The organism is Streptomyces sp. SID5643, from assembly GCF_009872555.1.
GTDB lineage: Bacteria > Actinomycetota > Actinomycetes > Streptomycetales > Streptomycetaceae > Streptomyces > Streptomyces iakyrus.
On sequence record NZ_WWIC01000305.1, the window covers coordinates 1 to 44,786 of the forward strand.

General features: G+C 72.6%; 39 protein-coding genes and 1 pseudogene. 23 read left to right on the top strand and 17 right to left on the bottom strand.

The window, feature by feature from the left end; genetic code table 11:
• From GTY56_RS33085 to GTY56_RS33100, 4 genes and pseudogenes are all read left to right on the top strand, one after another.
• Positions 1-1,242: pseudogene (locus GTY56_RS33085) on the top strand (hypothetical protein); the annotation flags it as partial.
• Complete coding sequence (locus GTY56_RS33090; RefSeq protein ID WP_161368966.1) at positions 1,229-3,136, top strand: TOMM precursor leader peptide-binding protein; 1,908 nt, start codon at positions 1,229-1,231, stop codon at positions 3,134-3,136. The pseudogene GTY56_RS33085 and the gene GTY56_RS33090, both read left to right, overlap by 14 nt.
• Entirely contained in the window at positions 3,133-4,677 is a 1,545-nt protein-coding gene (locus tag GTY56_RS33095; protein WP_161368967.1) for a nitroreductase family protein, read from the top strand. Before GTY56_RS33090 ends, GTY56_RS33095 begins: the two co-directional genes overlap by 4 nt.
• Positions 4,678-4,715: 38 nt before the next feature.
• The gene (locus tag GTY56_RS33100) at positions 4,716-5,642 is read left to right on the top strand and encodes a thiopeptide-type bacteriocin biosynthesis protein (protein WP_161368968.1); all 927 of its coding nucleotides are present in this window, start codon (positions 4,716-4,718) and stop codon (positions 5,640-5,642) included.
• Positions 5,643-5,904: 262 nt separating this feature from the next.
• On the opposite strand, the gene GTY56_RS33105 is transcribed toward GTY56_RS33100, so the two are convergent.
• Entirely contained in the window at positions 5,905-6,738 is an 834-nt protein-coding gene (locus GTY56_RS33105) for an ABC transporter permease (protein WP_161368969.1), read from the bottom strand.
• Entirely contained in the window at positions 6,735-7,733 is a 999-nt protein-coding gene (locus GTY56_RS33110; RefSeq protein WP_161368970.1) for an ATP-binding cassette domain-containing protein, read from the bottom strand. Before GTY56_RS33110 ends, GTY56_RS33105 begins: the two co-directional genes overlap by 4 nt.
• Before the next feature lie 215 nt (positions 7,734-7,948).
• On the opposite strand from GTY56_RS33110, the gene GTY56_RS33115 reads away from it, so the two are divergent.
• The 7 genes from GTY56_RS33115 to GTY56_RS33145 all read left to right on the top strand — a co-directional run bounded on the left by GTY56_RS33115 (position 7,949) and on the right by GTY56_RS33145 (position 13,724).
• A complete protein-coding gene (locus GTY56_RS33115) occupies positions 7,949-9,274 on the top strand; it encodes an FAD-dependent monooxygenase (RefSeq protein ID WP_237525142.1) in 1,326 nt (441 codons plus the stop codon).
• Positions 9,275-9,537: 263 nt separating this feature from the next.
• Positions 9,538-10,215: an endo-1,4-beta-xylanase XynA gene (gene xynA / locus GTY56_RS33120; protein WP_161368971.1), complete on the top strand. Its 678-nt coding sequence runs from the start codon at positions 9,538-9,540 to the stop codon at positions 10,213-10,215.
• Positions 10,212-10,886 carry a polysaccharide deacetylase family protein gene (locus tag GTY56_RS33125; protein ID WP_161368972.1) on the top strand — a complete coding sequence of 225 codons (675 nt, stop codon included), beginning with the start codon at positions 10,212-10,214 and terminating at the stop codon, positions 10,884-10,886. Before xynA ends, GTY56_RS33125 begins: the two co-directional genes overlap by 4 nt.
• 72 nt (positions 10,887-10,958) lie before the next feature.
• The gene (locus GTY56_RS33130) at positions 10,959-11,444 is read left to right on the top strand and encodes a hypothetical protein (protein WP_202511065.1); all 486 of its coding nucleotides are present in this window, start codon (positions 10,959-10,961) and stop codon (positions 11,442-11,444) included.
• Between the two features lie 129 nt (positions 11,445-11,573).
• Complete coding sequence (locus tag GTY56_RS33135; protein WP_161368973.1) at positions 11,574-12,377, top strand: SAM-dependent methyltransferase; 804 nt, start codon at positions 11,574-11,576, stop codon at positions 12,375-12,377.
• A gap of 129 nt (positions 12,378-12,506) precedes the next feature.
• The gene (locus GTY56_RS33140) at positions 12,507-13,190 is read left to right on the top strand and encodes a hypothetical protein (protein ID WP_161368974.1); all 684 of its coding nucleotides are present in this window, start codon (positions 12,507-12,509) and stop codon (positions 13,188-13,190) included.
• A 42-nt stretch (positions 13,191-13,232) separates the two neighbouring features.
• Positions 13,233-13,724: a MarR family winged helix-turn-helix transcriptional regulator gene (locus tag GTY56_RS33145; RefSeq protein ID WP_161368975.1), complete on the top strand. Its 492-nt coding sequence runs from the start codon at positions 13,233-13,235 to the stop codon at positions 13,722-13,724.
• A 7-nt stretch (positions 13,725-13,731) separates the two neighbouring features.
• Here GTY56_RS33145 and GTY56_RS33150 read toward each other — a convergent pair whose 3' ends face one another.
• Positions 13,732-14,910, bottom strand: coding sequence for an MFS transporter (locus GTY56_RS33150; RefSeq protein WP_161368976.1), 1,179 nt, complete (start codon positions 14,908-14,910; stop codon positions 13,732-13,734).
• 76 nt (positions 14,911-14,986) lie between these two features.
• Here GTY56_RS33150 and GTY56_RS33155 point away from each other — a divergent pair, with 76 nt between their 5' ends.
• From GTY56_RS33155 to GTY56_RS33165, 3 genes are all read left to right on the top strand, one after another.
• The gene (locus GTY56_RS33155; RefSeq protein WP_161368977.1) at positions 14,987-16,015 is read left to right on the top strand and encodes an ArsR/SmtB family transcription factor; all 1,029 of its coding nucleotides are present in this window, start codon (positions 14,987-14,989) and stop codon (positions 16,013-16,015) included.
• Positions 16,012-16,515 carry a glutathione peroxidase gene (locus GTY56_RS33160; RefSeq protein ID WP_161368978.1) on the top strand — a complete coding sequence of 168 codons (504 nt, stop codon included), beginning with the start codon at positions 16,012-16,014 and terminating at the stop codon, positions 16,513-16,515. The genes GTY56_RS33155 and GTY56_RS33160 overlap by 4 nt, the downstream gene beginning before the upstream one ends.
• A gap of 85 nt (positions 16,516-16,600) precedes the next feature.
• Positions 16,601-17,470 (top strand): MerR family transcriptional regulator, encoded by an 870-nt coding sequence (locus GTY56_RS33165; RefSeq protein ID WP_161368979.1) that lies wholly within the window; start codon positions 16,601-16,603, stop codon positions 17,468-17,470.
• A 112-nt stretch (positions 17,471-17,582) separates the two neighbouring features.
• Here the strand turns inward: GTY56_RS33165 and GTY56_RS33170 are convergent, their stop codons facing one another.
• The 3 genes from GTY56_RS33170 to GTY56_RS33180 all read right to left on the bottom strand — a co-directional run bounded on the left by GTY56_RS33170 (position 17,583) and on the right by GTY56_RS33180 (position 19,840).
• Positions 17,583-17,774 (bottom strand): DUF397 domain-containing protein, encoded by a 192-nt coding sequence (locus GTY56_RS33170; RefSeq protein ID WP_033312893.1) that lies wholly within the window; start codon positions 17,772-17,774, stop codon positions 17,583-17,585.
• Between the two features lie 197 nt (positions 17,775-17,971).
• Positions 17,972-18,829 carry a type II toxin-antitoxin system RelB family anti-toxin gene (gene relB / locus GTY56_RS33175; protein ID WP_033312892.1) on the bottom strand — a complete coding sequence of 286 codons (858 nt, stop codon included), beginning with the start codon at positions 18,827-18,829 and terminating at the stop codon, positions 17,972-17,974.
• A 255-nt stretch (positions 18,830-19,084) separates the two neighbouring features.
• The gene (locus GTY56_RS33180) at positions 19,085-19,840 is read right to left on the bottom strand and encodes a GOLPH3/VPS74 family protein (RefSeq protein ID WP_161368980.1); all 756 of its coding nucleotides are present in this window, start codon (positions 19,838-19,840) and stop codon (positions 19,085-19,087) included.
• 211 nt (positions 19,841-20,051) lie between these two features.
• Between GTY56_RS33180 and GTY56_RS33185 the strand changes: the two genes are divergently transcribed.
• From GTY56_RS33185 to GTY56_RS33200, 4 genes are all read left to right on the top strand, one after another.
• The gene (locus GTY56_RS33185; protein WP_202511066.1) at positions 20,052-22,568 is read left to right on the top strand and encodes a D-alanyl-D-alanine carboxypeptidase; all 2,517 of its coding nucleotides are present in this window, start codon (positions 20,052-20,054) and stop codon (positions 22,566-22,568) included.
• A 132-nt stretch (positions 22,569-22,700) separates the two neighbouring features.
• Positions 22,701-24,584 (top strand): DUF8823 domain-containing protein, encoded by a 1,884-nt coding sequence (locus tag GTY56_RS33190; protein WP_161368981.1) that lies wholly within the window; start codon positions 22,701-22,703, stop codon positions 24,582-24,584.
• A 100-nt stretch (positions 24,585-24,684) separates the two neighbouring features.
• Positions 24,685-25,803, top strand: a complete 1,119-nt coding sequence (locus GTY56_RS33195; protein ID WP_161368982.1) for an ADP-ribosylglycohydrolase family protein — start codon at positions 24,685-24,687, stop codon at positions 25,801-25,803.
• A 217-nt stretch (positions 25,804-26,020) separates the two neighbouring features.
• A complete protein-coding gene (locus GTY56_RS33200) occupies positions 26,021-27,274 on the top strand; it encodes a phytase (protein WP_161369000.1) in 1,254 nt (417 codons plus the stop codon).
• Positions 27,275-27,325: 51 nt separating this feature from the next.
• Here the strand turns inward: GTY56_RS33200 and GTY56_RS33205 are convergent, their stop codons facing one another.
• Both GTY56_RS33205 and GTY56_RS33210 read right to left on the bottom strand, forming a co-directional pair.
• Positions 27,326-28,900: a sodium:solute symporter family protein gene (locus tag GTY56_RS33205; protein ID WP_161368983.1), complete on the bottom strand. Its 1,575-nt coding sequence runs from the start codon at positions 28,898-28,900 to the stop codon at positions 27,326-27,328.
• 126 nt (positions 28,901-29,026) lie between these two features.
• Positions 29,027-29,812, bottom strand: a complete 786-nt coding sequence (locus GTY56_RS33210; protein ID WP_161368984.1) for an SDR family oxidoreductase — start codon at positions 29,810-29,812, stop codon at positions 29,027-29,029.
• Positions 29,813-29,897: 85 nt separating this feature from the next.
• Between GTY56_RS33210 and GTY56_RS33215 the strand changes: the two genes are divergently transcribed.
• Positions 29,898-30,737, top strand: a complete 840-nt coding sequence (locus GTY56_RS33215) for a hypothetical protein (RefSeq protein WP_161368985.1) — start codon at positions 29,898-29,900, stop codon at positions 30,735-30,737.
• Between the two features lie 17 nt (positions 30,738-30,754).
• Here GTY56_RS33215 and GTY56_RS33220 read toward each other — a convergent pair whose 3' ends face one another.
• The gene (locus GTY56_RS33220) at positions 30,755-31,354 is read right to left on the bottom strand and encodes a hypothetical protein (protein WP_237525143.1); all 600 of its coding nucleotides are present in this window, start codon (positions 31,352-31,354) and stop codon (positions 30,755-30,757) included.
• 235 nt (positions 31,355-31,589) lie between these two features.
• Positions 31,590-34,091 carry a tetratricopeptide repeat protein gene (locus GTY56_RS33225; protein WP_161368986.1) on the bottom strand — a complete coding sequence of 834 codons (2,502 nt, stop codon included), beginning with the start codon at positions 34,089-34,091 and terminating at the stop codon, positions 31,590-31,592.
• Between the two features lie 81 nt (positions 34,092-34,172).
• Here GTY56_RS33225 and GTY56_RS33230 point away from each other — a divergent pair, with 81 nt between their 5' ends.
• On the top strand, positions 34,173-34,691 hold the full coding sequence (locus GTY56_RS33230; RefSeq protein ID WP_161368987.1) for a DUF2165 domain-containing protein: 519 nt from the start codon (positions 34,173-34,175) through the stop codon (positions 34,689-34,691).
• Here the strand turns inward: GTY56_RS33230 and GTY56_RS33235 are convergent.
• Together GTY56_RS33235 and GTY56_RS33240 are read right to left on the bottom strand one after the other, a co-directional pair.
• Positions 34,673-35,239, bottom strand: a complete 567-nt coding sequence (locus GTY56_RS33235) for a GNAT family N-acetyltransferase (RefSeq protein ID WP_161368988.1) — start codon at positions 35,237-35,239, stop codon at positions 34,673-34,675. The genes GTY56_RS33230 and GTY56_RS33235 overlap by 19 nt on opposite strands.
• Positions 35,236-35,856, bottom strand: a complete 621-nt coding sequence (locus GTY56_RS33240; RefSeq protein ID WP_161368989.1) for a TetR/AcrR family transcriptional regulator — start codon at positions 35,854-35,856, stop codon at positions 35,236-35,238. The genes GTY56_RS33235 and GTY56_RS33240 overlap by 4 nt, the downstream gene beginning before the upstream one ends.
• Positions 35,857-35,970: 114 nt before the next feature.
• Between GTY56_RS33240 and GTY56_RS33245 the strand changes: the two genes are divergently transcribed.
• Positions 35,971-36,882, top strand: coding sequence for an alpha/beta fold hydrolase (locus GTY56_RS33245; RefSeq protein WP_161368990.1), 912 nt, complete (start codon positions 35,971-35,973; stop codon positions 36,880-36,882).
• A 108-nt stretch (positions 36,883-36,990) separates the two neighbouring features.
• Here GTY56_RS33245 and GTY56_RS33250 read toward each other — a convergent pair whose 3' ends face one another.
• Positions 36,991-37,548: a hypothetical protein gene (locus GTY56_RS33250; protein ID WP_161368991.1), complete on the bottom strand. Its 558-nt coding sequence runs from the start codon at positions 37,546-37,548 to the stop codon at positions 36,991-36,993.
• Between the two features lie 85 nt (positions 37,549-37,633).
• A complete protein-coding gene (locus GTY56_RS33255) occupies positions 37,634-38,635 on the bottom strand; it encodes a glycosyltransferase (protein WP_161368992.1) in 1,002 nt (333 codons plus the stop codon).
• Positions 38,636-38,758: 123 nt separating this feature from the next.
• Between GTY56_RS33255 and GTY56_RS33260 the strand changes: the two genes are divergently transcribed.
• Together GTY56_RS33260 and GTY56_RS33265 are read left to right on the top strand one after the other, a co-directional pair.
• Positions 38,759-39,229, top strand: a complete 471-nt coding sequence (locus tag GTY56_RS33260; RefSeq protein ID WP_161368993.1) for a GtrA family protein — start codon at positions 38,759-38,761, stop codon at positions 39,227-39,229.
• A gap of 18 nt (positions 39,230-39,247) precedes the next feature.
• Complete coding sequence (locus tag GTY56_RS33265; RefSeq protein ID WP_161368994.1) at positions 39,248-40,657, top strand: hypothetical protein; 1,410 nt, start codon at positions 39,248-39,250, stop codon at positions 40,655-40,657.
• Positions 40,658-40,661: 4 nt separating this feature from the next.
• Here the strand turns inward: GTY56_RS33265 and GTY56_RS33270 are convergent, their stop codons facing one another.
• The 3 genes from GTY56_RS33270 to GTY56_RS33280 form a co-directional block, all read right to left on the bottom strand.
• Complete coding sequence (locus GTY56_RS33270) at positions 40,662-43,247, bottom strand: bifunctional FO biosynthesis protein CofGH (protein WP_161368995.1); 2,586 nt, start codon at positions 43,245-43,247, stop codon at positions 40,662-40,664.
• A gap of 44 nt (positions 43,248-43,291) precedes the next feature.
• Positions 43,292-43,498: a hypothetical protein gene (locus GTY56_RS33275; RefSeq protein WP_161368996.1), complete on the bottom strand. Its 207-nt coding sequence runs from the start codon at positions 43,496-43,498 to the stop codon at positions 43,292-43,294.
• A 77-nt stretch (positions 43,499-43,575) separates the two neighbouring features.
• Entirely contained in the window at positions 43,576-44,421 is an 846-nt protein-coding gene (locus tag GTY56_RS33280; protein ID WP_161368997.1) for an LLM class F420-dependent oxidoreductase, read from the bottom strand.
• Positions 44,422-44,786: the final 365 nt, after the last annotated feature.

The following is a 44,786-nucleotide window of genomic DNA, read 5'->3' on the forward strand; positions in this document are numbered from 1 at the left end:
ACCCGAACTCCCGCCGGCGGCCCGGCGGTGAACGGACCCGGTACCCGAACTCCCGCCGGCGACCCGGCGGTGACGGCACCTGTGACGAGCGAGGACGTGACCGGGGTCGTCGTCGAGTTTCTCGACGGTGACCGGACGTGGACCGAGAGGGACGGCACGCTGCACGTGCCCGTGCTGCTCGGACCCGGTCCGGTGCTGGTCGGTCCCGTCGGTGTCGCACCCGGCGTCTGGGAGGTCTTCCGGGACCGGGCCAGGACCTGGGCGGACGCCGAGGGTGTCGAGCCCGCGACCGGGCCGATCGCCCACTCCCTCGCGGGAGCGCTCGCCGCGCAGCTCCTGACCGACACCCTCACGGGTGTCGCGGAGACCGGTGAGGCCCACGTCGTGCACGGGCCGGATCTGACGGCCGACCGCGTCACCGTCACGGGCGCCCCCGTGAGCGAAGCGGTCGCCGTCCGGCTCGGCGGCGCCCCCGCCGAACCCTTCCCCGCCCCCGAGGACGCGCTCGGCGCCGCCGGGGTCCTCACCGCCCGCTGGACCGGCCTCTTCGCCTTCCCGCAGGGCGAGGACCTGCCGCAGATGCCCCTGGCCCTGCGCGCGGCGGAGCACCGGTCGGACCGTACGGGCACGGTCACCGCCTGGGCCGCCCACCAGGAGACGGCGGCCATCGCCGCCGCCCTGGCCGCCCTGCGCGACCGCGGCACCGGCGCCCCCGGCGTCCCGGCGGCGGGGCTCACCCGCGAACACTGGCTGCTGGACGGCGCCCTGCGCCACCTCGCCCGCGAGGAAGGGGACAGCCGCGACACGGACACCCCGCCGCACGCGGAAGGCCGCCGCGTCCTCGCCGAGGTACGGGCGCTGCTCGGCGGGGCCGAACCCGTGCTCGCCGTCACCCGGTACGCCGGAGTCGGCTGGCCGCTGGCCGAGGTCACCGCCGCCGGGCGGCCGCTCGGCCGCGGCTGGGGCCCGACCGCCGCCGACGCGACGTACGCCGCGCTGTGCACCGCACTGGCCGTCGCACAGAGCGGCGGCACGGCCGACCGGCTCTCCACCGACGCCCTGCTGACGGCGGACGGCACCGCCCGGGCCGCGCTGCGCGAGCAGCTCTCGGCGACCGCCGTCCACGAGGGCCACCCGCGCCGCACCGACCCGGTGCTCGGTGAACTCCCCTTCTGGCACGGCCCGGTGACCGTCCGCGCCGTCCCGACGACCGCCGAGGAGTCCGGCGATGCAGACCACTGATGCGATCACCGCCGGTCCCGCCCTGCCCCCGACGGCGTACGACGACTGGCTCCCCGCCCTCGCGCCCCTGGCCCGGGCCACCGGGGCCACCGTCTCCGTCAACCTCGGCTGGGACCTGACCTGGGAACGCGACCACGTCGCGCGGGCCGGCGGCCCCCACCTGTCCGTGCGGGTGTACGACGACGAGGTGATGGTCGGTCCCCTGTGGGTGCCGGACACCGCCACCGGCTGTGCCGCCTGCGCGGAGGTGCGTGAACGCACCGTCCTCGACCATCCGCTCGTGGGCGACCTCACCCGGGCCACGCGTGTCCCGGCGGCGCCCGCACCACTCCTGCCCGAACTCCTGCGCACCGGCCTGGACCACCTGGCCGCTCACCCCCTCGCACCGGGCGAGGCCTACTCGGTGACGGTCCGCGGCACCCGCCGGCACCGCATCGCCCGCAGCTTCCACTGCCCGGCCTGCGGTCCCACCCCCGAGGACCTGACGGCGACCACCGAGCCCCCCGCGCCCCGCCCGCTCCGCTCCCGGCCCGCCGTGCCCGGGGACGCCACCCGCACCGCCGCGAGCCGTCTCGTCGAGCCCGGCTTCCTGCGCGACCGGCTCGTCGACGACCGTTTCGGACCGGTCCGCGCGATCCTGCGCGAGTCGCACGCCCCGTTCGCGATGAGCATGGCCGTCGTCGCGGACGCCCCGGCGATGGGCCACGGCAGGGCCCGTACGTTCGCGGAGACCGAACCGGTCGCCGTACTGGAGGCGTACGAGCGGCTCGGCGGCTACCCCTACGACATCCCCCTGCTGACGGGCCGCTCGTACCGCGAGGTCGCCGAACGGGCCGTCGACCCGGGCAGTCTCGGCCGCTACACCGCCGAGCAGCTCGCCCACCCGACCAGCAGGGCGACGCCGTTCACCGCCGACACCCCCATGGACTGGGCGTGGGGCCACGACCTGTCCGACGGCACTCCGCTGCTGGTACCGGCCGACCACGCCTTCTACCAGTACGAGTACGCCTTCCGCCGGGACCGGCGGGCGGCGCGCGTGGCCGGGGCCGCCCACCGCCGGCACTACTTCTTCGACTGCTCCAGCGGCTGCGCGGTCGGCGCCAACCACGAAGAGGCCGCGTTGCACTCCCTCTTCGAACTGGCGGAACGCGACGCCTTCCTGACGTCCTGGTACCGGGCGGCGCCGCTCCCCCACATTCCGGTCGGCACGCTCACCGACCCCACCAGCCGGGCCATGGTCGAGCTGATCCGGGCGCGCGGTTACGACGTCCATCTCCTGGTCGCCACCCGGGACATCGGCCTGCCGGTGGTGTGGGTGATCGCCGTGAACGAGAAGGACCCCTTCCCGGCGACCTTCTCCTCCGCCGGTTCGGGGGCCGAACCCGAGTCCGCGATCCGCGGCGCACTGCGCGAGGTCGCCCAGCTGGTCACCAACCCGGTCGACTGGACGCGCGAGCAGGTCGAGCGGATGGTCGAGGACCCGTGGCTGGTGGAGGAACTGGAGGACCACGTGCGGTTCTCCTCCATCCCCGAGACCCGGGACCGCGCCCTGGCCGGACTGGGTGGCCCGGCCGTCACCCTGGAGGAGGCGTTCCCGGACTGGCCGGGACGGCTGGAGCGCGCGTCCGGCGGCGATGTCCGCGACACCCTCCGGTACGTGGCCTCCCTCTTCGCCGACGCCGGCCTGGACCGGATCGTCGTCGTCGACCAGACGAGCCGCGAGCACGCCGACGCCGGTATCGCGGTGGCCCGCGCCGTCGTGCCCGGCATCGTGCCGATGTGCTTCGGGCACGCCCAGCAGCGTCTGGACGGACTGCCCCGGCTGCGCGCCGCCCTGCGCGGCACGGGCCAGGAGCACCGGGCGATCCCCTACGACCCGCACCCGTTCCCGTGACGGCCCCCGCCGAGCCCTGGACGCGGCGCGCCCCGGTCGACCTGCCGGGCCCCGAGGGCGACAACAGCATCGCCCGCGAGCCCCTGTGGTACGCCTACGGCGCCGGCGACGACGCCCCGGAACCACCGCCGTGGACCTGGGCCGCCACACCGCCACCCGATGCCCACGTGCCGCCCCCGCCGCCGCGCCCGCAGGGGCCCGCGAGTCCACTGCCGCCGGGCACGACCGACCGCCTGGCGGCCCTGCCGTACCCGTGGCTCCCGGCCCCCGGCCCGGCGTCACCGGAGGCCCTGGCCCACGCCCTGACCGCCACGTTCGCGCCCCTGCGCCGAGAACCGGAGAACCCGTACAACGAACACCGCTCCTACGCCTCGCCGCGCTGCCTGTTCCCCGTCCACGCCTTCGTGGGGGACGGCCGTGACTGGCGCCTGCTGGAGCCGGCCCGGCACACCCTCACGGGCCCGGGCACGGGCGCCCCCGGCCGCATCGCCCTGACCGGCCGTTACACCGCGATCCCCCGGGCCTACCAATGGTTCCGGGGCTCGCTGGTGGCGATCGAGACGGGCATCGTGCTGCGCGCGTTGAGCCTGGGCCTGGAGCTCTTCGGGGTCCCGGCGACACTGACGCCGCCGACGGAGGACGGCCCGGAGCTGCTGCGCGAGCTGGGTGTTGAGCACACCTGGGAGTGGTCGCTGCCGTGGCTGGTCGAGCTGGATGAGTCGCATGGCACAAGCCACACGGCGGCCGGCATCACAGAGACTCCGGCCCCCGAAGGCGACCCTTCCCTCGCCGACGTGGTCCGTGTCAACCGGGCCCAGCCCTATGGACTCAGGGGCGCGGGGAACCGCGCGACCAGCCACGGCGAACCCGCACCCGTCACCACAGCCGTACCCCCCACCCTGCCCCCTTCAGAACGCACCCCCACCTGGTCGGACCTCCTCTGGCACCGCCACTCCGGCCGCATGCCCAGAGCCCTCCACGGCATGGACTCGGCCAGGTGCCTCACCCCCCTCCCCGCCAGGACCCTCACCACGGCCCTGGCCTGGCTGGGAGTCCCCCCACCGCACCCGCTCCTGGCGGAAGCCTTCGACGAAGTCACCGTCACCGCCGTCGTCCAGCACATCGACGGCCACGCCCCCGGGACACACCGCGTCCACGACGGCACCGCCCACCTGCTCCGGCGGGACCCCACCGTCCCCGCCGGTCTGGAGGCCAACTACGGCTACGGCCTGACGCCGGTCAACGGCTGCGGCATCGCCGACGCCCCGCTCACCGTCTTCTTCTCGGTCCGGCCCCGCGCACTGTTCGCCCGCTTCGGCCCCGCCGGCTGGAGCGCCGCCCAGCACGCCTGCGGCTGGGCGGTCCACGGCCTGTGTCTCGCCGCTGCCGCGGAGGGCCTCTTCGCGCGGCCGGTACGGGCGTTCAAGGAGATCCAGACCAAGGAGGTCCTCGGTCTGGGCGAGGACGAGACGATCGTCCTGTCGGCGGTGGCCGGGGTACCGCGCGAGACCGGGGGTGCCGTGCTGGACCTGCGTACGTAAGGCCCTGGAACAGCCCACCGACCGGACAAGGAACACGCATGCCCACCACACCGCACGACTGGAGCGCCTGGCACCTGCACCTCGGCACCACCGCCCGTGGCGCGCACGACCGTGTCCTCACGGACGTCATCGGCCCCACGGTCGCCGAACTCCCGCCCGCGACGCCGTGGTTCTTCATCCGCTACTGGCAGTCGGGCCCTCACCTGCGCCTGCGCGTCGCGGACCTGTCCGCGGACGCGCACGCGCGCGTGGAGCGGGCCCTGCGCGACCGGCTCGCCGCGGCGGGCCGGCTCGCGCCCGGCGAGGAACCGCTGGCGGCCGAGGCCTACCAGCAGGGCGCGTCCCGGCTGGCCGCCGCCGGGGAGACCGGCGTCAACACCACCGTCCGGGCGCTGCTGCCGCCCGGCGTGCACCGCGCCGGCTACGAACCGGAGTACGAGCGGTACGGCGGCAGCGCCCTGATGCCGGCGGCCGAGTCCCTCTTCCACCTCTCCAGCGACCTGGTCCTGCGTCTGGCTCCGCTCGTCACCTCCGAGGCCCGCCGTGCCCGGCTCGCCCTGCGCGGCACGCTGTCCGCCGCGGTCGCCCTCGGCGGCCCGGACGAACGCGCCCACTACTTCGCGCGCGGCCGGGACGCCTGGCGGGCGTGGGCGCGCGACGCGGGGCACTCCGCCGACCTGCTGGACCGGATCACCACGGTCGTCCAGGACCCGGCCTCGGCCGGTGTCACCCCGGACGCCCACGGCCCGTTCAGCGGCTGGCACGAGGCCCTGGCCTCCCACGCCGCCGAGATCCGGCGGCACTCGCCGGTCCACCCCGGCATGATCCTCTTCTCGCACGCGCACATGCTCCACAACCGCCTCGGTCTGAGCCTGCTGGAGGAACTGCGCACCTACGCCTGGCTGTCCCACGTCTTCCCCGTGCCGGCAGCGGCACAGGCGCCAGGCCTGGTGCCCACGGGGTGATCCCCCGCGCCCCTGGGCGCCCGCGCGAGGCCCGGCCGGATTCTCCTCACCGGCCGGGCCTCTTCGGCGTGTGCGTCACACGGCTCGTCCCTCCCCTGCCCCTGCCACCCGCGCCGCCGTGCCGTCCCCCGGGGGGGCCGGAGCTCTCCCGGGGCCCGGAGCTCTCCCGGGGGCCGGAGCTCTCCCGGGGCCGGGCATGCGCCGAGGGGGCCTCCTGGGAGGCCCCCTCGATGAGGTCGGAACGCGCCTGGCTCTGCTGGGTCTACTCGGGGCGCGGATCCCAGCGGAAGCTGCGCACGGCGATCAGGGCACCGACGACGCCCCACGCAGCCAGCACGGCCAGCTCCTTCCACTGGAAGCCGCCCTGGTGGGCGAACGGCGCCAGCATGGCGTCGTTGAACGGCTTCACCGGCAGCAGCCCGGCGATGCTGTTCATGACGTCGGAGTGGATCGGGAAGTAGCTGCCGGAGATGAACACCAGCGGGAACTGGATGAACTGCACGACCGCGGGCGCCGCCTCGGAGTTGCGGATCAGCGAGGCCACGCCCACGCCGAGGGCGCAGAAGCTGGCCGCGCCGAGCACCAGGGTGAGCGCGAGGGCCGCCCAGTCGGCCGGCCAGGGCACCCCGTACAGCCGTCCGATGCCGATGACCAGGGCGACGTCGACGACGCTGACGACGACGCAGTGCACGAGCAGGCCCGCGAAGTACACCCAGGCGGGCAGCGGGGTGGCGTGCAGCCGCTTGAGGACGCCGGTCTGGCGGCGCATGGCGAGGACGATCGCCAACTGGCCGTAGCAGGCGCCCAGAACGGACACGGCGGCGATGGTCGGGGTGTAGTACTGGAGTCCGTTCAGGCCGAAGAAGAAGTCCTGGCTCTCGCTGCCGGCGAAGACGGCACCGAAGACGGAGATGATCACGATGGGCAGGACGAAGGTGAACACCATCGACTGCGGATTGCGCCAGAACGACAGCTGCTCGTAGCGGATCTGGTGGGCGAGCAGGGCGAGGGAGCCCCGTTCGTCGGGCCGTTCGCGCCCGGTGCGTTCGGCCCGCCGTGCGGTGGCGGTGGTCGTGGGGGGCAGGGTGCTGGTCATCGTCGGCTCCGTCCGGGTCGGCGCCCTCGGCGGGCGGACGCCGCCGGGGCCGGTGTGCTGCCCCGCCCGGTGGACGGGGACGAGGCGTCCTGCTCCGCGTACGTACTGGTCAGGCCGAGGTAGACGTCCTCCAGGGTGGGCTGCTCGACGGTCAGCCGTTCCAGGGGCGTGCCCCGGTCCAGGGCCCAGGAGGTGAGCCGGTGCAGGGTGGCGGTCGGTTCCTCGGCCTCGGCGGTGACGAGGCCGTCCTCGGCGTCGCTGACCGGAATGGGCACGTCGTCGATGGCGGCACCGGCCGGCAGGGCGAACCGGATGCGGGCGAGGGCGGTGTCGCGTCCGCCGATGGTGTCGGGTGTGCCCGCGGCGACGATCCGCCCGGCGGCGATGACGGCGACGGAGTCGGCCAGGGCCTGCGCCTCGTCCATGTAGTGGGTGGTCAGCAGGATGGTGGTGCCGGCGTCGCGCAGGCTCCGTACGACCTCCCAGGCTCCGCGGCGGGCGCCCGGGTCGAAGCCGGTGGTCGGCTCGTCGAGGAACAGCAGCTTCGGGTCGCCGATGACGCCGAGGGCGAGGTCGAGCCGCCGCTTCTGGCCGCCGGAGAGGTCCTTGACCTTGGCGTCCTTCTTCTCTTCGAGCCCCACGAGGTCGATGACCTCGTCGACGCCGCGCGGGGCCGGGTAGTAGCCCGCGTTGCGGGCGATCGTCTCGCGCACCGACAGGTACGGCTCGACGGCGATGTCCTGGAGCACGAGCCCGATCTGCCCCCGCAGCCACCGCCCGTCGGCCTTGTCGCCGGGGTCGCGGCCGAGGACCCGGACGTCGCCGCCGTCGCGGTGGCGGAAGCCCTCCAGGATCTCCATGGTGGTGGTCTTTCCGGCGCCGTTCGGTCCGAGGAGGGCGAAGATCTCGCCCTCCTCGACGGCGAAGTCGACGCCGCGCACGGCCTCGTGGTCCCCGTAGCTCTTGAGCAGGCCGTCGACGGCCACCGCGGTCACCGCGGTCGCTCCACTTCTCGTTCGCGTGTCACCGCGTGCCTCCAGGTGTCGTAACGGGTGGTCTCCTTCCGGAAGTTAGGGCCGGGCGGGGGTGCGGCAGCAGGCGTGCCGGGGGTTTCGATGACGTCCGTCACGCAAGCGGCGACAGTTGTCAGCACGGCTCGGCACGACGTTGCCGCCCGGGGGCGGGCGCCACATGCTCGGGGACACGACCGATGACAGTGCGTCCACGTCGCCCGCGCCACGGCGGTGACGGACGGGACGCCAAGACCCGGAAGGCGGTCCCCGAGGTGCTGTTGGGCGAAGACACAGGAGGGCGGCTGCCCTGGAACTCCGCGGAGCCGTCCGGCGGACAGCGGCCGGCGGTCGCCGTCATCGGCGCGGGCATCGGCGGTCTGGCCCTGGCCGGCGCGCTGAGCGCGAACGGCACGCCGTACGTGATCCACGAACAGACCCGCGAACTGGCGGAGGTGGGCGCCGGCGTCCAGCTCTCGCCCAACGCGATCCGGCCGCTGCTGCGCCTCGGCCTCGGTCCGGCGCTGCGGGAGCACGGGGTGCGGATCGAGGCGATGGAGGTACGCGGCTGGAACGGGCGGCCCATCGCGCGCACGCCGCTCGGCGCCGAGTGCGAGCGCATGTTCGCGGCGCCGTATCTGACGATCCACCGGGCGCATCTGCACGACGCGTTGCTCTCCCTGGTCGACCGGGACCGGCTGGGTCTCGGCCGGCGGCTGAGCGCGGCGCGCGAACGGCCGGACGGGACGGGCGTGCGGCTCACCTTCGCCGACGGTTCGCAGCGCGAGGCGGACGTGGTGGTCGGCGCGGACGGCATCCACTCCACGGTCCGTGAGACGCTGCGCCGCGACGAGCCGGTCTACTCGGGCCTGGGCATCTACCGTGGCCTGGTTCCCGTGGACGCGCTTCCGGCCGAGGCCCGCGAGCACCTGGTGCGGTTGTGGCTCGGCCCCGGCGGGCACTTCGTCGCCTACCCGGTCGCGTCCGGGACCTACCTCAGCTACGCCGCGACCGTGCCGCTGCCGTCCGACACGCCTCCCCGCGAGTCCTGGTCCCGGCCCGGTGACCCCGACGAGCTGCGGGCGGTCTTCGGTTCCTGGACGGGTCTGGTCGCCGACATCGTCGCGGCCGTGGAGACGACCCACCAGTGGGCGCTGCACGACCGGCCGCCGCTGCGCACCTGGTCCACGAACCGCATCACCCTCCTCGGCGACGCGGCCCATCCCATGCTGCCGTTCATGGCGCAGGGCGCCAACCAGGCGATCGAGGACGCGATGGACCTGGCGGCCTGCCTCGCCGACGCGCCGGCCGAGGCGATCGCGGACCGCCTGGCCCGCTACGAGTCACTGCGCATCCCGCGGACGGCGGAGGTCCAGCGCGGCTCCCGCGGCAACGCGGGCATCCTGCACCTCCCGGACGGCCCCGCCCAGCGCCGCAGGGACGCGCAGATGGCGGTGCACGCGGCCCTGCGGGACCGTGCGGCGCTCTACGCGCACGAGACGGGCCGCAGCGTGGTTCCGGCCTGATCCGGAAGGTCTCCGAAACATTCGAAAAAGAGAGTCACGCCCTCCGCGAGAGCGAAGGCCACGACGGATGGCCCCACTCGCGACACGGCATCCCCGGAATCCGGCTTGAACAGCGGAAAGCCCGGACCACCCCGCACTCGTCCACCATCGAATATTTCGCAGGAGTCGCCGAAACCATTGACAGTTGACAGGGCCCGGCCAACACTCCGGAGGACAGAGCTCCCCCATCGACCCACCCCACGAGGACGAGGAGGAAGCACCCCATGAAGGAGTCACCAGGCCGCTTCCGGCTGCTCATCAGCAGCGTCTGCACCATGCTGCTGGTCGCGGTCGCGGCCCTCACCATGCCGGGCACCGCGCACGCCGACACCGTCGTCACCACCAACCAGACGGGCACCAACAACGGTTACTACTACTCGTTCTGGACGGACGCGCCCGGCACGGTCTCCATGACCCTGTCGTCCGGCGGCAGTTACAGCACGTCCTGGCGGAACACCGGGAACTTCGTCGCCGGCAAGGGCTGGAGCACCGGCGCCCGGCGCACCGTGAGCTACTCGGGCACGTTCAACCCGTCCGGCAACGCCTACCTGACCCTCTACGGGTGGACCGCCAACCCGCTCGTGGAGTACTACATCGTCGACAACTGGGGCACCTACCGGCCGACGGGCACGTACAAGGGCACCGTCACCAGCGACGGCGGCACGTACGACATCTACAAGACGACGCGGTACAACGCCCCGTCCGTCGAGGGCGTGCGCACCTTCGACCAGTACTGGAGCGTGCGGCAGACGAAGCGGACCGGCGGCACCATCACGACCGGGAACCACTTCGACGCGTGGGCCCGGGCCGGGATGCCGCTGGGCAACTTCAAGTACTACATGATCATGGCGACCGAGGGGTACCGGAGCAGCGGCAACTCCAGCATCCGGGTCGGGCCGTGACGACGGGAAGGGCGCTCGCCCTCCTCGCGACGGCCGCCGCCCTCACCCTGACGGCCACCACGGCCTCGGCCGCCGCCCCGGCGCACACCGCCGCCTGCACCGGATACGTCGGACTCACCTTCGACGACGGCCCGTCCGGCACCACCACCGGACTCCTCGACGCCCTCAGGCGGAACGGCCTGCGGGCCACGATGTTCAACCAGGGCCAGTACGCGGCCGCCCGCCCCGCCCTGGTCCGGGCTCAGGTGGCCGCCGGCATGTGGGTCGCCAACCACAGCTACACCCATCCGCACCTGACCCGGCTGAGCCAGGCCGGGATCGACTCCGAGATCTCCCGCACCCAGCAGGCCATCGCCGGCGCGGGGGGCGGCACCCCGAAACTGTTCCGCCCGCCGTACGGCGAGACGAACGCGACGGTGAAGTCGGTCGCCGCCCGCCACGGCCTGACCGAGATCATCTGGGACGTCGACTCCCAGGACTGGAACGGCGCGAGCACCGACGCGATCGTCCGGTCCGTCGCCCGCCTCACCAACGGCCAGATCATCCTCATGCACGACTGGCCGTCCAACACCCTGGCAGCCATCCCCCGCATAGCCCAGACCCTGACCTCCCGAGGCCTGTGCCCCGGCACGATCTCCCCAGGAACGGGCCGCGCGGTTGCTCCGTCCTGACCGTTCCCGTACCCGGGACAGCTGAGTACGCGTGCTCATGACCGCCCGCTGCCATCCCCCGATCCTGGGCGTATGACTGATCGGGGAATGGTGGCGGCCGGGGCCGCGCTCGTCGGTGGGGTGCCTGTGGCGGCCTGGGGGCTGATGGGGCAGCAGAACTACGCCGGGCTGCCGGCCAGTGAGCTCGACTACGCGTTTCAGCCGTGGGACGTCGGGGACGGCGTGGCCGCCGTCGCCGGGGGGCTCGCGCTGGTGCTGGCGGTGGCCGGTGCGGCGGTGCTCGTGCGGGGTGCGCTGCGCGGGGCGATGGACCGGCGGTGGTGGGGGGTGCTCGGGCCGCTGGTGGTGCTCGGTCTCATGCTCGGGGTGGGCTGGCGGATCCTGACCGCGGGGGGCGTCGGGGCCAACATCGGCGCCGGACTGCTGATCATCTTCGGTACCCCGGTCGCCGCCGGACTCCTGCTGTGGGCCCTGGCCTGGGCGTTCTGGCTGGTCACCCAGCGCCACGGGCACGAGGGCGGCGGCGACCCGGGCGGCATCGCCTCCCGCGGGGTGTAGCAGCGGGCCGGTCGTGGCCGAAACCGCGCGGCGGGCGTCCGGACGGTGGGGCAACGCCCGTATCGCGTCGGGAAGTTCGCCTAGGTTGGGGACCGGTCCCCCTTCCCCGCCCCCCAGGAGGCCCCCGCCGTGTCCGACGACAGCCTGCGCGACCGCATCGACACCTCCAAGCCGCACTCGGCCCGCTTCTGGAACTACTTCGTCGGCGGCAAGGACAACTACGAGGTGGACCGCGAGATCGGCGACCAGATCAAGTCGATCTTCCCGGGGCTGGTCGACGTGGCGGTCACGAGCCGCCGCTTCCTGGGGCGGGCCGTCGAGTACCTGGCCGGCGAGCAGGGCGTACGTCAGTTCCTGGACGTCGGCACCGGACTGCCCACCGCCGACAACACGCACGAAGTGGCCCAGCGCGTCGCTCCGGACGCCCGGATCGTCTACGTCGACAACGACCCCATCGTGCTGGCCCACGCCAACGCCCTCCTCACCAGCACCGCCGAGGGCAGGACCGCGTACCTGGACGCCGACCTGTACGACCCCGAGGCCGTCCTGAAGGCCGCCGCCGGCACGCTCGACCTCTCCCGGCCGGTCGGCCTGATGATCCTCAACACCCTGGGCCACGTCGCCGAGTACGAGCGGGCCCGTGAGCTGGTGCGGCGGCTCATGGCCGGGCTGCCGGCCGGAAGCCACCTGGTGATCAGCGACAGCACCGCGACCAGCGAGGGCATGATCGCCGCGTCGGAGGCGTACAACGCGAGCGGTGCGGTGCCGTACCACGTCCGGCCGGTCGCCGAGATCGCCGGGTTCTTCGACGGGCTGGAGCTGGTGGAGCCGGGGGTGGTGAGGGTTCCCGAGTGGCGACCCGGGGCTCCCGGTGACGCCGGCTTCGGTGACGGCGCCGTGGACGCGTACTGCGGGGTGGGGCGCAAGGCGTAGGGCGCGTGGTCCGGTGCGACGGGGCGGGGGCTGGACGCGCAGTTCCCGCCCCCGTGCGCGCCACCGGCCCCGTCACCCGTCCGGGCCGGTCACCGCAGCCCACGCCCGCCCCCACGCGATAATCAGGACATGCCCGCCCCTCCCCCCGTCCCCGAGCCCGCCGGCCGGCTCCTCGGTGATCTGCTCGCGGTGGGTGAGGCCCACTCCCTCGTCCTCGCCGGCGGCTACGCCGTACTGGCGCACGGGCTCCTGGAGCGGGCGGGGCCGGACGTGGACGCCGCCACGGAGCACCCGGCCGCGATGGAGACCATCGCCGACACCGTCCGCACCGGGCTGGTCGGGCGGGGCTGGCTCGTGCAGACCCTGGAGACCGGGCCGCTGTCCGCCCAGTTCCTCGTCACCGACCCGGCGAGCGCCGTGGAGTGCGAGGTCGCCCTGCACAAGGAGATGCTGTGGCGCCCGCCCGTGGAGACCGAGCTCGGCCCGGCGCTCTCCCTCGACGACCTCACCGGCACCCGGGTACGGGACCTGGCCGACCGCGGACTCGCGCGCGACCTGGTCGACGTCCACGCCGCCTCGGCCCGCTGGAGCCACCCCGAACTCGAAGAGCTCGGCCGCCGCCACGCCCCCGACACCTTCGACCTCACCGACCTCCAGGCCCGGCTGACCGGCACGGACTGGCTCGACGACAGGGCGTTCACCGCGGCCGGCCTCGACGCCCGGGCCGTCGCCGGACTGCGCCGCTGGGCCCAGGAGTGGGCCGACGACATCGCCGAACGCCTCATCGAGGGCGAGGCGCCGGACGACGAGTGACGCACCCCGGCGCCGCGACAGACCGGTCGGTACCCTGACCCGATGGGGAACGGGGCAGCCGGACAGGTGGGGGTCGTCGCCGCGCTGGTGCGTGCGGCGTTCCTGGTCGACGGTGTGTACGCGGAGGCCAGCCGGGCGTACGGACTCACGCCGCAGCAGGGGCAGTTGCTGTGCGTGCTGATGCCCCAGCCGTACGGCATGAGCGAACTCGGCGAGACACTCGGGCTGGCGAAGTCGAGCCTGACCGGGCTGGTGGACCGGACGGTGCGGCGAGGGCTGGTACGGCGGGAGGCCGACCCGCGCGACGGACGGGCCGTGCGAGTGGGGCTGACGGACCAAGGAGCCGCGCTCGCCGGGAAGTTCTACGCCGAGACCTGCCGCCGTATGGAGGCCCTGCCGTCCGGGCTGAACGGCACCGAGCGGGACCGGCTGGCCGTTCTGCTGTCGAGGGTCGTCGTGGACAACGGGGTACCCGAGGTGTTCGTGGAGGCCCCGGCCGTTCCCGTCTCCGCCCCCGGTGACTCCTTCTCCTGAGCGCCCCTCAGCGGCTCACCGCCCTGAGCTCCTCCCGCTTCGCCGCGCCCATCAGCAGCAGCGTCACCCCCGCCGACGCCACGGCCATCGCCGCCATCGCCGCGACCGGGGAGGTCAGTTGGGCCACCGACCCCGCGAGCGCCGCCGCCACCCCCTGCATGGTGAGCATTCCCGCCGAGTGCAGCCCCAGGGCATGCCCGGTGAGCCCCTCGGGGACCGACGCCACCAGTCGCTCCTGCTGCACGAGGCCCGCGCCGAACCCCACGGAGGCCAGCGTGACCACGGCCGCCGCGAGCGGAAGCGGCGGTCGCAGCAGGAACACCGCGTACGGGACCGCCAGGAGCAGCAGGAGCGGAAAACCCAGACGGGAACGCGGACCCGGCGGGAGCACGCGGCCCACCAGCACGTCCCCGGCGAGCATGCCCAGCGCGGCGCAGGCGAAGAGCGTGCCGGCGGAGTCGGGGGCGTAGGAGACGTAGAGGGATTCGCAGCCGACCACCAAGCCGTTGGGGATCCACAGGGCCAGATAGATCCGGCGGCGGGGCGGGGAGGACCAGAGGAGTGCGTTGGCGCGCCAGGTCGCCGCCACCGAGGGGCGGCCCGTCGTACGGGGCGGGCGGCGGGTCAGGCCGAGGCGGACGACGACGGCCCCCGTGCCGTACAGCCCGGCGGCGGCCAGCAGGGACAGCCGCGGGGACAGCAGGGCCACGAGGGCACCGCCGGCCGCGTAGCCGGCGATCTGCATGACGCCGCTCATCATGTTGAACACCGAGCGGCCGAGCAGATAGCCGTCCTTGGAGAGGATCTCGTTGAGCAGGCCCCAGCGCACTCCCCCGCCCACCGACTCCACCAGCCCCTTGGCGAGGACGATCGCGAAGAGCCACGTGACCGGCAGGCCGGGCAGGGCCAGGGCGGCGGTGGCCGCGGCGAAGAGCAGCGGCAGGACCGTCAGGGCCGCGCGCGGGGGCAGCCGGTCGGCGGCGGAGAGCAGGAAGGTCGCGCCCAGCACCTGCACCAGCGACGAGCCGAACATGCTGACCGCCGACAGCAGCGGTGAGCCGGTCGCCCGGTAGACCAGGGTGCCCAGGGCCAGTCCGCCCATGGTCTGGGCGACCGTCTGCGCCGACGCGGCCAGGAAGAACGGGGTGAACTCGGGCGTGCGGAACAGTTCGCGGTAGCTGCGCATACGCGGAGTCTTCGACGCCTCTGACCGCGTGGTTATTGTTTCGCGCGGACGCGAAACCTCGCGAAGGGGGCGGCTCATGGGCTGGTGGCAGATCAGCGCCGACACCCTGGCCGGGAGCCGGTTCGTGATCTCGCCGTTCGCCGAGGCGTTCGCGAGTCTGCGGCTGCTGCACGCGGCCGACGCGGCGCATCCCGGCGAGCGGCGGTGGCTCGACGCCCACCTGCCGGCCTACCGTCGGCGGCTGGCCCGGGACCCGGTGACGGCGCAGCTGATCCGCGCGGGGATCGGGCGGGAGTGGACGGCGGACTTCCTCTCCCCCGCCCCGCGTGACGGCGAGCCCTTCGAGCGCGGGGTCGCGCGGGTGCGGGCGGCCGACCCGGCGGCGGCCCGGGCCGACCTCACGGTCTCCCTGCGCGGCCCGGTCCCGGCGGTGCTGCACCGAGACGACCTCCCGGAGCGCGCCGCGGACCTGCTGACGTACGTCTGGACCACGGCGGTGCGCCCGTACTGGCCCCAGCGCCGGCACGTCCTCGAAGCCGATGTGGTCGCACGGACCGCGCAGGTCAGCCGGGGCGGCTGGGCGAGCGCGCTGGACACGCTGCGGCCGGGGACGCAGTGGCTCGGGGAGAACCGGCTCCAGGTGAACGCGCACGAATACCCGCCGCGGGAGCTGTCCGGCGCCGAGCTGGTGTTCGTGCCGATCACCACGCAGCGCATCGGCTGGGTGGCCTGGGAGGGCACGGACCGGTACGCGCTGGTCTACCCGTGCGCCGGGGCACTCGCCGACCCGGGCGGCAGGTCCGTGCCCGCGAGCCTCGGCGCACTGCTCGGCACGGCCCGCGCCGGTGTGCTGGTCCGGCTCGGCTCGCCGCTGAGCACCAGCCAGCTGGTCGCCGTGACCGGGCAAGGGCTCGGCTCGGTCGGGCGGCATCTGCGGGTGCTGCTGGACGCCGGTCTGGTGGAGCGGCGGAGGGCGGGCAGGTCGGTGCTGTACTCGCGGACGGCGGCGGGGCACGTCCTGGTGGAGGCCACCGAGGCCCGGAACCGGCCCGGCACCGGCCCGGCACCGGCCCGCCATCCGTCGGAGCTAGGGTCTGAGGCATGACGACTACCAACGGTTCCTCTCCCCTCGACGTCGAGATCGGTGCGCTGCAAGGCGGCCCGGCCGACCTGTCCCAGTACGCGGGCAAGGCGGTGCTCGTGGTGAACGTCGCCTCCAAGTGCGGCCTGACCCCGCAGTACACGGGCCTGGAGAAGCTCCACGAGCAGTACGCCGCGCGCGGCTTCTCCGTCCTCGGCGTGCCCTGCAACCAGTTCCTCGGGCAGGAGCCCGGCAGCGCCGACGAGATCGCCGAGTTCTGCTCGGCGACGTACGGCGTGACGTTCCCGATGACCGAGAAGATCGACGTGAACGGCGAGGGCCGGCACCCGCTGTACGACCGCCTGACCGGTTTCGCGGACGCCGAGGGGCACAGCGGTGACATCCGCTGGAACTTCGAGAAGTTCCTCATCGGCCGCGACGGCCGGGTCGTGGCCCGCTTCTCCCCGCAGACCGAGCCGGACTCCGCGGAGGTCGTCGCGGCGATCGAGGCCGAGCTGGCCTGACGTCCCGCTGCTTGACCTTGCCCCAGGGGCAGGCCCGAGCGTTCTCGTCGTCGGGCGGAAGAGCCGCCCGACGACGGAGGATGCCGTGGTGGACGGACCGGAACGGAACCTGGAACTGCTCACCATCGGGGCGTTCGCCGCACGCGCCCGCCTCTCGGCGAAGGCTCTGAGGCTGTACGACCGGCTGGGGCTGCTCGCCCCGGCGCAGGTCGACGAGGCCACCGGCTACCGCTACTACCGCGTCGGCCAGGTCGAACAGGCCCGGCTCGTGGCGATGCTGCGGCAGCTGGACATGCCGCTCGCCCGGATCGCCGAGGTGGTCGAGGCGGGCGACGGGCCCGCGGCCGCCGATCTGCTCGGTGCGTACTGGGCGGACGTCGAGGCGCGGGTGGCGGGGCAGCGGACGCTCGCCGAGTACCTCCGTGGACGGCTGTCGGGGAGGAGCTCCGAGATGTACGGGAAGTTCACGGTCGAGACGGTGGAGACACCCGCGCAGGTGGTGATCTGCGAGAAGCGGCACATTCTCGCGGACGAGCTGCCGGCATGGATCGGGGCCGCGCTGGGCCGGCTGGAGGAGGCCGCCCGGGATTGCGGGGGCGTGGCCGGGGTGCCGTACGTCGCCTATCACGCGGAGGTGTCGACGGAGAGTGACGGCCCCGCTGAGGCGTGCATGCCGGTGGCCGACGAGGCGGCGGCCCGGGCCTGGGCCGAACGGCGGGGCCGGGCATGGGAGACGACGGTACGGGTGGAGCCGGCCCGGCGGCTGGCATACACCAGGATCACCAAGGCGCAGGTGGCGTACCCGCAGATCCTGGCCGCGTTCGAGGCGGTGGAGGAGTGGGTGGCGGCGCGGGGGCTGACGGCGACCGGCCCCGGCCGGGAGCTCTACTTCGCGGACTGGACGGCGACGGGACCTCAGGACCCGGCGTGTGACGTGGCGTTCCCGGTGAGCTGATCCCCCCCTCGGGCCTGCTCGGGTTCGCGGGCACCAGGGAGCCCTCTCGGCTAGGACGGCGATGCTGGTCGAGAGGGCTCTGTCGGTGGTGCTCGTGTGCGGTCTCGCCGGGTCAGGCCTTGACCGAGTCCACGAAGGCGTTCCACGCGGCGGCGGGAAACGCCAGCTTGGGGCCCTCGGGGATCTTGGTGTCCCCGAGCTCCAGGGCCTCGTCGACGGTCGACCTGACCATCACGCACGCGCCGTTGTTGTTGGTGTAGGAGGACGTCGTCCACGTTTCCGTGGCGCCCAGACGAATTGCCATGTTCGCTCCGTTGCCAGTTGCGTTTACGCCAACCCGTGCTGGTGGTTGGCGTGATCGACGCTACTCGCCAACATCCTCGTTCGGAGCAGTCATTCACTCGACTGGATGGCATATTCCAGGTGAGACTTCCAGTCAGGCGTGTCAGGGGTGTAGCATCCCGCGCTTTGCCCGACGGAACGTCATCCTCCGGCGGCTGCTCAGCGCGCGTACTCCTTCGCCACGCGCTCGATGAGCTGCCGCGACTGGTCCACGTTCAGCGACTGGGCCCGCAGGTGCTCGTACATCACCGTGTACTTCTGCACGTCGAGCGGCTTCTCCAGGTACAGGTCGCTGGTGACGCCCTCGATGTAGACGACGCTGGAGTCGGCCGCGTCGGCGAACTCCAGGATCGAGTACTGGCCGTTGATGCCCGCGTGCGCCCCGACCTCGAACGGCAGGACCTGCACGGTGATGTGGGGCAGCTGCGACATCTCGATGAGGTGCTCCAGCTGCTCGCGCATCACCGGCCGGCTGCCGACGATCCGGTGCAGGGACGCCTCGTCCAGGACCACCCACAGCCGCAGCGGTTCCGTCTCGGCGGTGATCCGGCCCTGCCGGCGCAGCCGGACCTCGACGCGCTTGTCGTTGTCCGCCTCCGATGCCTCGGGCGAACCGCCCCGGATGATGGCCTCGGCGTACGCACGGGTCTGCAACAGGCCGGTGATGATCTGGGGTTCGTAGACCCGGAGCGACTCGGCGTCCGTCTCCAGGCCGATGTAGACGCTGTAGGGGATGTCCCCGAAGGCGTGCCACCAGCCCTGCTGCCGGGAGTCCTTGGCCATCTGCATCAGCGAGTCGACGATCCGCTGGTCCTCGACCTCGTAGACCCCGCACAGGTCGCGCACGTCACGCTGGCTGATGCTGCGCCGCCCGTTCTCCAGGCGGCTGATCTTCGACTGCGACACCAGCAGCCGCTCGGCCACCTCTTCGGCCGTCATGCCCTTGAGCTCACGGAGCCTGCGGAGCTCCTGGCCCAGCCGGCGCCGCCTGACGGTGGGATTGACATTGGACGCCACGGGACGTGCACCTCCGGCTGCGTGCCTCTACTTTGCGTATCTGCTGTTGAGCAGACTGCCACCAAGGTGCTTACTACCGCTGGGAAACGGTGGATATGCGACGGGTACACGCCAGTTCGGACACGGCACGCCGAGCGGGGCGGAGAGAGTGTGCGCTCTCTCCGCCCCGCTCGGACAGCGGCTCCCGTGACCGGGTCGTGGGTCCCGTGGTGCGTGTGCCGGTCGTAGGTCGTGCTGGCGCCGGTGCGGCGCGGCTCAGTGGGCCACGGCGCGGGCCATGCTTCCGTGGCGCGGCTGCATCGGGACGCCGCGGGCGGGTTCCGATGCGGGCCTGGCCGGGCCGGCGGTCTGACGGCCGGACGGTGCCGGGCTGCGGCGCGGCTGGGCCGCGACGCCGTTCTGGACGTCCATCACCGCGTGCGCGACGAGACCGCCCATGGGGTCGTGCCTGATCAGGTCCCTGAGCCGGGAGCGAGAGGAGCGTCCCTCGTTGCCCGGGTACAGGTGCTTGCCGAGGCCGACCGCGTGAGCGAGGGCCGCGAGGGCCGCGGTCCGCGGGTCCGGCGGTACGCCGGTGCGGATCGCGGAGTCCAGCCGGGCCCTGATCTCCCGGCTGATCTCGGTGTCCGTCGCCTGGTAGCGAGTCGTCGGCAGCACTCCGCACATCTGGCCGGCCACGGCATGCACCATGCCGCACCGCTCCAGATGCGAGAGGTAGGTCTGGCGCAGCCCCAGTCGCGGCCCGCCAATCCAGTTCACTGCCCGCACGGGAGCGCCACGCCTTCGCAGCAACTCCAACGCGCAGTCCAACGTTGGATCTCCAGTCGGCCGTGGTGCCACCACGGCGATACGATCCCCGTCTGGGGCTATCCGTCCGGCCAGCGCCAGCTCTACTAGCTGTGCTCCGGCCAGACCGAGGTCGAGCGACTGCGGCTGTGCAGTGGTACCCGTGGCCGGGTCCAACGCCAGCAGCAGAAGCTCCTCCGGAAGTGTTCTGCGGCTCCTGCCCATCCATGCCTCCCCGCGTGGATGAAAGACAGGGTGACCCCTCTCACATTGGTCTGTCGAGGGTGCGTGACCGGTTCGTAGTGGAACCAGTAGGTATGTCGTTCTCGTCTACCGGATGGGTTTGGCCCGCACACAGGACACTGGTACATGGTTCGGACAGCGCCGGAGCGGTGTCGCGGGCGGCGGTTCACGGTTCGGTACGCGCACGCTGGGCATGCGGCGCGAGGAGGAGGCATCGGTGGCGGGCGAGTCCCCCGACAGGTCGAAGCAGCGCGAGTCGTCGGCACGAGAGACGTCGGGGAGCGCGAGTCCGGTTCCGGAGGCCAGGAGCGAAGTCGCCGACCCGCGGCTCGCGGTGGCCCGGGAGCCGGAGAGGTCCGCCGCGCGAGGCGGTTCCGACACGGCGACCCGCGTGCTGTCCATGCGGACGGCGGAGGAGCCGAAGAAGACCGAGGGCGAGGCCGAGCGGGCCGACGGCGACGCGGACGCCGAGGACGCGGCCGCGGACGCCGGGCAGGGCGCTTCCGGCTCCCCCGAGGGCGCGAAGGGACCCAAGGGCTCCGAGGAGTCCGAGGAGTCCGAGGAGTCCGAGGAGTCCGAAGGCAGTGACGGGCGGCTGCGGGACGCCGTCGCCGCGTGGGTCGCCTCGGCGGACGGGGACGAGCCTGCTGCCGCCGAGAGCGCGGACAAGGCCGGGAAGGCCGACGCGGACGCCCCGGCGGCCGGGAAGGCTCCCGGAGCCGCCAAGACCGTCGCGGACGCCGACGCCGACGCCGACGCCACCGAGGACGACCGCGCCGACGAGCCCGCGGAGGCCGGCACGGACGCCGAGGACGCCCAGGAAGCCCCCGAGGCGGCGTCCGGGGGCTCCGGGGCGGGCCGGAGTGCCGCCGACGAGCCCGAGGCGGACCGTTCCTCCGGCGCCGACGACGAGGACGCGGCCGAGCCGGAGGCCGAGCCGGACGAGCGGGCCGACGACGAGGACGCCGAGCCCTCGGAGCCCGGTGCCGACAACGACGTCAAGGCCCCGAAGGCAGCACTCGCCACCGACGCCACGGACGCCGAGGACGACGTCACCGGCAGGACGGACGACGACACCGACGGCACCGACGACTCCCCCGCCGAACCCCCCGTCGACCAGCCCACCGCAGTCTTCAAGGCCGTACGGCCTCCGGTCGATCAGCCCACGACCATGCTGAAGCTCGGAGGCGCGGCCAAGGACCTCCCGAAGTCGGACCTGCCGAAGACGGACGCTCCGAAGAAGGACGGTCCGAAGACGGACGCTCCGGAGAAGGACGCCGAGCGGACCAGCAAGTTCGTCGCGCTCAAGCCGCTGGACGACCCGTCGGCCAGGAAGCCGGCCGCACCGGCCGCACCGGCCGCCCCTGCCGAAGCCACCGCACCCGTCCCCGCCGTCGGCCCCGAGCGCACCACGCAGCAGCCGCTGCCGCCCAAGCCGCCGCTGGATCTGCTGGCCGAGCTGACGAACACCCCGCCGCCCCCGGAGACCCCGCTGCGGACGGCGGCCCGGCGGGTGAAGATCTGGACGCCGCTGGTGCTGCTGCTGGTGGTCGTCTTCGCGGTCGTGCAGAGCGTGCGCCCGCTGCCCTCGCCCACCCTGGAGCTCACCGCCGAGGACAGCTACACCTTCGAGGGCGGCAAGGTCGACATCCCCTGGCCCACCGACGGCCAGGCCGCGCTGGACGTCCAGGGCATCGGCACGTTCGGGTCCTCCGGCGAGCAGAAGCCCGTGCCGATCGCGAGCGTCGCCAAGGTCATGACCGCCTACGTCATCCTGCGCGACCACCCGCTCAAGAGCGGCGCGGACGGCCCGAAGATCACGATCGACCAGGCCGCCCAGGACCAGTCCGACGCCGGCCAGGAGTCCACCGTCGACGTCACCAAGGACGACAAGATCACCCAGCGTGAGGCGCTGGAGAGCATCCTGATCGCGTCCGCGAACAACGTGGCGCGGCTGCTCGCCCGCTGGGACGCGGGGTCCGAGAAGGCGTTCGTGCAGAAGATGAACGACGCCGCCGAGGACCTCGGCATGAAGAACACGACCTACACCGACCCCTCGGGCCTGAACAACACGACCGTCTCCACGGCCGTGGACCAGGTGAAGCTCGCCAAGGCCGCCATGCAGCAGCCGGTGTTCCGCGAGGTCGCGGCGATGATGTCGTACGTCGACTACAAGGGGAAGAAGCACGACAACTGGAACCGCCTGGTCGGTTACAACGACGTCACCGGCATCAAGACCGGCACCACCACGTCGGCGCTCGGCAACCTCGTCTTCGCGGCCAAGAAGGACGTGAACGGCGAGACCCGCCGGATCATCGGCGCGGTGGTGCGCCAGCCCGCGGGCGGCCCGGACAACACGATCCTGGGCGCCGCGCTCCACGAGGGCGACAAGCTGATCCGGGCGGCGCAGGGCGCGCTGGAGTCGGCGACGATCCTGAAGAAGGGCGACGTCGTCGGGTACGCGGACGACGGTCTCGGCGGCCGTACGCCGGTCGCCGTCACCAAGGACGTCACGGCCGTCGGCTGGGCGGGCCTGTCCGTCAAGCTGACGTTCGCCGCGGACGACCTGCCGCACACGGCGAAGGCCGGCACCAAGGTGGGCACGCTCACCGTGGGTGACGGCACCACCAGCGCCGTGAAGGTCCCGGTGGCCCTCCAGAAGGACCTGGTGGAGCCGGGCTTCGGGGCCAAGCTCACGCGCCTCGGCTGACCCGGGGCGCGACCCGCACCACCGCACTCCGCCGGTAACGGCCCGTCCGGGCGCCGCCCGGCGGGGTGCGTGCTAGCGTCCCGAATCGGGACAGGCCGAGAACAGAAGACGGGACACGGGGAGTGCCTTCGAGTGGCCACTGCGGAGCCGACACGCGCAGACGACACCGAACCGGGCTCGGTATCAGGCCCGCGAATACGGCTGCCCGAAGCACCGGAAGACAGCACGCACGGGAACAGCGCTCCTGAGGACGGCGGCTCGCCCGAGGACGGCGGCTCGCGGTTCGAGTGGCCCGCTCCCGTACTGGCGCTGCGTGAGCGCATGCTGCGGCACCCCGTCCTGTCCGTCACCGGCCTCGCCGCGGCGCTGCACATCCTCTGGTTCTTCACCTTCGCGAACAGCGGTGGCGATCTGGCCGCGCAGGACGCGTGGGCCGAGTTCGTCGGCCGGCACCCGGACTCGGCGTACAACCTCGCCTGGTACGGCGGGATGCACCCCGTGTCGTACAGCATGGTGTCGCCGTATCTGATGTCGCTGCTCGGCGTGCGGACGACGATGATGATCGCGGGCACGGTCTCGGCCGGTCTGCTGACGCTGCTCCTCCTGCGCAGCCGTTCCGTCCTCAACCCGCTGTGGGCGTCGCTGGCCGGTGTGTTCGGACTGTTCTGCAACGCGGTGTCCGGGCGCGTGACGTTCGGTCTCGGCATGATGTTCGCGCTCGGCGCGGTCGCCGTGGTCTTCTGCTGGCCGTACCGGTGGCGCTACAAACGCTGGGCGAAGGCCCTGAGCGCGGCGCCGCTGGCCGCGCTGGCCACCATGTCGTCGCCGGTCGCGGGCCTGTTCGTGGGCCTGGTGGCGGTGGCGCTGTTCCTTCAGAAGCGGCGGCCGGGCGCGTGGGCGCTGGGGCTGGCGCCGACCGCGGTGGTGGCGGTGTCGGCCTGGCTGTTCCCCTTCTCGGGCACGCAGCCGATGATGATCGGTTCGGTGCTGCTGCCGCTCGCGTTCTCGGTCCTCGCCTACGTGCTGGTCCCGCGGGAGTGGAAGACGGTCCGGCTCACGGCCGCGGTATACGGCCTGGGGGTCGTGCTGGTGTGGCTGATCAGCTCCCAGATCGGGTCGAACATCACGCGGCTGGCGATGCTGTTCGCCGGGGTCGCGCTGGTCGCCGCGCTGCCGTTCACCGTGCCGCGCAGCCGCAAGTGGTACACGGCCGTCGTGGCGCTGTGCGGTTTCGGCGTGTGGATCGGCTTCAAGACGGTCGACGACATCGTGCACACGGCCCCGGCGGCGTCCTGGTCGCGTGAGCTCGCGCCGCTCGTCAACGAGCTTCAGGAGGTCGGCGCCGAGAAGGGCCGGGTCGAGGTCGTCCCGGCCCGCTCCCACCGCGAGGCCTCCGCGCTCGCCCCGTACGTCAATCTGGCCCGCGGCTGGAACCGCCAGGCCGACATGGAGCGCAACCCCCTCTTCTACGACGACACCCTCAACTCGGCGAACTACCACGAGTGGCTGAAGCGCTGGGCGGTGCACTACGTCGTGCTGCCGAAGGGCGAGCCGGACGGCGACGGGGGCCAGCGGGAGCGGGCGCTCGTGCGGCGCGGGCTGCCGTACCTGACGCAGATCTGGGGCGACGCCACCTGGCAGCTGTTCAAGGTGAGCGACCCGACCCCGCTGGCCGAGCCGAACGCGGTGGTCGACCGGGCCGAGCAGGGCGAGATGGTCCTCCAGGTGAAGAAGGCGGGCCGGATCCTGGTCCGCATCCCGTACTCGCCGTGGCTGAGCATCGTCGACGCGGAGGGCAAGAGCCTGAAGCCGCCGCAGGAGACGGAGGAGTCCATGAACCGTCCCGAGGGCGAGCCGAAGACGTACGTGAACGTCAACGGCTGCCTCGCGGAGACGGAGGAGGACGCGCAGGGCGACAAGTGGACGGAACTGCTGGCCCCGAAGGCCGGCACGTACCGCCTGGCGGCGCCGTACCAGCTCCCCCGGGGGACGCCGTGCCCGGAGGAGCTGCGCTGAGCCGGTGGGCCCGGTCCGCATGACCCCTCTGAACCACCTTTCCCGTTCGATTACAGTGCTGAGCTGTCGTACGTATGGACGGTGCCCCGGGGAGGTCTAGGTGGGTGCGACTGCCGGCGCCGTCTGGGGCCGTACAGAGCAGCAGGACTTCCGCAGCCGGGTGCGCGGGACCCTGCTCGGCGTGGCCGTGGGGGACGCCCTGGGGACGCCGGTCGACCGGCTGGACATCGAGGCGATACGGGAGGCGCACGGGGCGGAGGGCCTGGTGGACCTGGCCCCCGCCTTCGGCAGACGCGGCGCCGTCACGCACCTCACCCAGCTCACCCTGTTCTCCGTCGACGGACTGATACGGGCCCAGGTCAGACGGGACACCGGTGCCTGGCACCCGCCGACCGATCTGCACCGGGCGTATCTGCGCTGGGCCGCCACCCAGCGTGACTGGGGGCCCGACGAACGCCGCAAGGAGGACGGGTGGCTGGCGCGGGAGGAATGGCTGTACGCGCGGCGGGAGCCCAGCCGAGCGCTGCTGCTCGGGCTCGGCGACGGAACCATGGGGACGCCGGAGGCGCCCAAGAACCCCGGTGAGGCCGGGCCGGAGGCCGCCGCCCGGTCGGCCCCCTTCGGGCTGCTGGTGGGCTGGGAGCCGCAGCTGGTCGCCCAGCTCGCCGTCGAGTGCGCGGCGCAGACCCACGGTCATCCCACGGCGGCCCTGGCGGCGGGCGCGTACGCCGTGATCGTCCATGCGCTGGCGCTGGGCGAGAGCCTCGACGCGGCCGTGCAGCGGACCTTCGGGCTGCTGGCCGCGCGGCCGGGGCACCAGCCGGTGTCGGACGCGTTGCAGCATGCGCTGGGTGCCGTGCGGCAGGGCATGCCCGGCCCGGAACGGGTGGCCGAGCTGAGCGGGGCGGGCACGGCGGAGGGGCTGGTGGCCGCGGCCGTGTACTGCGCGCTGGTCGCGGCCGACGTCCGGCACGGGTTGTGTCTCGCCGTGAACCACGACGGCCCCTCCGCCGCCACCGGCGCGCTGACCGGCGGTCTGCTGGGCGCGCTGCACGGGGAGACGGCTCTGCCGCCGGCCTGGCTGGCCGAGCTGGAGGGCCGCCCGACCATCCTGGAACTCGCCGACGACTTCGCCATGGAGATGACCCAGGGCCCGGCCCTGCACGGCCCGGCCGGCTCCTCCCCGGGCTGGCTGGCCCGCTATCCGCGCGGCGTGTAGGGCGCACCCCTTCCCATTGCTCACTCTCATGGCATGGGCACGTCACTGTAGAGTGGTCGTCCCGTCACCTTCGGTCCACAGGATCTGCACGACCCGACGCGGGGCCACCGTCCCGCGACTGCTGCACCGGGCTCGTCCGTTCACCCCCCTTCGTGGAGGCACTGTGCGCAACCTGCGCGGGACCCAGACGGCCGCTATCGCCGCGGCCCTGACGGCCATGGCGGTTCTGCCCACCCCGGCCCGGGCCGCCGACCCCGGGCTTCCCGGGGTGACCGCCACGACCGAGACCCCGGCCCTGTACGGCGACGACGCCGGCGGCAACGCCGACGCCGACGACCCGGCGATCTGGCGCAACGCGGCCGACCCCGACGCCAGCCTGGTCATCGCCACCGCCAAGGAGGGCGGCCTGCGCGTGTACGACCTGTCCGGCAACGAGGTGCAGTCGATCCCGGCACCGCCCGCGCCCACCCCCGACGCCAAGCCGGGCCGCTTCAACAACGTGGACCTGATCTCCGGGTTCCCGCTGCCGACCGGCCGCGCCGATGTCGCCGTCGTCACCGACCGGGGCCGCGACCACCTGCGGATCTACCGCATCACCCCGGGCGCGGCCCGGCCGCTGACCGACGTCACCGACCCGAACGCCCCGCTGGTCTTCTCCAGGACCCAGGACGAGGTCGACGACCAGGCCACCCCCTACGGCCTGGCCACCTGGAAGGACAAGGCCACCGGCCGCTCCTACGCCGTGGTCAGCCGGCGCAGCCGCACCCGGCTCGCGCTGCTGGAGCTGAGGACGACCGCCGAGGGAGCGGTGACCTACCGGCAGGTGCGCACGTACGACCTGCCCGCCTCCTTCACCCTCCCGAACGGCACGTCCTGGGCGCCCTGCACGGACCCCGGCGACCTCCCGCAGGTCGAGGGCATGGTCGTGGACCCGGTGAACAAGGTGCTCTACGCCGGCCAGGAGGATGTCGGCATCTGGCGGCTGCCCGCCGACCTCGGCGGCAGGCCGAAACTGATCGACAAGGTCCGGGAGTACGGCGTCCCCGCCACGTACGACGAGGCGACCGAGGAGTGCGTCGCGGGCGCCGACCCCGGTTACGGCGGCACGCACCTGTCCGCCGACGTCGAGGGCCTGACCCTCCTCGACGAGGGTGACGGCGACGGCTACCTGCTCGCCTCCAGCCAGGGCGACGACACCTTCGCCGCGTACGACCGCGAGGTCTCCGACGACAACGAGTACGAGAGCGGCTTCCGCATCACCGCCGGCACCGTCGACGGCTCCGAGGAGTGCGACGGCGCCGCCGTGCTCAACGCCCCCCTCGGCACCCGCTACCCGAACGGCCTGCTCGTGGTGCAGGACGGGCACAACACCCCGGGCGAGACGGACGCGGACGGCGAGATCCGCGACAACACCGACTTCAAGTTCGTCGACCTGCGCAAGGTCACCGGCGCGCTGGACGAGGACGACTGAACGACCGTACGCCCTCCGCCCTTTCGGGCGGAGGGCGTACGGTCGTCGCCTCTAGTCCTTCACCGACGTGCGCACACCGGTGTCCTCCACACCACCGGCAGGCGCCGGCACGGCGGCCGCCGCGGCACCGTCCCCGTCCGTGTTGATCTTCTCGATGATCGCCAGCCGCTCCGGTGTGTCCTCGGGCCGGATGTAGCCGACGAGGATGTACAGGACCAGCGAGACCGCCAGCGGGATCGACACCTGGTACTGGAGCGGCACGCCGCCCTCGACGTTCCAGTTGATCGGGTAGTTCACCAGCCAGAAGGCGAGCAGGCCCATCGACCAGCTGACGAGGGCCGCCGTCGGGCCGGAGCGGCGGAACGCGCGCAGCAGGCCCAGCATCATCGGGATCGCCATCGGGCCCATCAGACCGGCCACCCACTTGATGACGACGGTGATGATGTCCTTGAAGGCGGGGGAGTTGACCTGCGTCGCCGCCGCCATGGACAGGCCGAGGAAGACGACCGTGGCGATGCGGGCGACCCGCAGGCCCTGGCTCTGGTTCCAGGCCCGGGCCCTCGCCCAGATCACCGGCGCGCAGTCCCGGGTGAAGACGGCGGCGATGGCGTTGGCGTCCGAGGAGCACATGGCCATGGTGTGGGAGAAGAAGCCGACGATGACCAGGCCCAGCAGGCCGTGCGGCAGGAGCTGTTCGGTCATCAGGGCGTAGGAGTCCGAGCCGTCCGGCTTCTGCGACTCGACCAGCAGCGGCGACATCCACATGGGGAAGAACAGCACCAGCGGCCAGACCAGCCAGAGGATCGCCGAGAGGCGGGCCGACCGCTCGGCCTCCTTGGCGTTCGGCGTGGCCATGTAGCGCTGGGCCTGGTTGAGCATGCCGCCGTTGTACTCGAAGAGCTTGATGAAGAGGAACGCCAGCAAGAACACCGTGCCGTACTCGCCGACCAGGGGTTTCTCGTGGCCCTGGAGTTCGGGCGAGTCCCAGACGCCGAAGAAGCCGCCGTGGTCGTCGAGGCGTACGAAGACCGCCACGAACATCGCGATGCCGGCCAGCAACTGGATGACGAACTGGCCGAGTTCGGTGAGCGCGTCCGCCCAGAGGCCGCCGATGGTGCAGTAGACGGCGGTGATGGTACCGGTGATGAGGATGCCCTGGTTGAGGGAGATGCCCGTGAAGACGGACAGCAGGGTGGCGATCGCCGCCCACTTCGCGCCCACGTCGACGATCTTCAGCAGCATCCCGGACCAGGCCAGCGCCTGCTGCGTCTTGAGGTCGTAGCGGTTCTTCAGGTACTCCAGCGGGGAGGCCACATGGAGCCGGGAACGTAACCGGTTGATGCGCGGGGCGAACAGTTTCGAGCCGATGGCGATGCCGAGGGCGATGGGAAAGGACCAGGTGACGAAGGACGTGACGCCGTAGGTGTAGGCGATGCCGGCGTACCCGGTGAACATCACCGCGCTGTAGCCCGACATGTGGTGCGAGATGCCGGAGAGCCACCACGGCATCTTGCCGCCGGCGGTGAAGAAGTCGCTGACGTTGTCGACGCGTTTGTGCGACCAGACGCCGATCGCGACCATCACGGCGAAGTAGCCGATGAGCACGGCCCAGTCGAGACCGTTCATGTGCGCCCTCCCAGGGATCAGCCCGGCGCTCATCGTGGGCGCTGCTGCGTGAACACGACAAGTGATCGTCAGGTCAAAGGGAGGTAAAGAAGTTCTGTGTGATGGTTGCTATTCATACACATGAACTCAACGCATCAGCTCCCCCGCGTTGACCAGCAACGACTGTCCAGTGATCGCCCGCGCCCTGTCCGACGCCAGGAACGCCACCGCGTCGGCCACGTCCGCGTCCGTGGCCAGCTCCGGCAGCGCCATCCGCTCGGTCAGCCGCTCCAGGACAGCCGCCTCCGGCACCCCCTCCGACTGCGCCGCGAACTGCACGTACGCCTGCACCGGCGGCCCCCACATCCAGCCGGGCAGCACGGTGTTGACCCGGATCCGGTGGGGCCCCAGCTCCCGCGCGAGCGAGTACATCGCACTCGTCAGCGCTCCTTTCGACGCCGCGTACGCCGCCTGCCGCACCTGCGACGGGGCCGCCACCGCCGACTGCGTCCCGATGAACACCACGGAACCGCCGCCCTGCTTCAGCGACGGCAGACAGGCCCGGGTCATCCGCAGCGTGCCCAGCAGGTTCACGTCCAGCACCGACCGCCAGGACGCGAAGTCGGCGTCCTCCAGACCGCCGAAGTAGCCGTCCAGCGCGGCCACGTGCACGACCGCGTCGATCCCGCCGAACCGCTCCCCCGCCAGCTCCGCCAGCGCCTCGCACTGCGCCTCGTCGCGGATGTCCGTGGTCCGGTACGCCGTACACGCACCGCCGGGATCGACCTCGGCGGCCGTCTTCGCCAGGCTCGCCTCCGTACGGGCCCCGAGGACGGCACGCCCACCGTCCCGCACGACGGCCGCCGCGACCTGCCGCCCGAGCCCGGCCCCGACCCCCGACACGACGACCGTCTTCCCCGCGAGCAGTGACATGGCAGGACCTCCCCGGACCGGAACCCTGGCGCTCTATCTGACGGAGCGTCAGAGTATGGGTCAGCCATCGACGAAGGGGAAGGGCATGAGCGAGGACACCCGCAGCGAGCTGTACGCCGAACTGGCCGCCGTCGGCCCCTACGGCACCCACCCCGGGCACGCCCTCATCACCATGGTCGAGCCGCATCCCGGCCACGAGTACGCGTACAACCGCTGGTACGAGGACGACCACTACTACGCCGGCGCCATGGCCATGCCCTGGATGCAGGCGGGCCGCCGCTGGGTGGCGACCCGCGATCTGCAACTGCTGCGCTACCCGGAGAAGTCGGCGATCGCCCAGCCCGTCACCGCCGGCTGCTACCTCTCCACGTACTGGATCACCGCCGGCCGCTACGACGACCACATGCGCTGGACGGTCGCCGTCAACAAGCGCCTCAACCGGGACGCCCGCGTCTACCACGACCGCACGCACGTCCTCACGGCGTTCCAGAACCACGAGGCGACGGTGTACCGCGACGGGGCGGCCGGCCCCCGGGACGTCCACGCCCTCGACCACCCCTACGCGGGCCTGGTCCTCCAAGTCGTCGAGGCGGACACCCGCGAACAGCGCACCCCGCTCCTCCAGTGGCTGCGCACCCGCCACCTCCCCAAACGCCTGGCGGGCTCCCCGGCCGCCCTGGTGACGGTCTTCAGGCCCACACCCCTCCCCGGCGACCGCATGACGTACGTGAAACAGGTCGAGGGCGTCGACACCCGCCTGACGCTCCTGTGGTTCCTCCGGACCGACCCGAGGGAGTGCTGGGAGCCGCACTTCACCGGCCTCGACGCGGCTGTGGCGGAATCGGGGCTGGGCAGGGTGGAGTTGGTGGCCCCGTTCATCCCGACGGTGCCGGGGACGGACACGTACGTGGACCGGCTGCGCTGAGCGCTCCCTGTCCTCCGTCACGGGGCGCGGTCCGGCTCCTCGAAGTCGTGGAGCAGGGCGTCGGCGACCTCGGAGGAGGACCGCAACCGCACCCCGGCCTCCCCGGTCACCCCCAGGTCACGCCGCATCGCGTCCCTCATGTCCGCCACGAGGGACCAGATGCCGTGCTGCGCCACAGCCGCCGCGTGCAGGTCCTCACCGGGCCGCGGGTTTCCCTGCTCCAGGCGCTTGACGTGCCCGTAGACCTTGTTCAGGGCCCGGTTCACCTCCTGCGCGGGGGCGATCACGACATCCGGCGCGATCATCAGCGCCTCGGACCAGCGGTCGCGGTACGCGCCCTTCGCGGATTCCAGCGCCTGGACGTCCTCGTCGCCGGGCGTACGGTCGCGCATGACGTAGAGGTGCCGGCGGAGGGCCGTGCTGAACTGCCGTGCGTCGCGGTGCAGCTCCGAGTAGCACCGGCGCCGCAGCTCACGGCTCTCGCGCGCTTCCTGGAGGGCCTGCGCCATCTCCAGCTCGCGCCGCTTGGCCTTCTCGGCCCCGCGCTGGGTGAGCAGGGCACCCCCCAGCGTCCCGGCCACACCGGCCACGGCAATCAAGACCGCCCCCACGTCCATCGGATCACCCTAGACCGCCCGCCCGGGCAAGTCCCGCGTGTGCAGGGCGGGTTGCACGCGCAGCCTTTCCGTGGTCCCTCTACGCGTCGTCCGCGGGCGGCTCCGGGAGCCGCGGGATCCGGTCACCCCGGGCGCCGGTGACCTCGACACGCCACGCCGCGTGCGGTCGGCGTGCAGCCGCAGCACCAGCCGGAAGTCCCCGCCCGGGACGCGCCCGAGGTCATGCGCCTGCCGTTCACCCGGTGAGCAGCGGAGCCAGTACCGCGCGGTCGGTGTCCGGAAGCCGGTGCAGCGCCTCGGAACTGAGTTCGCGTACACGCTCCACATCCGCCCGGGCCTCTTCCCACCGCCCCGTGACGGCGTGCAGCACGGCCCGGCGGCACAGTGCCCAGACGTACCCGGGACGCATGTCCACGGCCCGGTTCAGGTCGGCCAGTGCTTCCGCGTGGCGGCCCAGCCGGGCCAGGGACTCCCCCCGGCTCGCGTACGCCGACACGTAGGCGGGGTCCAGAGCGATCGCGATGTCCAGGTCGGCCACCGCCTCCTCGTCGCGGCCCGCGATCCGGAGGGCGTCGCCCCGTTCGCAGCGGCTCCAGGGCCAGTGCGGGTTCAGCGAAACCGCGTGGTCGAGGTCGGCCAGCTGGCGATCGGGGTGGCCCAGCACCCGCCACACCCGGGCCCTGCGGGTGAGCGCCCACGGATAGTCCGGTTCGAGTTCCAGGGCCTGGGTCAGGTCGGCCAGCGCCGCCTCGGGATCGCCTCTGTTGAAACGGATCGCTCCGCGTGACGCCCAGGCGGTGTGCGTCCCTGGGTCGAGCCGGATCGCTTCGTCGAGGTCCCGCAGAGCCTCGTCGTAGCGGTCCTCGATGCGCAGGTAGTCGCCGCGGATCGCGCGGCCGCGCGCATCCTCGGGGTGCAGTGACAACGCCTCGTCGAGGTCCGCCAACGCACCCTCGTAGTCGCCCAGTTCGGCCTTGGTCATGGCGCGGCTGCGGTACGCGGGGGCGAGACCGGGGTCCAGCGCCAGCGCCCTGTCGTACTCGGCGAGCGCCTCCTCGTGCGCGCCGCCGTGCCGCAGGGCGCTGCCGCGGGCCGCATGGGCCAGGGCACGGGTCCCGGAGTCGAAGCCCGCCCGCCGCAGGAGCAGGGCCAGGGCCGCCGTGACGCCGCCGCCGGCGAGGGCCGCTGTGAGGTCGCCGCCCCAGCCGGCCGCGTCCTCGGCCTCCGCGTCGCGGCCGGCGTCCGTCAGGGCCTGTGCCCAGTGCCGGGCCGTCACCTCGTCGACGGCGCATGCCCGTACGCAGTCCCGCAGCGCGGCCGGGACCGCCTCCCTGTCGCCCGTGCAGAGCAGGTGGTACGTCTCGGCCAGGCGCAGGTCCCGCCAGGTCCCGTCCGTCCAGGGATCGGCAACGGCCTGTTCGGCCTCCTCCCGCCAGCTCCCGAACACCTGCGCCAGCCCCCGGTGCCGCGCCGCCCAGCCGCGCGGGGAGCGGCGCCGCTCCGCCCGCAGCATCGGCGCCCGTACGACGTCGTGGTAGCGCCACCGTTCGCCGTCCCGGTCGGCTACGAACGGCAGCGACCGCAGCCAGTCGCAGACCGTGTCCGCCTCCTCGTCCGGGCAGTCGGCCGCCACCCGGAACACGTCCCCGTCCAGCCACCTCGGGAGGGCACAGGAGAGCGCGGCGGCTCGGCGCACCGGGTCGCGCTCCCACTTCAGGAAACGCTCCACCGCCGTCGCGCTCGGGTCGCCCACGTCGCCGGGGTCGGTGGGGCGGGACTCGGCGAGGGTGGAGACGAGGACGGGGAGGCCACCGCTCAGGCGCAGGACCTCGGACACGACCGGTTCGGCGGTCACGCCCCTGGCGGCCAGCAAGCCGCGTGCCTCCGGCTCCGTGAACGGCGCCAGGGGCATGACGGTCACGAAGTCCGCCAAGCCGCCCCAGCGGGACCGCTCCAGGGGTGTCTGGCCCGCCGTGACCACCACCGTCGTGGCGGGCACGGCGCCGTGGCGGTCGGTCGTCATCGTCTCGTGCAGCCAGGCGTCCAGGTACGCGCCCGTACGCTCGTACGTGTCCAGGAGGAGGGTGATCCAGGGGGCCGGGGCTTCCATCAGCTCGTGCAGGAGCACCGGTGTGAGCACCTGTTCGGGGGCGAGGACCAGTTGCAGGTCCTCGTGGCTGCGGAAGCGAGCGGCCAGTCCGGCGCGCAGTCGGTCCGCCGCGCGCGCGAGTTGGTCCTCGTCCAGCATCCCCGCCAGCGGGCCGACCACCGGCACCATCCCTGCGGCCACCATCCCGGCCCGTGCAGCCACGCGCCCGCCGGCCGACGGTCCGGTGGCCTCCGACTCCGTGTCCAGCGCCGTCAGCGCAGCCAGCTCCGCTTCCTGCCGGCGTTCGCGGTGGGCGGCGAGCAGCCGGTCCAGTTCCTTCAACCGCCGCCCCTGGGCGGCGAACTGGCGACTGATCTCCGCCATCATTTCCGGCACGCTGCCCGCACTGTCGTCGACGTACGCCGTCAACGCGCCCTGCTCGCGGGCGATCTGCTCGAACTCCCGCAGCAGGAAGGTCTTCCCGACGCCGGCGTTGCCCTGCACGTGGATGCGGAAGCGGTGGCGTTCGTCGTGCGGGCCGGTGTCGAAGTTCGCCCGGAACAGGGCCCGTTCGGCGCCCCGGCCGACGAATCCGGCCCGGGTGCGCTGCCGGATCAGCTCCTGCATCGACGGTCGCGCCTGGGCCATCGGGAAGTCCCCTCGTCTCGCACGGTCGGCTTCGGTCTCATTCTGTCGCGTCCGCCCCGGCCGCTGGGGAGAATGATCGGCATGGCCACCTCCACACCCTCCACGCCGCGCGGCACACTGTCGCTAGCCGCCACCCTGCTCACCGCGACCATCGCCCTCTACATGGCGCTCGTCGCCTTCGGGAACATCACCGACTTCGGGACCAACCAGCAGTTCGTCCGGCACGTGCTGGCCATGGACACCACGTTCAAGGACGAGGACCTGATGTGGCGGGCCATCACGAGCCGGGGGCTCCAGGACGCCGCCTACGTCGCGATCATCGTCTGGGAGACCGTCGCCGCACTGGTCCTCATATACGGGAGCTGGCTGTGGGCCGGACGCGATGACCTGCGCGCCCGGCGCATGTCCACGTACGGGCTGCTGATGGTGATGCTGCTGTTCGGGGCCGGGTTCATCGGCATCGGCGGCGAGTGGTTCTCGATGTGGCAGTCGGAGGACTGGAACGGGCTGGACGCCGCGACCCGCGTCTTCCTGTTCAGCGGTGTCGTGCTGATCGTCAACCAGCTGCCGGCCCCGCGGACTCAACCGCCCGCCTCGTGAGCGCCGGCCCCGTTCGCGTGCTGAGCCAGGTAGATCCAGTCGAAGCCGTCATATCCCTCGGTGTCGAGATGCTGTGCGCGGCTGAGCCCGGCACGTGTCGCCACGCGCTGGGAAGCGACGTTGGCAGGTCGGACGCGGGCGATCAGCGGGAGGTCGGGCAGGTGACGGGATGCCCAGGTGGCGACCGCGCCTGCGGCTTCACCGGCGAAACCTTGGCCCCAGGCTGAAGTGGCGAACCGGTAGAAGAGGTTCAGGACCGGGGCCCCGTGCAGTTCCATGGGTTTGATTCCGCAGAATCCGAGCTGCTGCGCGGAGCCCTGGCGCCGTACAACCCAGTACCCGTACCCGTGCCGCTGCCACTGGTCGTCCCACCGCCGGTAGAGCGCCTCCGCTTCCTCGGGCCGGGCGAGCGCATCGGACGGGTTGTGGATGCAGGTCTGCGGATCACGGTGGACGGCGAAGATCGCGTCGACATCGGCTGTGGTGGGGCGTCTCAGCAACAGCCGGGCGGTCTTCAGCTCCACGGCTTCCGGGCTCCGGTCATTCATGCCGAGACCGCCTCACCGGTGCGGAAGATTCGGTTCAGGTGGTGGCTCAGGACTGTGGTCGCGGACTCCGGGCTGCGCTGACCGACGAGGACGCCGGTGCCGAGTCCCGCGGACATGGCAAGCAAGCCGGCTGCCTCCAGCCGTGCGTCCACACCGGGTTCGAGCAGTGCCGCTTCCTGCGCCTGCCGGAGGAGTTCGGTCAGGGCGTCCTCTGCGGCGTCGGGGTTCTTGATGAAGGGCTGGGCTGCGAGCGCCGGGTCGTTCACGGCCAGAACTGCGTAGGACGTGTAGAGGTGGTGGAAGGTGCGGCTCTCGTCGTCCGTCGGCAGCGCCGCCATCAGCAGCGCCTCGACCATTGCACGCGGACCTGGGCCGTCCCCGGCGGCCCGTACCCGGGCGGAGACCCGTTCCCCGAATCTCTCCGCCAGCAGCTCGAGCCCGAAGAGCAGCAATTTCTCCTTGGTCTGGAAGTAGTACTGCACCAGCCGCAGCGACACGCCCGCCTCCGCTGCCACCTCGCGCATCCCGACGGCATGCAGCCCGCGTCGGCCGGCGACCCGGACGAGGGCCTCGGCGATCTCGGTGCGCCGTTCTGCGTGGTCCACGCGCTTGGGCATCGGCCGGCTCTCCGCTCGTCGTTCCCGCTACGGCCCTCATGGTGCCCTTTGATGATACAGCTGTACCAACGTCGTGGTACGTTCGTATCACAAAACCGCCCACCGGAGGTGTCCATGCCTGAGACCGCCGCCCGCACCCGGGCCGATGTCGGCCGTTATGTGAGCGATGCCTGGCGGAAGCGCTATTTCACGGCCTGCGATGCGGTCTACGCGCTGGGGGCATCCCCGCTCTCGGAAGAGGACGTGGAGACGTCCTTCGGCACCACGCACGTCTACCGCTACGGCCCCGCGCACCAGGCTGCCCGATCCCGCACCCCCGTCGTCCTGGTGCACGGAGCGGGCTCCTGCTCCGCCATGTGGTACCCGAACACCCCCGCCCTCAGCGCGGACCGCCCGGTCTACGCGATCGACACCCCGGGCGATCCCGGCCGCAGCGTCCAGCGCGAACCCATCCACCAGCCCGAACGGGCTGCGCAGTGGCTGGACGAGACGCTCGCCGGGCTCGGACTCGACCGCGTCCACCTCGTCGGCTCCTCCTACGGTGGCTGGCTGGCCCTGAACCAGGCGCACCGCGGGCCCGGCCGCCTCGCCTCGGTCACCCTGCTCGACCCCGGCGGCCTGGAGAAAGTAGGGCTGCGCTTCTTCGTCTGGATCTTCGCCAGCCTCTTCGCGACCTTCGCGCCCAAGGCGCTCCGCCCGCGACTGGCCGCCTGGCTCGAACAGCCGGTCCTCGTCGTGCCGGAACTGCGCGCGATGATCCGAACGGCGGTCCGCGCCTACCGCATACGTCGCCCGGCGCCGCTGCCCCTGTCCGAGGAGGAGCTGTCGACCATCCGGACGCCGCTCTGTCTGGTGCTCGGCAAGCGGAGCCTTCTCGTGCACCCGCAGCGGCAGGTCGAGCGCGTGCCGCGCCTGGTTCCCGGTGCCCGGGCCGAGATCATCTCCGGCACGGGCCACGGGCCGCAGATCGACCACGCGGAGGAGATCAACCGCAGGATGCTGGACTTCATGGCCTCCGTCGACTGACAACCGCCCATGCCGACGAGCCCGGACAGCGCCGCAGTCGAGAGCTCGGGGGAGGCGGAGCAACAAGCGAGAAGGCCGGATTCCCCGGACCTCAGCCCGAGGTGCACGTCACTTGACCACGGTCACGGTCGTGCCGACCGTGCCGAACGCCCACAGTGCCGTGCCGTCCGCCTTCCGCATCCTGACTCCGCCCGTCTTGGTGCCGGAGGCGGCGGGCGGCGGTGAGGCCCCGTCGACCGCGTTCGAGAAGGCGACGGACACCCCGTCCTTCGCGGCGAAGTACAGGATGTGCTCGATCTGGACGCCGTCCGAGCCGGTCGTGCCCGCGTTGCGCGACGACACGGTGTAGGTGCCCGGGTCGGGGCTGACCGAGCCCGGCCAGACGGTGAACGTGCGGCGGGTCGCCTCGCTCGCGTCGACCAGCCACACCCGCTTCTCACCGAGGGAGTAGACGACGCGCCGGCCGGTGCCGGAGCCGTCGGGCACCCGCGCCGGGGCCGACGCCGTGGGGGTGGGCTGCGCCGAGGCCGTACTGCTCGGCTTGGCCGAGGCGGCGGTGGGGTGCGAGCCCCGGTCCGCCGCCTGTACGCCCAGGACCGTCACCGCGGCTATGGCTCCCACGGTCAGCCCGGTCACCCAGGCCCACGAAGGAAGTCGGGCAGGCACCGGCACGCATCTCCTCAGTCACGGGACCCCGCTTCGAAACGGGGTTCCGATCATCGTACTGCGCACCCGTGGTCCCCCGGCTCCCTCAGGGGGTGTCCCGGGCGGCCTTGCGGACCGGGACCGGGCCCGTGCCGGCGCCGCGGGCGGCGTAGCGCGGGGTGCGCACCGGGGCCGGGTAGGAGAGGTGCACCAGCCGGGTCTGTTCCTGGCGCATGTGCATGAGCGATTCGAGGATGTAGCCCACGAGCAGCACGAGCGCCGCGATGGTCATGATCGCGGCGGCGAGGATCGCCGTGGGGACCCGGGGCACGGTGCCCGTCTCGACGAAGTCGGCGATGACGGGGATGCCGAGGATGAGGGAGACCAGGGCGAGGACGCCCGCGAGGACGGTGTGGACCAGCGAGGGGCGCTCGCGCCGGGCCAGGTCGAGGATGACCCGCAGGATGCGCCAGCCGTCCCGGTAGGTGCGCAGCTTGCTCTCGCCGCCGGCGGGCCGGACCCGGTAGTCCGTCAGGACCTCCGCGGTGGGCAGCCGCAGGTGCAGCGCGTGGATGGTCATCTCGGTCTCGGTCTCGAACTCGCGGGCGAGCGCCGGGAAGGACTTCACGAAGCGCCGCGAGAAGACCCGGTAGCCGCTGAGCATGTCGGTCACGTCGTTGCCGAACAGGGAGCGCACCGCCCCGGTGAGCAGTTTGTTGCCGACCGCGTGCCCGGCCCGGTAGGCCCCGTCGGCCGTCACCCGGCGGGCGCCGACGACCTGGTCGTACGGCCCCTCGAAGAGCAGGTCCACCAGGTCGCGGGCGCGGGAGGCGTCGTAGGTGTCGTCGCCGTCGATGATGAGCAGCGCATCGGCGTCGACGTCGGCGAAGGCGCGCCGGATGACGTTGCCCTTGCCCTTGCGGTTCTCCTGCCGGACGATGGCGCCGGCCTCCCGGGCGACCTCCACGGTGCGGTCGGTGGAGGCGTTGTCGTACACGTAGACGACGGCCTCGGGGAGGGCCGCGCGCAGGTCGCGCACCACCTTGCCGACGGCCGCCTCCTCGTTGTGGCACGGCACGACACACGCGATCGTCGGTTCCACGACCACTCCTCACTCGACCGGTTCGGCATACCGTCAGCACCTCATACATCAGCACCTCATACAGTCGGACATAGTGCGATATGAGCGCGCCTGACCGGATGGGGCACGCCCGGTCGTTACGCTCACCGTGTGCCGGTCCTCGACTCTGTGACGCTGCGTGCGCGTGACGCCATCAAGGGCATCTGGCGTGAGGCCGCCAGGTTCGGTGTCGTCGGGGCCCTGGCCTTCGTCATCGACAACGGCGGCTACAACCTGCTGGTCTTCGGCCTGCCCGGCGACGCGGAGGGCGGGGTGATGCGGACGGCTCCCGTGCAGGCGTCCGTCATCGCGACGGCCGCCGCCGCGCTCTTCAGCTGGGTGGGGAACCGCTACTGGACCTACCGCGGCCGGCACCGCGACAAGGTGACCCAGGAACTCGCACTGTTCCTCGTGGCGAACGGGGTCGGGCTCGCCATCACCGCGGGCACGGTCTTCGCCTCCCGGCATCTGCTCGGGCTGGACTCGGCGCTCAGCGACAACACCGCCCGCATCCTCGGCTGGATCCTCGCGACCCTCTTCCGCTTCTACGCCTACCGGCGCTACGTCTTCGTCGCATCCTGAGCCGCTAACATCCGGCATATGGGACAAAAGCCACTGGTGGCGCGTACGCAGCGCTGGGTCTGGGGTCTGGCCGCCGTCGCCGCGCTCTGCTGCCTGGCCACGGTCCTCGTCTTCGCCCCCGGGTTCCTGAGTCCCGACAGTCTCGACCAGCTCCGGCAGGCCCAGGGCAAGGCGCCCCTGACCGACTGGCATCCACCGGTGCTGAGCCTGGTGTGGCGGGCCCTCATCGCCATGACCGGGTCGGTCACGTCGATGCTCGTCCTCCAGTCCGCCGTCCTCTGGGGCGCGCTGTGGGTGCTGGCCCGGTGCGTGTGGGAGCTGACCCGGAGCCGTGGCGGGTCACTCGCCGTGCTCGGCGTGGGGCTCGCACCCTTCGTGCTGAACTTCGCCGGGGTGGTGTGGAAGGACGTGCACGCGGCGTTCGCGCTGCTGGCCGCGTGCGCGGTCGCCTTCACCGGCCTGCTGCTGCGGGACCGCGACCTCCGCCCCGCCGTCCGCTGGGTCCTGCTCTGGCTGGGCGTGCTGTTCCTCGCCTACGCGATCCTGGTGCGCAAGAACGCCGTCGTCGCCGCGGTCCCCGTCTTCGTCATGCTGGTCCTCGCCCTGTGGGGCAGGCCGGGACGCCGTACGTGGGTGGCGTGCACGGCGGCCCTCGTGGCCGGGCTCGCCGTGCCCGCCGCGGCCATCTCCCTGTTCGCCGCGCCGCTCCAGACCAAGCAGGGCGCCCAGATCATGCTCGACGACCTCGTGCACGTGCTGAGTGTCGAGGAACTGCGGTCGGCGGACGTGCCGCCCGCCCTGCGCGACCGACTCGTGGCCTCCGCACGGGAGTGCGAGCGGGTCGGCGCCCTCTCGGACGCCTACTGGGCCTGCTACCAGCGCCCGGCCGACGGGCTGCGCGGGGACTCCGGCGCGATCACGTCGCTGTGGCTGCGCGAGATGGGCGGGCACGTGCCGGGCTATCTCCAGTACCGCCTGCTGCTCTTCACCACCCTGCTGTTCGAGACCGACTACGCGTACAAGGCGGGGATCACCCGCAACGACCTGGGCATCGAAGTGGCGCACCCCCGGCTGGAGGACGCGCTCGGCACGTACGTCAAGGGCATGATCGAGGACCTGCCCTGGCTGTTCCGCGGCTGGTTCTGGCTCACGGTCGCGCTGGTGCTGGCGATCCGCCCCGGCCGGGGCCTGTTCGCCATGCCGGTGCGGGCGCTGGGCATCAGCTCGGCGGCCTACATCCTCGGCTATCTGCCGATCATGCCCGCGACCGATTTCCGGTACGTCTACTGGCCCGCACTCGCCTGCACCCTCGGCCTGCTGCTGCTCTGGCCGGGCCGCGGCAGGACCGCACCGCCCCCTGCGGCCCCCGGCGCAACGGCCGGCCGCACCCTGCCGGTGCACCAGCCGGCGGACGCCGGGGGCCAGTAGCGCGTCAGTCCAGCACCGGCAGCAGCTGGGGCAGATGCCCGTCCGACGCGGCCGCCGCCCGCTGCCGCTCCTCGGGGACGTCCCCGTACAGGGTGGTGCGGGCCCGGGCCGGACGGCCCGCGGCGTCCGCCACCGCGATGAGGTCCTTCACCGACTTGTACGACCCGTACGACGAGCCCGCCATGCGGGAGATGGTCTCCTCCATGAGGGTCCCGCCCAGGTCGTTCGCGCCCGAGCGGAGCATCTCGGCCGCGCCCTCCGTGCCCAGCTTCACCCAGCTGGTCTGGATGTTGGGGATGTACGGGTGCAGCAGCAGCCGGGCCATGGCCGTGACCGCCCGGTTGTCCCGCATGGTCGGGCCCGGGCGGGCGATCCCCGCCAGGTACACCGGCGCGTTGGTGTGCACGAACGGCAGCGTCACGAACTCGGTGAAGCCGCCCGTGCGCTGCTGGATGCCCGCGAGGGTGCGCAGGTGCCCGAGCCAGTGCCGGGGCTGGTCGACATGGCCGTACATCATCGTCGAGGAGGAGCGGATGCCCAGCTCGTGGGCCGTCGTCACGACGTCGATCCAGTCGGCCGCGGGCAGTTTGCCCTTGGTGAGGATCCAGCGGACCTCGTCGTCGAGGATCTCGGCGGCCGTCCCGGGGATGGTGTCCAGGCCCGCCTCCTTGGCGGCGGCCAGCCATTCGCGGACCGACAGGCCCGTGCGGGTCGCGCCGTTGACGACCTCCATCGGCGAGAAGGCGTGCACGTGCATGCCCGGGACGCGTTCCTTCACGGCCCGCGCGATGTCGAAGTACGCCGTGCCGGGCAGGTCCGGATGGATGCCGCCCTGCATGCAGACCTCCACCGCGCCCACGTCCCAGGCCTGCTGGGCCCGGTCGGCGACCTGGTCCAGGGAGAGGGTGTAGGCGTCGGCGTCCGTGCGGCGCTGGGCGAAGGCGCAGAAGCGGCAGCCCGTGTAGCAGACGTTGGTGAAGTTGATGTTCCGCGTGACGATGTAGGTGACGTCGTCGCCGACGGCCGACTTCCGTACGTCGTCGGCGACCCGGGCGAGCGCGTCCAGTGCCGGGCCGTCCGCGTGCAGCAGGGCCAGCGCCTCGTCGTCGGTGAGCTTCGTCGGGTCGTCGGCGGCCGTGCGCAGGGCCTCGCGCACGTCGGTGTCGATGCGCTCGGGGGCCATGCCCGGGGCGGCGGCCTCACGCAGGGCGCCCCAGTCGCCGTACACCTCGTCGAAGTCGTCCCGGCGGTCGGAGCTGCGGCCGTCCGTGTCGATGGAGGTGTGCAGGTCGGTGCGGCCCGACGCGGTGAAGACCTCCTCCGGCTCCTGCCAGGGCAGGCCCTGCGGGAGGGCGTCGGGGCGGGCCAGGCCGGTCTCCGGATCGGCCAGCGCTGCCACGTGCGGGCGCAGCCGCGGGTCCAGCCAGGGCTCGCCGCGCTTCACGAACTCCGGGTAGACACACAGCCGTTCACGCAGCTCGAACCCGGCGGCCCGGGACTTCTCGGCGAGCTGCTCGATCTGCGGCCAGGGGCGCTCGGGGTTGACGTGGTCGATGGTGAGCGGGGAGACCCCGCCCCAGTCGTCGATGCCGGCGCCGATCAGCCGCTCGTACTCGTCGTCGACGAGGTTGGGCGGGGCCTGGATGTTTCCGCTCGGGCCCATGAGGAGCCGGGCGACGGCGACCGTGGCGACCAGTTCGTCGAGTTCCGCGTCGGGCATGCCGCGCATCGCGGTGTCCGGCTTGGCGCGGAAGTTCTGGATGATCAGCTCCTGGACACCGTGGTAGGCCCGCGACACCTTCCGCAGCGCGAACAGCGACTCGGCGCGCTCCTCGTGGGTCTCGCCGATGCCTATGAGGACGCCCGAGGTGAAGGGCACGGAGGACCGCCCGGCGTCCTCCAGCACCCGCAGACGCACGGCCGGTTCCTTGTCGGGCGAGCCGTGGTGGGGGCCGCCCGGCTCCGACCAGAGGCGGGTCGCGGTGGTCTCCAGCATCATGCCCATGCTGGGCGCGACGGGCTTGAGGCGCTGGAAGTCCGTCCAGCTCATGACGCCCGGGTTGAGGTGCGGGAGCAGGCCCGTCTCCTCCAGGATCCGGATGGAGATGGCCCGCACATAGGCGAGGGTGTCGTCGTAACCGTGCGCGTCGAGCCACTCGCGCGCCTCCGGCCAGCGGTCCTCGGGCTTGTCGCCGAGGGTGATGAGGGCTTCCTTGCAGCCGAGGGCGGCGCCCTTGCGGGCGATGTCCAGCACCTCGTCCGGCGACATGAACATCCCGTGCCCGTCCCGGCGCAGCTTGCCGGGGACGGTGACGAACGTGCAGTAGTGGCACTTGTCCCGGCACAGCCGCGTCAGGGGGATGAAGACGGACTTGGAGTACGTGATGACGCCGGGCCGCCCGGCCGCCGCCAGGCCCGCGTCCCGCACCCGGGCGGCCGAGGCCGACAGGTCCTCCAGCTGCTCGCCCCGCGCCTGGAGCAGCACCGCCGCCTCGGCGACGTCGAGCGAGACACCGTCCCTGGCCCGTTTCAGGGCGCGACGCATGGAGTTGTCGGTAGGTCCGGTTCCGGAGGCCGCGGAAGTCGTCATCCTTCGAGCATACGAGTGCGCTGATCAGCCGCGGGTCAGCCCCGTCAGTGGAAGGCCAGCCAGCCGATGCCCAGGGCCGAGACGACACCGGCGGCGGCCACGGCGGCCGGTCTGTTCCGGTGCAGGGCGAACCAGACCAGCGCGGCGGTCACCAGCACGGCCGTGGTGCCGATCGCGGCACGCAACAGTCCCTGGCTGTAGCCGTACTCGGTGAAGTGACGCAGGAGCCAGGAAAACCAGGCAAGCCGCATGACGCTCTCTCCCCCCGTGGTGAACTGAACGGTAGTTTAGTAGAGAGAGCCAACCGGGCTGCCGGGCAAGGGAGTTGTCAGAGGTGGGCGGCGAGGCCGTCCAGCGCCTTCAGCACCTCCGCCTCCCCCGCCGGAGGCAGCTGCGCCACGACTTCCTCGATGCCGAGGTCGGCGTAGTGGGCGAGCTTGCCCGGGGTCGGGTGGACGGCGTAGGGGACGACCTGGAGGGCCCGGGGGTCGCGGCCGGCGTCGGCCCAGGCTGCGCGCAGGACCGGCAGCGACTCGCCGAGGCCCCGGCCGCCGATCGGCAGCCAGCCGTCGGCGTACTCGCTGATGTGGGAGAACAGCTTGGGCCCGGCGGCCCCGCCGACGAGCGTGCGCGGGCCCACGACCGGGCCGCGCGGCTTCTGCACGGGCTTCGGATACGCGTGACTGGCCCGGACACCGCCGAACTCTCCGTCGTACGCGACCGGCTCCTGCGACCACAGGGCGCGCATCAGCGCCATCCGGTCCCGGACCAGCTCGCGCCGGGTGCTCCACCGCACGCCGTGGTCGGCGGCCTCCTCGACGTTCCAGCCGAAGCCGAGCCCGAGCGTGAACCGGCCACCGGAGAGGTGGTCGAGGGTCGCGACCTGCTTGGCCAGGTCGATCGGGTCGTGCTGGGCGACGAGTGTGATGCCCGTGCCGAGCCCGAGCCGTTCGGTGACGGCGGCGGCCTGGCCGAGGGCCACGAAGGGGTCGAGGGTGCGGCCGTACTCGGGCGGCAGCTCACCGCCCGCCGGGTATGGCGTGGTCCGCTCCACGGGGATGTGGGTGTGCTCGGGCAGGTACAACCCGGCGAATCCGCGGTTCTCCAGCTCCCGGGCCAGCCGGGTGGGAGTGATCGTCTCGTCGGTGAGGAAGATCGTCACGGCGATGCGCATGGGCTCATCTCTACCCGCGGGCGGCCCACCTGTCCATACCGACCGGTCGGACCCGGCGGACGGGTCGCACCTGCGGGGTGCGGGGTGGGCGTGCGGACGACCGGGAGGAAGCGGTTCAGGAGCACGGCCCGGCCGCCGTGGCGGTCCATGCGGGCCACGGCCTGCCGCCAGGCGGTGGCCGGGATGCGGCGGCCGGGACGCGGCGGCCGGGCTGCCCGATCGCAGGCGGTCGCCGAGCAGTGCTCCGGTGCGGTGGGCGAGGAAGTCACCGACGGTCGCCGGGCCCGCCGGGCCCCACGGCCAGCGGCAGGCTCAGGGCGCCCGGTGCGGGCCAGTGCCCCGGCCGCCGGGAGCAGGCCGGGGCC

Excerpts from the sequence above, each read along its gene's own strand:
- GTY56_RS33090 (WP_161368966.1), top strand. The coding sequence starts at position 1,229 with ATGCAGACCACTGATGCGATCACCGCCGGTCCCGCCCTGCCCCCGACG.
- GTY56_RS33100 (WP_161368968.1), top strand. The coding sequence starts at position 4,716 with ATGCCCACCACACCGCACGACTGGAGCGCCTGGCACCTGCACCTCGGC.
- GTY56_RS33105 (WP_161368969.1), bottom strand. The coding sequence starts at position 6,738 with ATGACCAGCACCCTGCCCCCCACGACCACCGCCACCGCACGGCGGGCC.
- GTY56_RS33115 (WP_237525142.1), top strand. The coding sequence starts at position 7,949 with ATGACAGTGCGTCCACGTCGCCCGCGCCACGGCGGTGACGGACGGGAC.
- xynA (WP_161368971.1), top strand. The coding sequence starts at position 9,538 with ATGAAGGAGTCACCAGGCCGCTTCCGGCTGCTCATCAGCAGCGTCTGC.
- GTY56_RS33130 (WP_202511065.1), top strand. The coding sequence starts at position 10,959 with ATGACTGATCGGGGAATGGTGGCGGCCGGGGCCGCGCTCGTCGGTGGG.
- GTY56_RS33140 (WP_161368974.1), top strand. The coding sequence starts at position 12,507 with ATGCCCGCCCCTCCCCCCGTCCCCGAGCCCGCCGGCCGGCTCCTCGGT.
- GTY56_RS33145 (WP_161368975.1), top strand. The coding sequence starts at position 13,233 with ATGGGGAACGGGGCAGCCGGACAGGTGGGGGTCGTCGCCGCGCTGGTG.
- GTY56_RS33150 (WP_161368976.1), bottom strand. The coding sequence starts at position 14,910 with ATGCGCAGCTACCGCGAACTGTTCCGCACGCCCGAGTTCACCCCGTTC.
- GTY56_RS33155 (WP_161368977.1), top strand. The coding sequence starts at position 14,987 with ATGGGCTGGTGGCAGATCAGCGCCGACACCCTGGCCGGGAGCCGGTTC.
- GTY56_RS33160 (WP_161368978.1), top strand. The coding sequence starts at position 16,012 with ATGACGACTACCAACGGTTCCTCTCCCCTCGACGTCGAGATCGGTGCG.
- GTY56_RS33170 (WP_033312893.1), bottom strand. The coding sequence starts at position 17,774 with ATGGCAATTCGTCTGGGCGCCACGGAAACGTGGACGACGTCCTCCTAC.
- GTY56_RS33180 (WP_161368980.1), bottom strand. The coding sequence starts at position 19,840 with ATGGGCAGGAGCCGCAGAACACTTCCGGAGGAGCTTCTGCTGCTGGCG.
- GTY56_RS33185 (WP_202511066.1), top strand. The coding sequence starts at position 20,052 with ATGCGGCGCGAGGAGGAGGCATCGGTGGCGGGCGAGTCCCCCGACAGG.
- GTY56_RS33200 (WP_161369000.1), top strand. The coding sequence starts at position 26,021 with ATGGCGGTTCTGCCCACCCCGGCCCGGGCCGCCGACCCCGGGCTTCCC.
- GTY56_RS33205 (WP_161368983.1), bottom strand. The coding sequence starts at position 28,900 with ATGAACGGTCTCGACTGGGCCGTGCTCATCGGCTACTTCGCCGTGATG.
- GTY56_RS33210 (WP_161368984.1), bottom strand. The coding sequence starts at position 29,812 with ATGTCACTGCTCGCGGGGAAGACGGTCGTCGTGTCGGGGGTCGGGGCC.
- GTY56_RS33215 (WP_161368985.1), top strand. The coding sequence starts at position 29,898 with ATGAGCGAGGACACCCGCAGCGAGCTGTACGCCGAACTGGCCGCCGTC.
- GTY56_RS33220 (WP_237525143.1), bottom strand. The coding sequence starts at position 31,354 with ATGGACGTGGGGGCGGTCTTGATTGCCGTGGCCGGTGTGGCCGGGACG.
- GTY56_RS33225 (WP_161368986.1), bottom strand. The coding sequence starts at position 34,091 with ATGGCCCAGGCGCGACCGTCGATGCAGGAGCTGATCCGGCAGCGCACC.
- GTY56_RS33230 (WP_161368987.1), top strand. The coding sequence starts at position 34,173 with ATGGCCACCTCCACACCCTCCACGCCGCGCGGCACACTGTCGCTAGCC.
- GTY56_RS33235 (WP_161368988.1), bottom strand. The coding sequence starts at position 35,239 with ATGAATGACCGGAGCCCGGAAGCCGTGGAGCTGAAGACCGCCCGGCTG.
- GTY56_RS33240 (WP_161368989.1), bottom strand. The coding sequence starts at position 35,856 with ATGCCCAAGCGCGTGGACCACGCAGAACGGCGCACCGAGATCGCCGAG.
- GTY56_RS33245 (WP_161368990.1), top strand. The coding sequence starts at position 35,971 with ATGCCTGAGACCGCCGCCCGCACCCGGGCCGATGTCGGCCGTTATGTG.
- GTY56_RS33265 (WP_161368994.1), top strand. The coding sequence starts at position 39,248 with ATGGGACAAAAGCCACTGGTGGCGCGTACGCAGCGCTGGGTCTGGGGT.
- GTY56_RS33270 (WP_161368995.1), bottom strand. The coding sequence starts at position 43,247 with ATGACGACTTCCGCGGCCTCCGGAACCGGACCTACCGACAACTCCATG.
- GTY56_RS33275 (WP_161368996.1), bottom strand. The coding sequence starts at position 43,498 with ATGCGGCTTGCCTGGTTTTCCTGGCTCCTGCGTCACTTCACCGAGTAC.
- GTY56_RS33280 (WP_161368997.1), bottom strand. The coding sequence starts at position 44,421 with ATGCGCATCGCCGTGACGATCTTCCTCACCGACGAGACGATCACTCCC.